56 protein-coding genes and 1 pseudogene (1 of these 57 running past the window's edge) are annotated in these 55562 nt (G+C 59.3%); 8 read left to right on the top strand and 49 right to left on the bottom strand.

Going from position 1 to position 55562, the window contains the following annotated elements:
• The 3 genes in view from dapA to GXN74_RS01965 are tightly spaced (at most 29 nt apart) and all read left to right on the top strand, a layout consistent with a single transcriptional unit that may run on beyond the window.
• Nucleotides 1-606 carry the 3' portion of a 4-hydroxy-tetrahydrodipicolinate synthase gene (dapA, locus tag GXN74_RS01975; RefSeq protein WP_162369246.1) on the top strand. Its footprint begins 279 nt before the window's first position, so the window shows 606 of its 885 coding nt (coding positions 280-885); the start codon falls outside the window, past its left edge; its stop codon occupies nt 604-606.
• 9 nt (nt 607-615) lie between these two features.
• Nucleotides 616-1380, top strand: a complete 765-nt coding sequence (gene dapB, locus GXN74_RS01970) for a 4-hydroxy-tetrahydrodipicolinate reductase (protein WP_162369245.1) — start codon at nt 616-618, stop codon at nt 1378-1380.
• 29 nt (nt 1381-1409) lie between these two features.
• Nucleotides 1410-2678 carry an alkaline phosphatase family protein gene (locus tag GXN74_RS01965; RefSeq protein WP_162369244.1) on the top strand — a complete coding sequence of 423 codons (1269 nt, stop codon included), beginning with the start codon at nt 1410-1412 and terminating at the stop codon, nt 2676-2678.
• 48 nt (nt 2679-2726) lie between these two features.
• On the opposite strand, the gene csaB is transcribed toward GXN74_RS01965, so the two are convergent.
• The 21 genes and pseudogenes from csaB to GXN74_RS01860 all read right to left on the bottom strand — a co-directional run bounded on the left by csaB (nt 2727) and on the right by GXN74_RS01860 (nt 25844).
• Entirely contained in the window at nt 2727-3815 is a 1089-nt protein-coding gene (csaB, locus tag GXN74_RS01960; protein ID WP_162369243.1) for a polysaccharide pyruvyl transferase CsaB, read from the bottom strand.
• Nucleotides 3808-5325, bottom strand: coding sequence for an O-antigen ligase family protein (locus GXN74_RS01955; protein WP_162369242.1), 1518 nt, complete (start codon nt 5323-5325; stop codon nt 3808-3810). The genes csaB and GXN74_RS01955 overlap by 8 nt, the downstream gene beginning before the upstream one ends.
• Nucleotides 5322-5846 (bottom strand): DUF4330 family protein, encoded by a 525-nt coding sequence (locus GXN74_RS01950; protein ID WP_162369241.1) that lies wholly within the window; start codon nt 5844-5846, stop codon nt 5322-5324. Before GXN74_RS01950 ends, GXN74_RS01955 begins: the two co-directional genes overlap by 4 nt.
• A complete protein-coding gene (locus tag GXN74_RS01945) occupies nt 5843-6328 on the bottom strand; it encodes a DUF4330 domain-containing protein (RefSeq protein ID WP_162369240.1) in 486 nt (161 codons plus the stop codon). Before GXN74_RS01945 ends, GXN74_RS01950 begins: the two co-directional genes overlap by 4 nt.
• A complete protein-coding gene (locus tag GXN74_RS01940; RefSeq protein ID WP_162369239.1) occupies nt 6318-7589 on the bottom strand; it encodes a glycosyltransferase in 1272 nt (423 codons plus the stop codon). The genes GXN74_RS01945 and GXN74_RS01940 overlap by 11 nt, the downstream gene beginning before the upstream one ends.
• Nucleotides 7576-8859: a nucleotide sugar dehydrogenase gene (locus tag GXN74_RS01935; protein WP_162369238.1), complete on the bottom strand. Its 1284-nt coding sequence runs from the start codon at nt 8857-8859 to the stop codon at nt 7576-7578. The genes GXN74_RS01940 and GXN74_RS01935 overlap by 14 nt, the downstream gene beginning before the upstream one ends.
• 20 nt (nt 8860-8879) lie before the next feature.
• Nucleotides 8880-9038, bottom strand: a pseudogene (locus GXN74_RS14940) (DapH/DapD/GlmU-related protein); the annotation flags it as partial.
• A gap of 356 nt (nt 9039-9394) precedes the next feature.
• A complete protein-coding gene (locus GXN74_RS01925; RefSeq protein ID WP_162369236.1) occupies nt 9395-10876 on the bottom strand; it encodes a lipopolysaccharide biosynthesis protein in 1482 nt (493 codons plus the stop codon).
• Nucleotides 10873-13743, bottom strand: coding sequence for a phosphodiester glycosidase family protein (locus tag GXN74_RS01920; protein ID WP_162369235.1), 2871 nt, complete (start codon nt 13741-13743; stop codon nt 10873-10875). Before GXN74_RS01920 ends, GXN74_RS01925 begins: the two co-directional genes overlap by 4 nt.
• 92 nt (nt 13744-13835) lie before the next feature.
• Entirely contained in the window at nt 13836-14411 is a 576-nt protein-coding gene (locus GXN74_RS01915; RefSeq protein WP_162369234.1) for an ECF transporter S component, read from the bottom strand.
• A 43-nt stretch (nt 14412-14454) separates the two neighbouring features.
• Nucleotides 14455-15447, bottom strand: a complete 993-nt coding sequence (locus GXN74_RS01910; RefSeq protein WP_162369233.1) for a homocitrate synthase/isopropylmalate synthase family protein — start codon at nt 15445-15447, stop codon at nt 14455-14457.
• A gap of 36 nt (nt 15448-15483) precedes the next feature.
• Nucleotides 15484-15789 (bottom strand): (2Fe-2S) ferredoxin domain-containing protein, encoded by a 306-nt coding sequence (locus GXN74_RS01905; RefSeq protein ID WP_162369232.1) that lies wholly within the window; start codon nt 15787-15789, stop codon nt 15484-15486.
• Nucleotides 15790-15810: 21 nt separating this feature from the next.
• Nucleotides 15811-16656, bottom strand: a complete 846-nt coding sequence (locus GXN74_RS01900) for a radical SAM protein (RefSeq protein ID WP_162369231.1) — start codon at nt 16654-16656, stop codon at nt 15811-15813.
• On the bottom strand, nt 16653-18053 hold the full coding sequence (locus GXN74_RS01895) for a nitrogenase component 1 (protein WP_162369230.1): 1401 nt from the start codon (nt 18051-18053) through the stop codon (nt 16653-16655). The genes GXN74_RS01900 and GXN74_RS01895 overlap by 4 nt, the downstream gene beginning before the upstream one ends.
• Nucleotides 18050-19417 (bottom strand): nitrogenase iron-molybdenum cofactor biosynthesis protein NifE, encoded by a 1368-nt coding sequence (nifE, locus tag GXN74_RS01890; RefSeq protein ID WP_162369229.1) that lies wholly within the window; start codon nt 19415-19417, stop codon nt 18050-18052. Before nifE ends, GXN74_RS01895 begins: the two co-directional genes overlap by 4 nt.
• Before the next feature lie 15 nt (nt 19418-19432).
• Nucleotides 19433-20800 carry a nitrogenase molybdenum-iron protein subunit beta gene (gene nifK / locus GXN74_RS01885; protein ID WP_162369228.1) on the bottom strand — a complete coding sequence of 456 codons (1368 nt, stop codon included), beginning with the start codon at nt 20798-20800 and terminating at the stop codon, nt 19433-19435.
• The gene (gene nifD / locus GXN74_RS01880) at nt 20794-22410 is read right to left on the bottom strand and encodes a nitrogenase molybdenum-iron protein alpha chain (protein WP_162369227.1); all 1617 of its coding nucleotides are present in this window, start codon (nt 22408-22410) and stop codon (nt 20794-20796) included. The genes nifK and nifD overlap by 7 nt, the downstream gene beginning before the upstream one ends.
• Before the next feature lie 17 nt (nt 22411-22427).
• Complete coding sequence (locus tag GXN74_RS01875; RefSeq protein WP_162369226.1) at nt 22428-22811, bottom strand: P-II family nitrogen regulator; 384 nt, start codon at nt 22809-22811, stop codon at nt 22428-22430.
• A 10-nt stretch (nt 22812-22821) separates the two neighbouring features.
• On the bottom strand, nt 22822-23145 hold the full coding sequence (locus tag GXN74_RS01870; RefSeq protein ID WP_162369225.1) for a P-II family nitrogen regulator: 324 nt from the start codon (nt 23143-23145) through the stop codon (nt 22822-22824).
• A gap of 15 nt (nt 23146-23160) precedes the next feature.
• Entirely contained in the window at nt 23161-23979 is an 819-nt protein-coding gene (gene nifH, locus GXN74_RS01865) for a nitrogenase iron protein (protein ID WP_162369224.1), read from the bottom strand.
• 740 nt (nt 23980-24719) lie between these two features.
• Nucleotides 24720-25844, bottom strand: a complete 1125-nt coding sequence (locus tag GXN74_RS01860; protein ID WP_162369223.1) for a glycosyltransferase family 4 protein — start codon at nt 25842-25844, stop codon at nt 24720-24722.
• Between the two features lie 193 nt (nt 25845-26037).
• Here GXN74_RS01860 and GXN74_RS01855 point away from each other — a divergent pair, with 193 nt between their 5' ends.
• Nucleotides 26038-26565, top strand: a complete 528-nt coding sequence (locus GXN74_RS01855) for a DUF4364 family protein (protein ID WP_162369222.1) — start codon at nt 26038-26040, stop codon at nt 26563-26565.
• Here GXN74_RS01855 and yihA read toward each other — a convergent pair.
• The 6 genes from yihA to GXN74_RS01825 all read right to left on the bottom strand — a co-directional run bounded on the left by yihA (nt 26555) and on the right by GXN74_RS01825 (nt 33469).
• On the bottom strand, nt 26555-27157 hold the full coding sequence (gene yihA / locus GXN74_RS01850; RefSeq protein ID WP_162369221.1) for a ribosome biogenesis GTP-binding protein YihA/YsxC: 603 nt from the start codon (nt 27155-27157) through the stop codon (nt 26555-26557). The two genes, GXN74_RS01855 and yihA, sit on opposite strands and share 11 nt — an antisense overlap.
• Before the next feature lie 18 nt (nt 27158-27175).
• Nucleotides 27176-29497 (bottom strand): endopeptidase La, encoded by a 2322-nt coding sequence (gene lon, locus GXN74_RS01845; RefSeq protein WP_162369220.1) that lies wholly within the window; start codon nt 29495-29497, stop codon nt 27176-27178.
• Nucleotides 29498-29554: 57 nt separating this feature from the next.
• Nucleotides 29555-30856, bottom strand: a complete 1302-nt coding sequence (gene clpX / locus GXN74_RS01840) for an ATP-dependent Clp protease ATP-binding subunit ClpX (RefSeq protein WP_162369219.1) — start codon at nt 30854-30856, stop codon at nt 29555-29557.
• Nucleotides 30857-30869: 13 nt separating this feature from the next.
• Entirely contained in the window at nt 30870-31451 is a 582-nt protein-coding gene (gene clpP, locus GXN74_RS01835) for an ATP-dependent Clp endopeptidase proteolytic subunit ClpP (RefSeq protein WP_162369218.1), read from the bottom strand.
• 32 nt (nt 31452-31483) lie between these two features.
• A complete protein-coding gene (gene tig, locus GXN74_RS01830; RefSeq protein WP_162369217.1) occupies nt 31484-32770 on the bottom strand; it encodes a trigger factor in 1287 nt (428 codons plus the stop codon).
• A 120-nt stretch (nt 32771-32890) separates the two neighbouring features.
• The gene (locus GXN74_RS01825) at nt 32891-33469 is read right to left on the bottom strand and encodes a DJ-1 family glyoxalase III (protein ID WP_162369216.1); all 579 of its coding nucleotides are present in this window, start codon (nt 33467-33469) and stop codon (nt 32891-32893) included.
• Between the two features lie 90 nt (nt 33470-33559).
• On the opposite strand from GXN74_RS01825, the gene GXN74_RS01820 reads away from it, so the two are divergent.
• Nucleotides 33560-34039 (top strand): CYTH domain-containing protein, encoded by a 480-nt coding sequence (locus tag GXN74_RS01820; protein ID WP_162369215.1) that lies wholly within the window; start codon nt 33560-33562, stop codon nt 34037-34039.
• Here GXN74_RS01820 and GXN74_RS01815 read toward each other — a convergent pair.
• Entirely contained in the window at nt 34036-35484 is a 1449-nt protein-coding gene (locus GXN74_RS01815; RefSeq protein WP_162369214.1) for a plasmid pRiA4b ORF-3 family protein, read from the bottom strand. The two genes, GXN74_RS01820 and GXN74_RS01815, sit on opposite strands and share 4 nt — an antisense overlap.
• A 158-nt stretch (nt 35485-35642) precedes the next feature.
• Here GXN74_RS01815 and GXN74_RS01810 point away from each other — a divergent pair, with 158 nt between their 5' ends.
• On the top strand, nt 35643-36350 hold the full coding sequence (locus tag GXN74_RS01810; protein WP_162369213.1) for a response regulator transcription factor: 708 nt from the start codon (nt 35643-35645) through the stop codon (nt 36348-36350).
• Complete coding sequence (locus tag GXN74_RS01805; protein ID WP_162369212.1) at nt 36347-37741, top strand: sensor histidine kinase; 1395 nt, start codon at nt 36347-36349, stop codon at nt 37739-37741. Before GXN74_RS01810 ends, GXN74_RS01805 begins: the two co-directional genes overlap by 4 nt.
• A 142-nt stretch (nt 37742-37883) precedes the next feature.
• Here the strand turns inward: GXN74_RS01805 and GXN74_RS01800 are convergent, their stop codons facing one another.
• From GXN74_RS01800 to GXN74_RS01790, 3 genes are read right to left on the bottom strand one after another with little or no spacing between them, the layout of a single operon-like run.
• A complete protein-coding gene (locus tag GXN74_RS01800) occupies nt 37884-38468 on the bottom strand; it encodes a protein-L-isoaspartate(D-aspartate) O-methyltransferase (protein WP_162369211.1) in 585 nt (194 codons plus the stop codon).
• Nucleotides 38458-38913, bottom strand: coding sequence for an NUDIX hydrolase (locus GXN74_RS01795; protein ID WP_162369210.1), 456 nt, complete (start codon nt 38911-38913; stop codon nt 38458-38460). Before GXN74_RS01795 ends, GXN74_RS01800 begins: the two co-directional genes overlap by 11 nt.
• Nucleotides 38914-38917: 4 nt before the next feature.
• The gene (locus tag GXN74_RS01790; RefSeq protein ID WP_162369209.1) at nt 38918-39211 is read right to left on the bottom strand and encodes a hypothetical protein; all 294 of its coding nucleotides are present in this window, start codon (nt 39209-39211) and stop codon (nt 38918-38920) included.
• A 69-nt stretch (nt 39212-39280) separates the two neighbouring features.
• Between GXN74_RS01790 and GXN74_RS01785 the strand changes: the two genes are divergently transcribed.
• Nucleotides 39281-39637 carry a DUF6954 family protein gene (locus GXN74_RS01785; protein ID WP_162369208.1) on the top strand — a complete coding sequence of 119 codons (357 nt, stop codon included), beginning with the start codon at nt 39281-39283 and terminating at the stop codon, nt 39635-39637.
• Here the strand turns inward: GXN74_RS01785 and GXN74_RS01780 are convergent.
• From GXN74_RS01780 to GXN74_RS01700, 18 genes are all read right to left on the bottom strand, one after another.
• Nucleotides 39634-40482, bottom strand: coding sequence for a metallophosphoesterase (locus tag GXN74_RS01780; RefSeq protein ID WP_162369207.1), 849 nt, complete (start codon nt 40480-40482; stop codon nt 39634-39636). The two genes, GXN74_RS01785 and GXN74_RS01780, sit on opposite strands and share 4 nt — an antisense overlap.
• Nucleotides 40479-41258, bottom strand: coding sequence for a 4,5-DOPA-extradiol-dioxygenase (gene ygiD / locus GXN74_RS01775; RefSeq protein ID WP_162369206.1), 780 nt, complete (start codon nt 41256-41258; stop codon nt 40479-40481). Before ygiD ends, GXN74_RS01780 begins: the two co-directional genes overlap by 4 nt.
• A gap of 12 nt (nt 41259-41270) precedes the next feature.
• Nucleotides 41271-42479 (bottom strand): ribosome small subunit-dependent GTPase A, encoded by a 1209-nt coding sequence (gene rsgA, locus GXN74_RS01770; RefSeq protein WP_212505675.1) that lies wholly within the window; start codon nt 42477-42479, stop codon nt 41271-41273.
• A gap of 105 nt (nt 42480-42584) precedes the next feature.
• Nucleotides 42585-44273 carry an alpha-glucosidase gene (locus GXN74_RS01765; RefSeq protein WP_162369205.1) on the bottom strand — a complete coding sequence of 563 codons (1689 nt, stop codon included), beginning with the start codon at nt 44271-44273 and terminating at the stop codon, nt 42585-42587.
• Nucleotides 44274-44297: 24 nt separating this feature from the next.
• The gene (locus GXN74_RS01760; RefSeq protein ID WP_162369204.1) at nt 44298-44909 is read right to left on the bottom strand and encodes a carbohydrate ABC transporter permease; all 612 of its coding nucleotides are present in this window, start codon (nt 44907-44909) and stop codon (nt 44298-44300) included.
• The gene (locus GXN74_RS14390) at nt 44906-45451 is read right to left on the bottom strand and encodes a carbohydrate ABC transporter permease (protein ID WP_246208551.1); all 546 of its coding nucleotides are present in this window, start codon (nt 45449-45451) and stop codon (nt 44906-44908) included. The genes GXN74_RS01760 and GXN74_RS14390 overlap by 4 nt, the downstream gene beginning before the upstream one ends.
• Nucleotides 45433-45801 carry a hypothetical protein gene (locus GXN74_RS14385; RefSeq protein WP_246208550.1) on the bottom strand — a complete coding sequence of 123 codons (369 nt, stop codon included), beginning with the start codon at nt 45799-45801 and terminating at the stop codon, nt 45433-45435. Before GXN74_RS14385 ends, GXN74_RS14390 begins: the two co-directional genes overlap by 19 nt.
• Before the next feature lie 32 nt (nt 45802-45833).
• On the bottom strand, nt 45834-47315 hold the full coding sequence (locus GXN74_RS01750; RefSeq protein ID WP_162369203.1) for an ABC transporter substrate-binding protein: 1482 nt from the start codon (nt 47313-47315) through the stop codon (nt 45834-45836).
• Between the two features lie 126 nt (nt 47316-47441).
• The gene (locus GXN74_RS01745) at nt 47442-48437 is read right to left on the bottom strand and encodes a LacI family DNA-binding transcriptional regulator (RefSeq protein ID WP_162369202.1); all 996 of its coding nucleotides are present in this window, start codon (nt 48435-48437) and stop codon (nt 47442-47444) included.
• Between the two features lie 76 nt (nt 48438-48513).
• A complete protein-coding gene (locus GXN74_RS01740) occupies nt 48514-49056 on the bottom strand; it encodes a dihydrofolate reductase family protein (protein WP_162369201.1) in 543 nt (180 codons plus the stop codon).
• Entirely contained in the window at nt 49057-49224 is a 168-nt protein-coding gene (locus GXN74_RS01735) for a hypothetical protein (protein WP_162369200.1), read from the bottom strand.
• Nucleotides 49225-49246: 22 nt separating this feature from the next.
• Nucleotides 49247-50242 (bottom strand): hypothetical protein, encoded by a 996-nt coding sequence (locus GXN74_RS01730; RefSeq protein ID WP_162369199.1) that lies wholly within the window; start codon nt 50240-50242, stop codon nt 49247-49249.
• A gap of 19 nt (nt 50243-50261) precedes the next feature.
• Nucleotides 50262-51176, bottom strand: coding sequence for a cation diffusion facilitator family transporter (locus GXN74_RS01725; protein WP_162369198.1), 915 nt, complete (start codon nt 51174-51176; stop codon nt 50262-50264).
• A 28-nt stretch (nt 51177-51204) separates the two neighbouring features.
• Entirely contained in the window at nt 51205-52086 is an 882-nt protein-coding gene (locus GXN74_RS01720; protein ID WP_162369197.1) for an aldo/keto reductase, read from the bottom strand.
• A gap of 184 nt (nt 52087-52270) precedes the next feature.
• Complete coding sequence (locus GXN74_RS01715; RefSeq protein WP_162369196.1) at nt 52271-52420, bottom strand: FeoB-associated Cys-rich membrane protein; 150 nt, start codon at nt 52418-52420, stop codon at nt 52271-52273.
• Nucleotides 52421-52426: 6 nt separating this feature from the next.
• The gene (feoB, locus tag GXN74_RS01710) at nt 52427-54439 is read right to left on the bottom strand and encodes a ferrous iron transporter B (protein WP_162369195.1); all 2013 of its coding nucleotides are present in this window, start codon (nt 54437-54439) and stop codon (nt 52427-52429) included.
• 67 nt (nt 54440-54506) lie between these two features.
• Nucleotides 54507-54719 (bottom strand): FeoA family protein, encoded by a 213-nt coding sequence (locus GXN74_RS01705; RefSeq protein WP_162369194.1) that lies wholly within the window; start codon nt 54717-54719, stop codon nt 54507-54509.
• A 195-nt stretch (nt 54720-54914) separates the two neighbouring features.
• Nucleotides 54915-55424, bottom strand: coding sequence for a nitroreductase family protein (locus tag GXN74_RS01700; RefSeq protein WP_162369193.1), 510 nt, complete (start codon nt 55422-55424; stop codon nt 54915-54917).
• Nucleotides 55425-55562: the final 138 nt, after the last annotated feature.

Below are 55562 nucleotides of genomic sequence, written 5' to 3'. Positions count from 1 at the left end.
GCGGAAAAACTGGGTGTGGACGGCCTGCTCCAGGTGACCCCCTACTACAACAAGACCTCACAGAAGGGCCTGGTGGAGCATTTTACGGAAATCGCCAGAAACGTGGACATCCCCATCCTGCTCTACAACGTTCCCAGCCGCACCGGAATGAACCTGCTGCCTGAAACCTGCAGGATACTTGCGGATGTGGAGAACATCGTGGGCATAAAGGAAGCCAGCGGCAACATCAGCCAGATCATGCAGTTCATGGATGTGACCGAAGGCCGTCTGGACCTCTACTCCGGAAACGACGACCAGATTGTCCCCCTTCTGTCCGCAGGCGGGAAAGGCGTCATTTCCGTGGTGGCCAACTTCCTGCCCCAGGAGACCCACGACATCGTGGAAAGGTACCTCTCCGGCGACGTGAAGGGAAGCATCCAGCTCCAGCTGCACCTGCTCAAGCTGATCAACGCCCTCTTCTGCGAAGTGAACCCCATGCCGGTGAAGGAGGCCATGAACCTGCTGGGCTACAACGTGGGCCCCTGTAGGCGCCCCCTGACCTCCATGGAACCCGCCAATGTGGAAAAACTGAAGGCTGTCCTTTCCGCCTACGGTCTGTTGAAATAAGGAGGTCCCATGACGAATATCATCATGCACGGATGCAACGGAAAAATGGGCCATGTGATCAGCCGGCTGGCAGCCGCGGATCCGGATGTCCGGATCGTGGCCGGCATCGACCCGAACACGACGGCCGCTTTCGGCTATCCCGTCTACCCCACCCCCCAGGACTGCGCCCAGGCGGGGGTCCAGGCGGATGTGGTCATCGACTTCTCCATCGCCAAGGCGGTCCCCGCCCTGCTGGCGTTCGCGGCCCAAACCAGGATTCCCGTGGTTGTCTGCACCACCGGTCTGGACCAGGCCCAAATCCAGCTGGTCCAGGACACCGCCAAGGATACCGCGGTCCTCTTCTCCGCCAACATGTCCCTGGGGGTGAACCTGCTGGTGAACCTGGTCCAGAAGGCGGCCGGGGTGCTCACCGGTGCGGGCTTCGACATCGAGATCGTGGAGAAGCACCACAACCAGAAGGTGGACGCCCCCAGCGGCACCGCCCTGTACATCGCGGACAGCATCAACCAGGCCCTGCCGGAACACTACGCCTATGCCTATGACCGCTCCAAGGAGCGGGCGAAGCGCCCCGTGAAGGAGATCGGCATCCATGCGGTCCGCGGAGGCACCATCGTAGGGGAGCACGACGTGATCTTCGCAGGCCAGGACGAGATCCTGCAGATCAGCCACACCGCCCTGTCCAAGGACATCTTCGCGGTGGGGGCGGTGAATGCCGCCAAATTCCTGAACGGCAAAGCGGCTGGCCTCTACAACATGGGCCACGTCATCGGCTGACCATGGGGGGCGGCAACGGAAGGCACCTGGTGCTGGTCAGCGTGGACGCGTTGAACCGGGATGACCTGCCCCTTCTGGCCAGGCTTCCCGTATGCGGAAGTTTCCTGCAGGAGGGGACCCTGGTCCCGGGGGTGCGCTCCATCCACCCCACCCTTACCTACTGCTGCCATACCACCATCCTGACCGGCGTCCGGCCCGGACGGCATGGCATCTACAACAACGAACTGGCAGATCCCGCCCGGCACCGGAACCAGGATTGGTTCTGGCATTACGACAGGATCAAGGCCCCCACCCTCTTCGACCTGGCCAGGGAATCCGGCATCTCCACAGCCGCCGTCCTCTGGCCGGTGCTGGGGGGAGCTCCTGTGGACCACAACGTTCCGGAAATCTGGTCCACCCGGAAGGAAAGCGGCCTTTCCCTCTTCTGGAAATACGGCAGCCGGAAGCTGCTTCCCCTGGTCCTCGCCAAGGCCCCCTTGCTCCGGGGGAAGACCCAGCCCCATCTGGACAACTTCACCGAGGCGGTGGCCTGCCGGATCCTGGAGAGGAAAAGGCCTGGGCTGACCGCCGTCCACTTCATCGAACTGGACCATCTGCGCCATGTCCACGGGCGGGAGGGCAGCCATGTGGAGGAGGCCCTGGCGCGGATCGACCGCCGGATCGGCCGGCTGATTGAAAGCACGAAGAAGGCGGGCACCTATGGGCGGACCGCTTTCGTGCTTCTGGGGGACCACGGCGGAGCGGACTGCAGCCGGATCATCCACCTGAACAGCCTGTTCCGGAAGGAAGGCCTGCTCCGGTGCGACCCCGGAGGGCGGATCCTCTCCTGGTCCGCCTACGCGTGCCATGCCGGAGGATCCGCCCAGATCCATTTGGCGGATCCCGAGGATGCCCTGCTGGCCGGGCGGGTGGGGGCCTTGCTGCAGGACCTGGCCCGGGGAGAGGATCCTTGCCTGCAACGGGTCCTTTCCGTGGAAGAGGCCCGGACCCTCCATGGCTTGGACGGCCCCTTCCGCTTTGTGGCCGAGGCGCGGGAAGGCTGCTACTTCCGCAACCATGCCTTGGGACCAGTGGTCGTGCCGGTGGACCCTTCCCGGGGGGATTACGTTCTGGAGCACGGCTTCTCTCCGGATGTGTCCCGGATGGATACCCTGCTCCTGGCCAAGGGGGCGGGCATCCGCCGGGGGGCGGTCCTTGGGGACTGCTCCCTTGTGGACGAGGCCCCCACCTTCGCACGGATCCTGGGACTCTCCATGGAGGGCACGGAAGGCAAAATACTGAAAGGGATGCTCGAATGAGCATCCCTTTCAGTATTTTGCGTGCGGATGTTGCGTTTGCGCAGGCTTCTAGGACAGCAGTTCCTCCAGGTAGGTGCGGTTCTTTTCCGCCATGGCCTTGAGGACCTCCACCTTTTGCCGCAGCTGCTCCTTGATCCCGTCATACTGGTCGAAGATTTGGGCGACCTCCCGGAGGATGTCCTGGACCGTGCAGCGGTGCAGGTCTTCCACCAGGTGCATGCCCATCTCCTGGACATAGTAGCGGACCTTGGGGTCATAGTTGAATCCTATCATGGGCACGTTCTGGGTCGCCGCATACAGAAGGGCATGGAGGCGCATGGCCAGGACCAGCTCGCTGCGGGCGATCACACCGATGATGTCCTGGATCTCATACCGGTCCTGCAACACATAGGAGCGGTGCTTCATCTTCTTCATGACCTCCATGGACACGATCAGGTCCGAAGGATATTTCATGGGAACGAACAGGATGTTGTAGTTGTAGCGCTCCACAATCTGGTCGCACACCTTCGCCATGACCCTGGTGTAGTGTTCCTCATGCTCCCAGCTCCGGAACATGACCGTCACATAGGGTTTCCCCCGGTCCACCCCCTCCTTGGCGAAAATCTCGTCCACCGGTTTTCCCGGAGGCAGTTCCAGGTTGAACACCGGATCCGCGGTCACGATGATTTTGGGCTTGCTCACCTTCATTCCCTCCAAAGGCTTCAGGGAAAGGTGCTCCCGCAGGGTGATGATGTCGATCTTGTTGGCGATCCAGCGGGTCAGCATCTTGTTGAAGGGTTTCCTCACCGGTCCGATCCCATTGGCGTAGAGCATGCATTTCTTGCCCATCCTTTTCGCCATGCCGATCAGGAACAGGTAGTACCACAGGGACCTGCTGCTGGTCTTGTCCTGCAGCAGGCTCCCGCCGCCCATGATCAGGATGTCCGTCTGTTTCAGGGCCTTCAGCACGGAGGGCAGGTTGAACCTGTTCACCGCCGGATACCCGTATTCCCTCTGGGTGGCTTCCGGACTGTTGGAAAGGATGGTGATGGCATGGCCCTTGTCCAACCCCGTGATGTCCTCGCAGATGGACGTAAGGATGGCGTCGTCACCGGAATTGTAATATCCGTAATAGCCGGCAATCAGGATTCTACTCATCTTGTTCCACTCCTTGGGCGTGTTTGGAATAAGCCACCAGCAGGGCCGCATTCGCCCAAAAATAAGTGACCATGAACGGGTTCTCGAAAATGTTTTCCACCCCATTGTGCAGGACCACCCCCACCATGCCTCCGTAAATCCCGTAGAGGATCCGCCTGACGGAGGTGTCCGAGACTCCCCGCAGGTAGCGGTGGCACCGGCCCAGCAGGACCAGCATCAGGAGGACGAAGGCGGTCAGGCCCACGATCCCCATTTCCGCCAGGGTCTTCATGTAATAGTTGTCCGTGTAGAAGGGGGACAGCTTGTTCTTCAAGGCGGTTGCCCCTCCATACCTTCCCAGGCCCAGTCCGAACAGCTTGCTGGAGGACCATTCCTCCAGGGTGGTCTGCCAGCGGTAGATCCTTCCGCCCTGGCTGGATTTCATCTGGTACTCCGGAGTGAACAGATAGGCGATCCGCCGGTAGAGGGTGTCCAGATTGGCCAGGGCCGCCCCCAAGACCGCCAGGATGGGTAGCACAAGCCTTTTCCCGAGGAAAAGCACCACCACCAGCAGGCCGGCGAACGCGGTGATCCAGGCTCCCCTGGTGAAGGTGAAGAGCAGGCCGAAGCCCATGGCCGCCGTGAGGACCAGGGCGGCCAGCTTCTTCAGGACGTGCTTTTCCCCCAGGAACAGGCCGAACCCGACGGGCAGATAGAGCACGAACAGGCTGCCTAGGGAATTGGGGCTGCGCACGATGGAATAGGCCCGGGTGGTGATGGTTTCCGTGCTGTCCACCCAGTTCCCCAACATGGGGGCTCCCGTGGCGTACTGGTAGATCCCATGCATCCCCAGCAGGCCCGCCCCAGCCACCAGGACCCAGACCATGCCTTTGGCCGTTTCCCTGGAGTCCACCAGCTGGAGCACCAGGAAATACCAGAACACGTACTGGAACACGGCCCTAAATCCCTCCACCCCGATGGCGAAGTCCGGTGAGTTCACAAAGAGCAGGAACACCCCGGTCAGCAGGAAAAGGAGGATGGGCAGGTCCAGGTCGGAAAACCGCCAGGGCTGTTTCAGGAAGAACCTGCGGTAAAGCAGGATGCCGAAAAAGGCCACCAGCAGCAGCTCGTCCCAGGTGCTGGCCAGGATGGTTCCTCCCAGGAAGGTCCGGACCAGATGGTCCACATACACGTAGGTCCCTACGAGATACACCGGTTTCCATTTGCCAAGAATCCGGCCGGTCCAGGAGACCGCCAGCAGGCTTCCCAGCCACCGGAAGGATTTTCGGACCGTGCCGAAAATCCAGCTTTCCGCAACAGACCGCACCAGCTTGTCCAGAACCCTGTCCAGCCATCCCCCCAGCAGGACCGCCCAATGGAACAGCAGCATCTGCCTGTGGTATTCCCGCAGGGGGTCTTTGGGCGCCTGCTCCCTCACCTTGAATACCATGCTTTCCTGGGATTTTTGGACCACCAGGAGCACCGTCCGGTAGAGGAAGCTGGCTTCGATCTTCCGTATCAGCGCATTCATTCTACCACCCCTGCGTCTCCTTCGTCCAAAGGCTGGAATGCCGTGATGATGGTGGAGAGCTTGTTGTCTTCCGTGGTCAGGAAGAATCCGGCCCCCACCCGGAGCTCCTGCTTGCCCAGTTCATAGATGGGTCCTTTCCGGGTGGCTGTGGCTTCCACCACGACCAGGGCGACCTTCCGCAGCGGGTTGGAGCCGTTCACCACATCCCCGTTGTTGTCCACCAGGGTGATGGGGGCGTCCTGCAGGTCCACCGAAACGATCCGGCTTCCCTCAAAAACCATCTTGTCCTCCACCAGCTCCGCCCCGGCCTCCAGGCTCTGGTAATAGGCGGGGTCGTATTCGAAGGTCTTCAGGGTCATCCGCACCGGCACCGGCTTGGAGCCCCCCGCCATGCTGGCAAGGTCCCCTCCGGAGACCCGGTTCAACACGCCCGCCAGGGCCGCCACCAGCACCAGCAGGAAAAGGAGGTCGAAAACATGCACTTTCCCAAAGAATTTCCAGTTGCTGTCCAAAAGCTTCATTTTCCCGCCTCCTTCTCCAATATGGCCACTACGCTGCCCAAGGCGTGCATGCCCTCCGTCTTGATCCAGTAGGAGGAGCCGACCTTGATCTCCTGGCCGCCGAAGTCCATGTAGGGACCGTAGCGGTTCACGGTTGCGCGGATGGTCACCCGAAGCGTCTTGGAATTGGGGTCGGAAACCGCCACAATGGCGCCGTCCACAGCCGCTTCGCGCTGGGTGTCGAAAATTTCCACTCCCACCACTTCCCCGTCCTGGATGGCGTTCAAGGCCACGATCCTGTCCCCGATCTCCACACTGGCGGCCACTTCCGGCAACACCCGGACGGCCTCCGCCAGAAAGACTATTTCCCTCTTGCCGGTTTCCACGCCGCCGCCGGAGGCTTTCCTCTGCTGGAGGAAATAGAATCCGCCGGCGCCCACCGCCAGGACAAGCAGCAGGACCAGGCCGTCCACCCAATTGAATCTTTTGTTCCTAGTATTCATTCGCACCTCCCAAAAGTCGTTCGAACACGCCCGCCAATTCCATCGTCTGGTTCCGGCGGCTGTATCTTTCCACCGCTTCCCGGAGGGGGTCCAGTACAAGCCCTCCCTCCAGCCAACGGGCATACAGGGCTCCAAGGGCTTCCTTGACCGCCTCCACATCCCCGTCCTCCACAACCACGCCGGTCTTGGTTTCGCGGATCACCTCGGCGGCCACCCCGTCGGGGGGAGCCAAGGCCAGGATGGTCCTGTCCGTATAGATGTATTCGAATATTTTTCCGGTGTAGAAGTTCTTGGCTTCCGCGCCGGAGCCCACGATCAGCAGGAGCAGGTCCGCATCCAGAAGGAATTGGATGCTCTGCCTGTGGGGCATGTAGCCGTGGAAACGGACGATGTCCAGGCCAGGCAACAGCTCCGCCACCTTCTGCCGGTGCTCCTTGTTGAAGTGGCCCACAAAGTCCACCTCCACCCGGGACGGATCCACCAGCCCTTCCTCCATGGCTTTCTTCAGCCCCTGGAGGAAGCTGTCGGGCTTGCGCCTTCCGTACATGGCGCCCGTGTAGGCGATGGTCATCTTCTCACGGCCGGACCCCTTCCTGTCCAATCCTTCGAAATCCGCAGGGTCGTATCCGTTGGGGATCACCGTGGATTTTCCCTCCAGCGCATGCTCTTCCATGAACCCGTCCAGCATCAGCCGGGAATTGGTGACCAGATGGTCGCAGGCTTCCACGACCTGGCGTTCCATGTCCCTCTCCTTCGCCATCCGTCCTGGGGAATAGCCGAAATCAAGCACATAGGGGTTCTTCGTCCACTCGTCCCTGAAGTCCACCACCCAGGGCAGCTGGGGGAATTCCTTTTTCACCCAAAGTCCCATGAGATGGCCGCTGTAGGGGTAGGAGGTCGTGTAGAGCACGTCCGGCCGGTGCTTTCCCACCAGAGCCAGGACCTTTTTCCTGTTCATCCTGTACCAAATCCATTCGGCGTCCGGCACCAGGAGCTTCCTTTGGATGAACTTCCCCAGGAGGTTGAACGGCTTCGGCCATTCGCCGATGTTCCAGTTCGGGGTCCGTTCGATGGGGATTCCCGCCAGGTCTTCCAGCAGGCTGTCGTCGACCAGCCCTTTCGGGCCTTCGCTTGCCACCACCACCGGGTCCCATCCCAGCGTCTTCAGGTACTTGGCGAATTTTGCGCTCCTCTGCACGCCGGCACCCCCCATGGGGGGGAACTGGTAGGCGATGAGCATGACTTTCCTACCGTTGCCCATGGAAACCGCGTCCTTCCCCCAGCAGGTGATACTCGAAGCCTTGGGCCCGCAGGGATTCCCCGTCCAGGAAGTTCCTGGTGTCCAGGATCTTGGGGGTGCGCATGCGGGACTTCAGTTCCCCGAAGGGGATGTTCTCGAACACCCGGTGGTTCACGCCCAGGACCAGCAGGTCCGCGTCCGCAAGGGCCGTTTCCAGGTCTGGCGCCAGATGCTTGTAGGAGAGGATGAAGGGGTCGTAGATGCGCACCTCCAGGTCACGGACCTCTTCCAGCAGGTCCACCAGCTCCAGCACCGGACTCTCCCTGAGGTCGTCGATGTCGGGCTTGTAGGTGGCTCCCAGGATGGCGATCTTCTTGCCCGCCAGGCTTCCCAGGATGTTCCTGGCCCTGCCGAACACATGGTGGGGCATGGCGTCGTTGGTTTCCCTAGCCAGCCGGATGATTTTTGCCGTCTCCGGGAATTTTTCCACGATGAACCAGGGGTCCACCGCCAGGCAGTGGCCTCCCACACCGGGCCCCGGCTGGTGCAGGGTGACCCGGGGATGCTTGTTGGAATACTTGATCACTTCCCAGGCGTTGATCCCCAGCTGCTCGCAGATCACCGCCAGCTCGTTGGCCAGGGCGATGTTCACGTCCCGGAAGGTGTTCTCCATCAGTTTGCACATTTCCGCCGTGGTTGCGTCGGTCAGGAAGATTTCCCCCTTGACGAAGGATGCATAGATTTTCTTCACCTCCTCTGCGGATTTCCTGTTGATGCCTCCGATGATCCGGTTGTTCTCCACCAGTTCGATCAGAATCTTCCCCGGGATGACCCGTTCCGGGGAATGGGCCACATACAGGGATTCCTCCACGTCGAAGGGGCATTCCCTAAGGATGGGCATCATGAGGTTCTCCACCGTTCCCGGAGGGGAAGTGGACTCCAGAACCACCATATTCCCGGGCTCAAGAAAAGGCACGATGGAGCGGGTCGCGGCTTCCACATAGTCCATCATGGCCGTCTTGTCTTCCTTGATGGGGGTTGGCACCGCGATGATGAAGACGTCCGCCTTCTCCGCTTTCGTGGATGCCTTCAGGCTGCCGTTCTTCACCACTTCCTCATAGACCAATGCGTCCAGATAGGGCTCCTCGATGATGATCCTTCCCTCGTTCAGGCTATTGACCACTTCCTCGTTCACATCCACGCCCAGCACCTGGAATCCGTGCTTCGCGAACATGGCCGATGTGGGGAGGCCGATATACCCCATCCCGATGACACATATCTTTTTCTTCATGACTGCTCCTCCATCTTCTTTCTCGATTTCAATATCCTTGCGGGAACCCCTCCCACCACGCTGTAGGGCGGCACGTCCCGTGTCACCACGGCGCCTGTGCCCAGGATGGAGCCTCGTCCCACCCGGACCCCGGGAAGCAGGACGACCCTTGCTCCAATCCAGACGTCCTCCTCCACCACCACAGGCAGGGGATCGGATTCCCCCTGGTCGATCATGGGGATGTCCGTCCTGGCCGTCTCATGGTTGCGGGTATAGATCAGGACATCCGGACCCATCATCACGTCGTTTCCGATGTGCAGGGGACCCTGGATCCTGGCGTTTTGTCCGATACCGGACCGGTCCCCCAGGTGGATCCCCTTCCCTGAACCGAAAAACACGTTCCTTTCCACATTGCACCCCTTGCCCATGGAGTCGAAGATGCGCCGGCACAAAAAGTTCCGCACGCCCCGCGCTCCCAGGGAAAAAAGGCTGTCCGAAGACGGCAGCCTTTTCCCGATGCCGTAGTAGAGGATCAAGGCGACTATTCTCCACATGTTCAAACCTCTCTCATTCTATGCAGCAGCCGTCCCAGGAAACCTGTGCCGGCCAAAACGCCAAAGTAAATTATAATACCTGCCATCACGTTTATCAATAGGCTGGCCAAAGTAATCTCCATTCCCCGGTTGACCACCAGCAGGGCGGCCCCCATGGTGCCCGTCGCCAGGAACAGGGGCCAGAGCTCCCGGATCCGCAGATCGAAGGGGATGGCCGGGTTCCTGCCCCGGTAGGACGCCAGGAAAAAGAGCAGGTAGCCCCCCAGGGTGGAGGCCGCCGCGACCATGTAGCCCCAACGGGGCACCAGGAGAAGGTTCACCAGGATGTTGGCCATGGCCGCCAGGAAACTTTTCTTCAGGATGGGAAGGGTGTTGGCGGTCAGCTCCCATCCCTTGTTGCAGTACTCCGCCAGGCCGTAGAAGAGCATCCCCCCGGCCACATAGGCCATGACCGGACTCCCCCCCATGTACTCCTTCCCCAGGAACAGGCTGGACAGATGCCTGTGCAGCACCGCAATGCCCATGGCCGCGGGCATGCTGACGCTCAGGTAGAGGGCTGCCCCGGTCTTCAGGTGCCGGGCCGTCCTGTCCCTGTCCTGGTCGTAATGGGCCTTGAGCAGCTTGGGGTACACCCCCCGGCTCAAGCCCATCATCAGCATCATGAACACGGAGGAGGGGATGGCGTAGTTGGAGGTGTAGATGCCCACGGTGGCCCTATCCTGGAAGAAGCGGATGATGTAGCGGTCCGACATGTTCAGGAGGGCCATGACGAAACTGAATCCGATCAGGGGATACCCATAGCGCATGAAGTCCCGGACGGTCTCCTTGTCGTAGCCGCTCCAGCGGATCTGGCGCCAGGTTCCCGAAAGCAGGAAGGCCCCCAGGAAGGAAACCATGTCCACTGCGGCATGGGACAACAGGATGGACCATACGGAAGGGCCTAGCCGGTTGTAGGCCAGAACGGTGAGGGCCAGCTTTCCCGTCACATTGAAGAGCAGGATGGCGATGTTCTTGACCCGGTGCTCCATATACAGCAGGATGGCCAAGAGAAGCTGGGTGGAGCCGTAACCCGCCATCATCAGGGCAAGGACCAGCATCCCCCCGGGGCCGTAACCCTCCAGGAATCCCGGCAACAGCAGCTTGGCCCCCAGGACCAGTAGGAACAGCAGTCCATAGGCCCCCGCCATGGTCAGGTAGACCGTGGAGAAGAAGCGCCGCTTATCCTCCTCCCTTCCGGTATGCCCCTTGATGTAGCGGATGGCCGCCTGCATCAGCCAGCCCAGCAGGGTCAGGAACAGGATGTTCACCGTGGTGTTCACCATGGTGTATTCCCCATAGACTTCCGGGGGAAACAGGGTGGTGTACACCTTCACCGTCAGGATTCCTATGACCCCTTCCGCAACCTTGACCGGCAGGTACCCCAGCATGGAACCCTGGAAACCCGCCACCTTTTTCCGGATCGCCTTCAGCTTTCTCCTGATCATGGAGCCACCTTCGGGAACACGCTCCGGATCCGGTACCGCATCTCGTCCCCTTTGAAGTGGAAATCCACCACCTTGAAGCTGGCCTCTAGGTCCAGGCTGTTGCCGGCGCCCACCGCATACCAGATGCCGTTCAAATCCATGTAGCGGACGCCTTCCCGTATCTCCACCCCGTTGCCGTATCCGCTTCCATTGATGTAGAACACGTTCTTGCCTGTCCGGTTCTTGAATTCCTCCAGGATGTCCTGCAGGACCTGCCCTTCCCGCTTGTCCGTGAAGCCCGTCTGCAGGCTCTTGTTCCCGAAGACCAGGATGTTCTTCTGGCCCGCACCCTCCAAGGCTGCAATCAGTTTCTGGAGTTGGGTATGGTCCGTGGTCCGCAGGCTGCCGTTGTCCATGCCCAGGAACACCAGCCTGTAGGCTGCCTGGTCATGGACCGTAAAGATGTTGTTCCATGCCAGATGGTTCGGGCCTGCCTTCGTCTTGTCCACAGCCGATTTTCCTGCGAAGACCTGCTGTCCGGCGCCTCCCATGGCCGCGTAGACCTTGTCCATGACGACCGTGTCCAGAAGGCGGTTCTGGAACGCCGTGGGGCCGAAGACCGACAGCCGGAAGCTCTCCGCCCAGGGCTCCTGGGCCATCAGCGGATCCCGCAGTCCGCTGCGGGACTGGGTTTCAAATCCGCTGGCGTCCACCCCCTTCACGATCACCGGGCTGTCCAGGTAGATCCGGCTGCCGTATTCCACCGGAGCGGACAAGGAGGCCACATACAGCCGCTCGATCTGGACCGGGTAGGCCATGTCCGTCGGCATGGCACCTTCCAAATAGCGCCATCCGGTGAAATCCAGGGCGGTGGAGAGGGGGATGTTGTGGATCTTGCCGTCCCCGTCCGCCACCCGCGCACGCAGCAGGTTGCCGGAACCGTCCCCGTAGACCCAGATGCCGAATCCGTTGATGGGGATGCTGTAGGTCCAGCCGGTGAACTCTGCATAAGCCGCCTGGGTGACGTCCGAACTCCTGAAGTTGTACTCCAGCTTGACCGACTGGCCGGAATCCCTGGACTGTTCCGTGGAGATGGAGGCGATGGCCCCCACCGTATCCGGGTAGACCACCGTGCCCTTGAAGAACCGCTCGAAGTTCTGTACGCTGACCTTGTCCCCGCCTACGGTGATGTAGGCGGTCAGGGTGATTCCGTTGGCGGTTGCCGTGACTTTGCTGTAACCCGACCCGTCCGTGGCGTGGAAGGTGCCGTCCTTGAATTCCCCGATGGAGGGATTGTCCAGGGTCCACGTCAGGTTGGCGGGATTGACCGCCCCCTGGTGGCCGTCCACATCCGTGCCATGGACGGAAAAGCTGGCGACCTGGCCCTGGTTCAGGTTCAGGACCGAGGGGGTGATTTCCAGACCGATGTATCCTTCCAGGCTCTGCACCTTCGCCTCCCCCCGGACTCCCTGGACTTCCGCCACCAGCGTGATCTCTCCCGCGCTGGTGGGCTGGAACGTGTTCCCCTGGAAGTTCCCTGTACCTCCTTCCGTGCGGAAGGTGGCCTGGGAGGGTTGCACCTGCACCAGATTGTGGTACTGGTCCAGTCCGTACAGGGTGAATCCGATCTTCGAGTTCTTGAAGGACTTCTCCGCTTCCGGCTTCAGGACCAGGGTCTGCAGGGTACCCTTCGGCGCGGTGGACACGAATCCCACCCCGTTGACGACCTTCCTTTGGGTCAGACCCGAAGGGCTGTTCAGGAGGGTGTTTGCGGTCTGGCCCTGCAGCTTGCCCGTCATGGTGGAGGATCCTCCTCCGTCCAGGACCATGGCCTCATAGGCTCCGTATTCCAGAAGATAGGATGCCAGTTCCCCATGGGTGGCGCCGATGCTGCTGCCCCGGCCGTCCACCACCATCAGGATGATTTTCGTGTTGTCCTTGCTGATGCCGATGGCGGTCCGGGGATGCCTCTTGGCCGCCTCCATGGAAAGACCCTGGACCACCGGCACCCCTGCCTGCAGGACCTTCCCTCCCCCGGACACGGCGAACTCGATCCGGTCCAGGTCCAAGGTGTTCCTGACCTGGAGCTCCACACCGGTTCCCACGGTGAAGTTTCCCAGATGGTACTGGGCGATGCTCTCCTGGAGGACGATGAGGTAGCCTGTCTCCGGCACAACGGCCGGTTGTCCCGGTCCCACGACGGAAGTGACCGCGCCGTCCACCACGACCACCTTGAAGGCCCGCATGCCGGTTTCCAGTCCGGCGGTGGTGGACAGGGCCTTGCGGGTTATGATGAAGGGATTGGCCAGGTTGTTGAACTTGTTCACCGCTGTGACATAGAGCTCCTTGTTGTCGCTGGTGAGTACCTTCAGCTGCACCCCCAGGTAGTCCACCAGGGCCTTTCCGTCCGCCAGGACCAGGCTGGCCGCACCCTGCTTGGAGGTGTTGTAGTTGTGTTCCAGGACGGTAGGGCTCCCCCCTTCGATTTCATTCCCCTCGATCAGGGTGGGGTTGATCGCCGTGTTGAAAAAGGAGGCGTTCACCGAAGACACCAGGTTGGGGACGGTCTTCCCCAACTCGGTCAGCGTCTGCCGGTCTCCAAAAACGCCTTCCGAACGGAGGATTTCCAGTTCCGTGTAGGGGTCCCGCCTGTCCATGACCATCACATGGATGTCCACCCATCCGTCCTTGGTCAGCTTGCTGTTCGTCTCGTACCAGACCCCGCTGGAGAGCCGCTGGTTCTCCCTGGTCTGATGGAGGAGCGGGTTGGTGGCCTGTGCGGGAACAGCCCCCGCCGCCAGGGCGAGGGAGCCGGCCACAAGGGCCGCCGCCATCCGCAGGCTCCAGGCCTTCCATGGTTTTCTATCCTTTTGATCTTTGCATTCCATATCTTGCACCTCTCTCCGTATGCTGTAGGGCTTCCGACTTCCAAGTGATTATAACACAAAAGAGCGTGCCATGCACGCTCTTCGATGGGATCCTATGACTTCCGCCGCCTTCCGGCCAGCAGGAGGGGATAGATGTTTTTCATTGCCAGATGCAGGACAAAGCCCACCAGGCAGGCGACCGTCCCTTTCACCAGATTGAAGGGTATGTAGATGGTCGCAAGCATGGCCATCCGCTGGGTGGCTCCCACCTGGCTCCCCAGATAAAGGGGCAGGATCACGTAATAGTTGGCCGCACAGGCTGCCGCGACCATGAGCAGGATGCCCAAGCCCATCCCGGCCAGCAATCCCGCGTTGCTCCTCGTCCTCCTGTACAGCACCACCGGTGGCAGCACCAGCGCGGACCCGGCCAGGAAATTGGCCGCCTCCCCGACCCCTCCCGAGTTGGAACGGAACAGGAGGTTGAGCAGGTTCTTCCCCAGTTCGATGGACACCGCCGCGACCGGTCCCAAAAGGATGCCTCCAATCAGGGCGGCCACATCGCTCAGGTCGAATTTCAGGAAAGGGGGGAACAGGGAGGGGACCGGGAACTCCAGCAGCAGCAGGCCGAAGGCCAAGGCGGTGAACAGGGCCGCGGCTGCCAGTTCTTGCGTTTTTAGGAACCTTTGCATGGATACTCTCCTTATGTCTTTGGGTCTTCTTTGTCTTTTCCCATCATACACCAAGCAAAGGGGTTTTTCTACTGGAATGTTTTCCCTGGATGAATCTCCGCTCCCTTCCGAAGAGTCCCGGCTCCAGATACTCGTATGTTTTCGGCTCCTTCCGGATGCCGTCCACATGGATGCCGGCCTCGTGGGAGAACACCATGTCCCCCACGATGGGCTTGGACGCATGGACCATCCTGCCCGAGCTTGTTTCCACCATCTTGCTGAGGGCCGGCAGCCCTCCCAGGTCGATGTCCACCCTGGCCCCTTCCATCAGGGCCGCAGCCACGGCGATTTCCTCCAGGGCCGTATTCCCCGCCCGCTCCCCCAGGCCGTTCACGCAGCAGCTGACGTAATCCGCTCCCGCCCGGAAGGCCGCAAGGGCATTTGCCGTCCCCAGACCGAAGTCGTTGTGGCCGTGGAAATCGACGGGGATGTCCAGCTTCCCGGAAAGGCTTCCGATCCGCTCCATGACCCCAAAGGGTTCCAGGGCGCCCACCGTATCCGCATAGCGCACCCTGTAGGCCCCTTCCCGCTGGGCCAGCTGGAACAGGGTCAGCAGGAACTGCCTGTCCGCCCTGGAGGCGTCCTCCGCTCCGATGGAAACGCTGGCGCCCCGGGCCACCGCCAGCTCCACCAGGACCGCCATCGCATGGAGCACCTCCTCCCGGGTGCTCCCCAGCTTCCTGGTGATCTGGATGTCGGAGGAGGGAACGGAAATGTGGATGTTCCGGGCGCCGATGACCAGGGAGCTCCGGATGTCCTCGTAGCGCATGCGGTTCCATGTCAGGATTTCCGCCCCCAGACCCATCTGCAGGATTTCATAGACGGACTCCATCTCCTCCTTTCCCATCACAGGGATGCCGGCCTCGATCACATCCACCCCCAGCATGTCCAGGGCCGCTGCGATTTCCTTCTTTTCCTCCAGGGAAAAGGCGACTCCCGGGGATTGCTCCCCGTCCCGGAGGGTCGAATCCACAATATGCAATTTCCTTTTATCCATGGCGCTCCTCCTTTTCGCCGGGCTTGTCCCGCCGGTTTAGATCAACAGACGTTCCACGACGCTTTCTTCTTCTATGGCGTCCAGGATCTCTTCCACATCCCCCATCGCCACCTTCCCATACCAGGTCTGCTCCGGATAGACCATGACCACCGGTCCCATGGAGCAGAGCCCCAGGCATCCCGTGGTGGTGACCATCACCTGGTCGTCGATTCCCCGGTCCTGGACCTCCTCGATCAAGGCCCGGGCGATGTCCACCCCCTCCTTTTGGGCGCAGACACCCTTGATTTCACCCGTCAGGCGGGCGCTGCTGCATACGAACAAATGGAATTTCGGTTTTTCCATTCCCTCCAACTCCTTCCTATATCATATTGCCGCCACTCCGGCACACCGCTGTCCAAGGGTTCCCACCGCATCCGCCCTGCACTGGGTGCAGTGCATCATCTGGGGCATGATTTCGTTGCATTTCAGGCGGACCCGCACCAGCTCCTGCCGGGAGATTTCCCCGATGTCCTCGAAAGGCGTGCCTTCCACCGGAATCAGCGGCATGATGTTGTTCATGTCCGCCCCTGCAGTCCTGGCCCAAGTGGCGATTTCCTCCACCTCGTGGTCGTTTACCCCCTTGATCAGGACGGTGTTCACCTTGGTCATCACATCCTTGCCTTTCAGATGGTTGAGGGCCTCCCACTGCTTGTCCAGGAGAAGTTTGGCCCCCTCCAGCCCGAAATGCTTGACCCCCTCGAAGGTGGCGTACCTGTAGATGTGTGCCGCCGTCTCCGGGCGCACGCCGTTGATGGTGACGGTGAAATGGCTCACCCCCAGGCCGATCAGCTGGTCCGCGAACTTGCGCAGCTTCAGTCCGTTGGTGGACAGGCAGAAGGTGGTGTCGGGATCATACTCCCCGATCAGGCGGATGGTTTCCATGGTTTCCGTGATGTTCGCCAGGGGGTCCCCCGGCCCTGCGATGCCCACCACCTTCAGGTTCGGCACCGTGTCCTTGGCCTTCTTGTAGCGTTCCAGAGCCTCCACCGGCGTCAGCACGTTGCTGGTCACCCCCGGACGGCTTTCGTTCTGGCAGTCGTACTTCCGGTTGCAGAAGTTGCACTTGATGTTGCATTTGGGAGCCACCGGCAGATGGATCCTGGCCGCCTCATGGGCCGCCCCCGCATTGAAACAGGGATGTTCCTTCGTCTTTTGCTCCAGTGTCCTCATGATTCCACCGCCTCCTTTGCATGATATGTCTCCAACATGGTTTTCCTGTAATGCCTGTGCTTCTGGTCCAGGAGGGTGTTTGCGATCCTGTCCAACAGCTCCATGGCTCCCGCATATCCGAAAATCCGCTGGCGCTGCCCGCCCACATGGTCGTGGATGGGGAATCCCACCCGCACCAGGTCGATGCCGTCCTGCTCCCAGATGAATTTTCCGTCCGAATTCCCCACCATCACATTCACACCCCTGTCCAGGATCCGCTCCCGGATCACCTCGAAATCCGTATCCTGGAGGACTTCCCCCTCCAGACCCTCCTCCTCCAGCAGCTTCCCCATGTAGAGGGAAAACTGCTGGTTCGCCGTCCCGGTGGCGGCCACCAGGGGCTTTATTCCGTTCTCGGCGCACAGCCTGGTCAGCCCGTATGCCAGCTCCATGTCCCCGAACACCGCAGCCCTTCCCAATCCGTTGTGCTTGTGGGAATCGATCATGGCATCCAGCAGCCGTCCCCGTTGCATCTTGTATTTCAAGGGTGTTTCCATCCCTGCGATGTCCCCCAGGACCTCCAGGAGCCGGTCCGTGCATTCCAGACCCACGGGAAGGGGGATCCTGTACAGGGGAACCCCATGCTGTTCATAGAGGTACATGCCCGGGGACAGGCTTTCCTCCACAAGCACGCCCAGTTCCACGGTGGCGGCGGCAACCTTCATCCCCTGGACCTCTTCCACCGTTGTCCCGTAGGGGTTCAGCTTCTCATAGGGTTCCCCGAAGGGGGCGTCCAACGCGTCCGAATAGTCGGGCAGCAGCACCCCTTCCAGACCGAAGCTATCCAGGATCTCCTTCAGCTCCCGCAGGTCTGCGCAGGTGGCGGAAGACGCCACCAGGTTGACCCTCCGGGGATTCCTGCTCCGCTTCCAACTGTCCGCTTCAGGCGGATTGTAATGGGCCACGATTCCCCGCAGGGCCGCGTAATAGCCTTCCGTCTGGCTGCCACCGTATCCCGGGGTCGGGACGGGAATCAGGTCCGCCACCAGTTCCGGATGCTCCAGTCGGATTTCCTTTGCGAACCTCCGGACATCGTCCCCGATGGTTTCCGCCAGGCAGCTTGTCAGGATTCCGATGACCCTGGGCTGGTAGAGCTGCGTCAGGTTCAGGACGCCCGCCTTCAGGTTCCTTGCGCCGCCGTACACCGTCCCCTCCTCCGTCAGGGAGGAGGAGGCGATGTCCACCGGTTCGTTGAAATGCCCTGCGATGTGCCTGCGGATATAGGTGCTGCATCCCTGGGATCCATGGATGATGGCCATGCTTCCCGCGATTCCCAGAAAGGCCAGGGAAGCCCCCATGGGCATGCACATCTTGCAAGGGTTCACCTGCATGTCCGCATAACTGCTCCTCTCCTTCATCTGGCCACCTCCTTCTTCACATGTCTCCATACGGGACTGTTGACGGTACCGTCGATTTCCTTCGCCAGGTTCAAGGCCCCCTCGAAACCTGCCAGGGGATGTTTCCGTTCATGGTTGTGGTCGACGAAGGCCAGTCCCAGCTTGTAGGCCAGGGGGCGCTCCTTGACGCCTCCCACCAGGATTTCCGCTCCCGTCTCCCGGATGAAATGCTCCAGTTCCGAGGGGTTCGTGTCGTCCAGGATGACGGTCCCTTCCCCGGTGATGGTCTTGAAATGCTCGTATTCCTCCCGGGATCCCGTCTGGGTCCCCACCAGCACCGTTTCGATTCCAAGCTCCCCAAATTGGGCGATGAGGGAGGTGGCCTTGAAGCCTCCCCCCACATAGAGCGCCGCCCTCTTCCCTTCCAGCCGGGGCCTGTATTCCCCCAGGGCTTCTTCCACAGGCCCCTTGTGTCTGGCCACCAGCCGCTCCAGCCTCTCCTCCATCCCGGCATCCCCCAGCAGCCCCACGATCTTCTCCAGGGAAGCGATGGTGTCCGAAAGGCCCAGAAACCGGACCCCCGTATAGGGGATCCCGTACCTTTCCTCCATCCTCTTGGCCAGGTAGGTCATGGAACCCGCGCACTGGACGATGTTCAGGTCCGCCCTGGTGGCATCCCTGAGCCCCTGTACCGTGGCGTCCCCGGTGATGCAGGTGACCACCTGGATCCCCAGCTCTTCCAAGTATCCCTTGATGATCCATGCTTCCGCCGCCAGGTTGAAGTCCCCCAGGAAGTTCAGCCGGGGCCTGTCCCCGCCGCCGGCTTTGGCCGGGGCAGCTGTCTCCCCCATGAGCCGGAGCATGGTGTTGCAGGCGGCCTTGTATCCGTCCTTCTTGTTTCCGGAAAAACCGGGGGAGTTCACCGGAAGGACAGGGATGTCGTGCTTCTTTTCCGCCATCCGGCAGACGGCCTCCACATCGTCCCCGATCACGCCCACCACACAGGTGGAGTAGACGAAGACGGCCTTAGGGCTGTGCTTCTCCACAATCCCGTCTATGGCCGCAGCCAGCTTCATCTCCCCTCCGAACACGATGTCCTCTTCCCTAAGGTCCGTGGAGAAGCTGTTCCTGTAGAGCTCTTCCTTGCTGCTCAAGCTTCCCCGGATGTCCCAGGTGTAGGCGGCGCATCCGATGGGGCCATGGACGATGTGCGCCGCGTCGGTGACCGGGTTGAGGACAACCCGGGCGCCGCAGTAGACGCAGGCCCGCTGGCTCACAACACCGGAGACACTGGATGTGTCGCATTCGATGGCGCTTGCTTGGCCCATTCCGTTCTTGTGTACCGACCTCTCCCGTTCCTTGATGACGACCGATGCTGTTTCCATGGATGCGCCTCCTTCCTACATCACCAGCTCGAAGTCTTCGTCCGCGCAGGTCATGTCCATCTTGTCCAACAGGGCGTTGGAGATCTTTTCAATGAGCCGCAGGGCTCCCCTGTATCCCACCAGAGGGAAATAGCTGTGTCCCATCCGGTCCAGGATGGGGAATCCCACCCGCACCAGGGGCACGTCTTCCGCCCGGGCGATGAATTTGCCGTAGGTGTTGCCGATGATCATGTCCACCGGGGTTTCCTTGATCATCTGGTGGAAGGTCATCAGGTCCGCATCCGCCATCACGACGCTGTCCGTCAGGCCGGCCTCCGCGAACATGGCGGAAACTTCCGCTTCGAACTGTTTGCCCGGTGTGCCGGTCAGCACGATGGTGGGCACCATCCCCAGGTCGATGACGAATTCCGTGACCGCCAGGATGATGTCCGGATCACCGAAGATCCCCACCTTTTTCCCGTGGTAGTGGTTGTGCACGTCCACCATGACGTCCACCAGCTGGCCCCGTTCGAATTCCAGCTCCTTGGGGATGTTGCCTCCGTTCAGCTCCAGCAGCTGCATGACGAATGCGTCCGTCGCCTTGATGCCGATGGGCGTCTTGAGCACATGAGGCTGCACCTCGCAGAGCTTTTCAAGCTCGAATGCCGCCGGCTCGGAACAGAATTTCCCCATGGCGATGGTGGCCTTGGCGTTCCCCGCGTCCACAATGTCGGCGATGGGAGTCCCTCCCTCCGGGTACATCTCGTATTTCCCCGTGTTGGGGGTGGAGACCACGTTGCTGGTGTCCGGGAACATGGTGTTCGGCACCTTCAGGAGCTTTGCCAGACGCTTGATTTCCATCATGTCGCTGGGTTCCACATATCCCGGGATGAGGTTCACCTTTCCGTTGCTGCCCTCCGCCGTCTTTTTGGAGAGGTGGGTCACCATGGCCTTCGCCATGTTGGCGAAACCGGTGACATGGGAGCCCACATAACTGGGGGTGTTGGCGTAGATCACCTTTTTGCCTTCGGGGATCTTGGTCGCCCGGATGATTTCCGTCAGGTCGTCCCCGATGGTCTCGGAAAGGCAGGTGGTGTTCACCGCGATGATGTCCGGGTTGTAGATTTCAAACACGTTTTCGATCCCTTTGGAGAGGTTGGCCTTTCCTCCGAACACGCAGGATCCTTCGGTGAAGGAACTGGTGGAGGCTACGATGGGATCCCTGTAGTGCCTGGTCAGGTGCATCCTGTGGTAGGAGCAGCAGCCTTGGGAGCCGTGGCTGTGGGGCAGACATTTGTGGATCCCCAGAGCGGCGTACATGGCTCCGATGGGTTGGCAGGTCTTGGCCGGGTTCACCTTCAAATTGCTTCTCTCGGTTCTTTTTTTGGGTGTAAGATCTAACATGCGCTCTCAGCTCCTTCCATGTTTGAAACTTTGCCTGTCAGGAGGGGTTCTTTCCTCCAGGGTGCCGTGATGTAGGACCAGGCCGGCGTCAGCATGCCTGCGGCGATGTCCCGGGCGAAGTTGATTGCGCCCTTGTAGCCCGCATAGGGTCCCGAATAGTCGTAGGAGTGCAGCTGCTTGGAATAGACGCCCATCTTCTGGATGATGTACTTGTCCTTGACGCCGGAGCCCACGATGCTGGGTTTCAATGCCTTCACGATGATTTCCGTCTCGATGTGGTTCAGGTCGTCGATGACCAGGGAACCGTCCTCCATGTCCTTGATCAATCCCTCGTATTGGTTGAAGGGCAGCTCCTTTTTCAGCTCCTCCAGGCGGTCTTCCGGAATCCGGAGGAAGTAGTTCTTCTCGTCCTTTTCCACCTTGATTTCCTCGATGTTCCTGCTGTCCGCGTCGATCTTGATGTAGGGGATGATGTCCCTTCCCTCGTAGTCGTCCCGATGGGCGAATTCATATCCCGCAACCACTGTGGAGATGCCCAATTCCTTCAGCAATCCTTGGTAGTGATGGGCCCTGGAACCGCCCACATACAATACGGCCGTCTTGCCCTCCAGCTTCTGGCGGATGGTTTCCATCTCCTCCTCGATGTCCGATGTCTCTTCCGCAATCACCTCCTCCGTCCTTGCCAGCAGCTCCGGATCTCCGAAGAACTTGGCCATGTTCCGCAGGGACTGGGTGAAGTTCTCCACGCCGATGAAGTTCACCTTCATCCAGGGCAGCCCGTATTTGGTTTCGATCATGTCCGCGATGTAGTTGATGGAGCGGTGGCATTGGACCAGGTTCAGGTCCGCATTGTGGGACTTGGCGATGTCGTCGTAGCTGCCGTTTCCCGTCATGGTGCAGACCACGTTGTAGCCGATCTTCTGCAGCACCCTGGAGATCTCCCATTCGTCCCCGCCGATGTTGTACTCTCCCAGAAGGTTGATGGAGAAGGTCTTCTTTTCGGCGTCCATCGTGCCCACCACTTCCTGCATGAGCTTGTTGTTTGCGATGTGGTGTCCGGCCGACTGGCTGACGCCCTTGTACCCCTCGCAGCTGAACGACAATACGGGAATCCCGTGCTTCTCCTTGGCGTTCTTGGCCACCTTGTGGATGTCGTCCCCGATGAGGCCTACAGGGCAGGTTGCCGAAATGGATATCGCCCTGGGGTTGAAGATCTCCACAGCCTCGTCGATGGCCGCCATCAGTTTCTTCTCCCCCCCGAACACGATGTCGCTTTCCTGCATGTCCGTCGTGAAGCAGTAGTTGAGGAAGTTTTTCCCGTTCTCCCTGGCCTTCCCCTTGTTCCGTCTGGTTCCCCAGGCGTAGTAGGAGCAGCCTACCGGGCCGTGCACGATGTGCACCATGTCCACGATGGGGCCGATGACCACGCCTTTGCATCCTGCGTAGCAGCATCCCCTGTTGGTGATGATTCCCGGTATCGTCCTGGTGTTGGCCGCGATCTCCTGGATTTTCCCACCGTCCTTGAGCAGCATGTGCTCCTTCCTGTTTTTCATGACCTTGGCTGGGTATACATCCAAGATCTTGTCGATCACCTTCTTGTTTCCTGACATCCCAATCACCTCCTGGCCTAAAGGGCCTCTATGCCGCGTTCTCCCGTCCGGATCCGGACGGCTTCATCTATGGGGGTTACAAAAATCTTGCCGTCTCCCATGCTGCCTGTCTGGTTCGCCTCTATGAGGATCTTCACCACCGGAGCCACATCCCCATCGTCCACGACGATGCCCAGATACCTTTTCGCCACCAGCCTGTGGTTTTCGGAAATGGTTTCCTTGACGCTGGGGGGTACGGTCTCGTCCCTTTCCACCAGCTCCTCTATGAGCTCATAATCCACTTTCTGCTTGCCCCGTCCGTAGACCTTCCTGCAGGTCATGGGGAAGTACCCCCCGTCCGCCAGAGCCTTTTTCGTGTCGTTGATCTTGTTGATCCTGATGAATGCCAAGATTTCCTTCATGCTGCACCTCCTATAGTCCGGCCATTCCGGAACTTACGGTATAGGCCTCCTCTACTTCTGAAATGAAAATCTTTCCGTCCCCGAAGGCCCCTTCCCCTGTCTTCGCATTCTTCCCGATCAGGGCGACCACCATTTCCACGTCCTCGTCTTCCACCACCATCAGCAGCATCTCCTTGGGGATCTCGTCGTAGTGGACATTCCCCACCTTCATCCCCCTTTGCTTGCCTCTTCCCACCACGTCCACCTTGGTGACCGCGGGAAAACCTGCATCCTTCAGTTCGTCCAAAACCACGCCTGCCTTGTCGGGTCTGATAATCGCTCTAACCAACTTCATCTCTTCATCCTCCTCTTATCCTAAAATGCCGTATTCCATCAGGATCTCTTCCAAACGGTCCTGGGTCATGGGCTTGGGAATCACAAACATCTCGTTTTCGTCGATGGCTTTTGCCAGGGTCCTGTACTCGTCCGCCTGGGGGTCCTTCGGATCGTAGTCGATGACCGTCTTCTTGTTGATCTCCGCCCTTTGGACCACATTGTCCCTGGGGACGAAATGAATCAGCTGGGTTCCCAGTTCCTCCGCGAAGGCCTTCAGCATCTCATACTCGTTGTCCACCTTCCTGCTGTTGCAGATGATGCCGCCCAGCCTGGTGCCCCCCGTGGTGGCGAACTTCTGGATCCCTTTGGAGATGTTGTTGGCCGCGTACATGGCCATCATCTCGCCGCTGGCCACGATGTAGATTTCTTCCGCCTTCCCTTCCCGGATCGGCATCGCGAAACCGCCGCACACCACGTCCCCCAACACATCATAGAACACATAATCCAGATCGTCCGTATAGGCGCCCAGCTGCTCCAGCATGTTGATGGAAGTGATGATCCCACGTCCGGCGCAACCTACGCCCGGTTCGGGTCCGCCCGACTCCACGCATTTGATGTCGCCGTATCCCGGCTTCAGGATTTCTTCCAGTTCGATTTCTTCCCCTTCTTCCCGGAGCGTGTCCAATACCGTCCTTTGCGCCAGTCCGTTCAGGATCAGCCGTGTGGAATCCGCCTTGGGGTCGCACCCCACGATCATGATCTTCTTGCCCATCTCCGCCATTGCCGCCGTCAGATTCTGCGTTGTCGTGGATTTTCCGATTCCACCTTTTCCATAAATCGCTACCTGTCTCATAGAATTCACCCTTCCTTCCCAACTTGCCGTTGGCTCCTTTGTATGGTTGCCGGTTGCATGAAGACCTTTCCTTTCGGAATAGAAAAAGAGCCTTGGATCTGGTTTCAAGATTTCTTGAAATCAGGTCCAAGGCTCCTTCGCCTGGGGTATCGGTCTTTCGATAGACGTACTTTATCACAACGCCAGACGGAATGCAACAGCATTTTTTTGCCGTCTCTCCTGGAGGGCGGAAGACGGCATGGCAATCCGCCCATACCAACGCCTTTGGACCGGCGGTGCATTGTGCATGTTTCTACATTTCTCCGCGCCCATCTCCTTCTTCCTTCGCTGAACGGTGCGCATTCCCTTTTGAACCATACGCCTTTATGTGCATTCCATATATTCTTTCAATTCCAGCGCCAGCCCCCTTTTTTTATCCTCTTGTCGACAATCCTTCTTGTTTGGCGTCATTTCCGGCCTTCTCCGGGGATTTGTCCGACGATTTCCCTGGCCCGGGAAAAGAATCCCCATTTTTTTGATGCGGATACTATGTTTTTCATCCTTCAAAGCAATTTTCTGCTTGCAATGGGAAGTCGGATGGTTTATAATACAGTTGTGTTTATATCAGTCCCTCCCCTAAAATGGGCTGGTATGACGCACTTATAACCCCTTATTAATTATTTATACTCCCCTCATCAAAACAGCCACATGCTCCCCATGTGGCTGTTTTCTTTACTCTATGGGCCAACTGCCATCCGTTCCTATCCCTTGCTCCTGCGGATGATGTCCTCGTAGATGCTCCGGTGGCGCTCCCCCATGGAGACGTCGGAAAAGTTCTCCCGGATCCTCTCCCGGAAGCTGGCCCCTAGGGCCGCCGCCTTCCGCCTGTCCTTCGCCATGGCCAGGACCGCCTTGGCCAGTCCCTTGTCGTCCCCCACTTCGAAGAGGATTCCCGACTTGCCGTCCTCGATCATTTCCACCACGCCCCCGGCCTTGGACGCCACAGTGGGCAAGCCGTGGAGGCCGCCTTCCAGAAGGGCGTAGGGGAAGCTCTCGCTGTAGGAGGGCAGCACGTTCAGGTCGATGGAATTGTAGAACCCATGGATGTCCTGGATGAATCCGATGAGGTGCACCCTTTCCCCCAGGCGGTTGTCGCGGATATAGTCCTGGACGAATCTGGTGTATTTCGGGTCCCCGAATCCGGCGATGATGAAGTGGATCCCCTTTTCCGAACGGACCACCCGCTTCGCTGCCTTCAGGAGCACGTCGACCCCCTTCACCGGATGGAGCCTGGTGGCGCACCCCACCAGATATTGTCCACTTACGTCCCTAAGTCCCACGCCCTCCAGGAACTCCTCCCTGCCGGATCCCGCCGTACTTCCGGCCAGGGCAATCCCGTTGTAGATGACATGGATCTTCCTTTCCGGAAATCCCTTGGATACCAGCATGTCCTTGAAATTCTCTGTCACCGCCAGATAATGGTCCATCTTCCGCAGACTGGCCTTGTTCAGGGTGGTGAACACCAGCTTCTTCAGCAGGTGGTTGTCGAAATCATGCTCGAAATCGCTGTGGATCGTGGTGACCAGGGGGATGTCCAGGGAGCTTTTCAGCAGGCTTCCGATGAAATTGGCCCTGGCTCCATGGCAATGGAGGACCTGGGTCCGCTGCCGGTCCATCCGTTCCCGGATCTGCCTCAGCACGCTGAAGTCGAACCGGGAGTTCTGGCGCACCACCGTCGTCCTGATGCCGGCCTGTTCCGCTTCCCGGGCGAAGACCCCCTCCGCCAGGCAAACCAGTTCTATGTCCATGTGGTTTTTCAACTCTCTTAGCAGGGTGATCACATGGGTCTTCGCGCCCCCGGTATCCCCGCCGCTGATCAAATGCATGACTCTCATCGGCTCCAGCCTTTCTTATCATCTGCGTTCATTGTTTCCATTATAGCGGGCGTCCGGTCTCCTGTCAATGCAGGCATGGCAGGGGTTCGTCTCCGATTGGGGATGACTTGCCCGGAGTTTTCTGCTAAAATGGAAGTGGTCCAATCCAAACGGCAACAAGGTTTCCACCTCCAGGAGGGTAGTCATGCACGCAGGAAGTTATGAAATCAGCCTCAACAAACTGATGATTCTTTATATGATCAAAAATGTGGACATGCCTTTGTCCGGTTCCCAAATTTCCGAATACATCCTGGAGAAGGGGTATACGAACTACTTTTCCCTGCAGGAGTACATCGGGCAGATGCTGGAAAACGACATGATCCGCACCGTCTCCCTGGAGCACTTCACTTTGTACGAAATCGCCCCCGAAGGGCTGGAGACGCTGGAATATTTCGAAAACCGGATTCCGGAAAGCACCAAGGAGGAAATCCTCGACTTCCTGAAGAAGAACAAATACAAGATCCGTTCCGAAAGCGAGTTGCATGCGGAATACGTCCCCCAGTCGGACGGCTCTTTTTTGGTCCATTGTGTTGCGAAAGAAAACAAAAAGGTCTTGATCGACGTCTCCGTGGAGGTCGTCGAAAAAGACCAAGCTGTAAGGATCTGCAACCTATGGGAAAAGAACAGCCATCTCGTCTACAAGCTGCTGCTGGAAACGCTCCTCATGGGGTGATTTTCGCATCCTGGACCAGGGCTTCCTCAATTGCCTCCCAGATCTTTTCCTTCCCCTGTTTCGTCACCGAGGAAAACGGGATGATGGGACTCTCCTTCAGGGAGAGTCCTTTTCTTATCCTGCCCACATGCTTCTGGACCTGGTTCTTGCTGAGCTTGTCCGCCTTGGTGGCCACCACCAGTGGGGTGAACCCGTTGGCCTGCACCCAGTCCACCATCATCTTGTCATGTTCCCCCGGCTCGTGGCGGATGTCCACCAGCACCACCATCAGCCGGAGCACCTGGCGGTTCAACAGATAGGTCTCGATCATATGGGCCCACTTTGCCCTATGGTCCTTGGACACCTTGGCATAGCCATAGCCCGGCAGGTCCACGAAGAGCAGTTTCTGCTCCACATTGTAGAAATTGATCGTCTGGGTCTTGCCCGGCTGGCCGGAGGTCCTGGCCAGGGCCTTCCGGTTGATCAGGCCGTTGATCAGGGAGGATTTCCCCACGTTGGACTTGCCTACGAAGGCGATTTCCGGCAACCCTTCGGCGGGATACTGGTCCATCTTCGTCCCCACCGCCTCCAAAAAAACATTGTGCACCTTCATTCCCGTGTGCTCCTTCCTCTATGACAGCGTTTCCTTCAGCACTTCATCCATGCTGGAGACGAAGACGATTTCAATGCCTTCCTTCACTTCCCCTGCGATTTCCTCCACATTCCTCTTGTTGTCGATGGGAACAAGGACCTTCCTGATTCCCGCCCGCTTGGCTGCAAGGATCTTCTCCTTCAATCCGCCGATGGGCAGGACCCGTCCCCGGAGGGTGATTTCTCCGGTCATGGCCACCTGGGGATCCACCGGTTTTTCCAGGAAGGCGGAGATGACGGCTGTGGCCAGGGTGATCCCTGCGCTTGGCCCGTCCTTGGGCACCGCCCCTTCCGGAATGTGGATGTGGATGTCCTTCTTGCTGTAGAAATCCGGATCCAATCCCAGCTGGGCTCCCCTGGACCGGATGTAGCTGAGCGCCGCCTTTGCGGATTCCCGCATCACGTCCCCGATCTGTCCGGTGATTTCAAATTGTCCCTTTCCCGGCATCACGTTCACCTCGATGGAGAGGGTGTCGCCTCCCACCTCCGTCCAGGCAAGCCCTCTTGCCACCCCCACCTGGGGAGTCTGGCTGATCTTGTCGTACCGGTATCTGGGGGTGCCCAGCAGGGACTTCAGGTTCTTTTCCGTCACCTGGACCTTGGCCTTCTCGTCCAGCATCACTTCCTTCGCGGCTTTACGGCACAACTCCCCGATCCTCCGCTCCAGGTCCCGCACCCCGGCTTCCCGGGTGTACTCGTTGATGATTTTGGACATGGCCTTGGGGCTGATCCGCAGCTGCCCGGGGGCGAGCCCGTGCTTCTCCATCTGCTTGCGCACCAGATGGCCTTTGGCGATGTGCAGCTTCTCGTTCTCCGTATAGCTGCTGATTTCGATGATTTCCAAGCGGTCCAGCAGGGGCCTGGGGATGCTCCTGAGGCTGTTGGCCGTGGCGATGAAGAGCACGTCCGACAGGTCCACCGGCAGTTCGATGAAGTGGTCCCTGAACTTGCTGTTCTGCTCCCCGTCCAGGACCTCCAAAAGGGCCGCCGACGGGTCCCCCCGCATGTCGCTGCTCATCTTGTCGATTTCATCCAGCAGCAGTAGGGGGTTGCTGCTGCCGGCCTGTTTCAGCGCATTGATGAAGCGGCCCGGCATGGCGCCGATGTACGTCTTCCGGTGTCCCCGTATTTCCGCCTCGTCCCGGACCCCTCCAAGGGAAATCCGCACGTAATTCCTCTGCAGGGCGCTGGCGATGGATTTTGCGATGGAGGTCTTCCCTGTCCCCGGAGGGCCCACCAGGCAAACAATGGGCGTGTTGGTGTTGCGGGAGAGCTTCCGCACAGCCAGGTGCTCCACAATCCTTTCCTTCACCTTTTCCAGCCCGTAATGGTCCTCGTCCAGGATTCTGGCGGCACGCTTCAGGTCCATGCTTTCCTGGGTCTTCACGTTCCACGGCAGGTCCAGCAGAGCTTCGATGTAGTTTCGGATCACGGAACCCTCCGCGGAGCCCGGCGCCATCTTCTGCAGGCGTTTGATTTCCTTCTGCAGACGCTCCTTGACTTCCTCGGGGGCGTCCAGTTCCATGGCTTTCAGGCGGAACTCCTCGATTTCCTCGTTGAAGTCCACCCCTTCCCCCAGCTCGTGCTGGATTACCTTCATCTGCTCCCGGAGATAGTATTCCTTCTGGCTTTTGTCGATCTTTTTCTTCACTTCCTGGTGCAGGTCCTTCTGGATCTTTTCGATTTCCATCTCATTGATCAGGATCCTGATGGCCAGTTTCAGACGCACCAGAGGATACAGCTCCTCGAGGATGCTCTGCTTGCTCTCCATGGGCCGGATCAGGTGGGTGGCGATGCTGTCCGCCAGCAACCCCATGTCCCCGATGGCCAGCAGGCTGTTCAGCACCTCCTGGGAGACTTTGGCATTGACCTGGTTGTAGTCCAGGATCACCTCTACCGCGGTACGCAGCAGGGCCTCCTTCTCCATGGGTTCGATCTCCACCACCTGGTTGGGGACCAGCCGGATGCCGCCTTCCAGGTAATCCTTGTCCTGATGGACCTCCACCAGCTCCGCCCGTTCCTGGCCTTCCACAAGCACGCGGACAACGTTCCCGGGCAGCTTCACGATCTGCTTGATCAGGGCCAGGGTCCCCCAGTCATACAGGTTCTCGTCCGGATCTATTTTCTCGTCATTGGCGTTCGTCTGCGCCACCAGAAAAACCCGCTGGTCCCCGTCCATGGCTTTTTCCAATGCCCGGACGGACTGTTCCCTTTTCGCATCGAAATGCACCAGCATCTTGGGGAACACATTGATTCCCCGCAGCGCCACCATGGGCACGATGATGATATTTTCCTCTTCCATGCGGATCACCTCTTTCCGTAAGAATAGAATTCCCCCTACGGATGCAGGGGGAATGGATTAGGCCGGTTCATTTTCATTTTTGATCTTGGTTCTTTTCTTGGAAGCCTGCTTCCGGGGCACGGTCCCTTCACTGTAGACGATCAGGGGCTCCTTGCCTTCTTCCACCGTTTCCCTTGCAATGATGCACTTTTCGATGGTCTCGTTGGACGGAATCTCATACATGATTTCCGTCATCAATTCCTCGATGACCGACCGGAGCCCGCGGGCTCCCGTCTTCCTGTCCAAAGTCTTCTTGGCGATGGCCCGCAGGGCCTCCTCCTCAAATTCCAGTTCCACACCGTCCAGGCTGAACAGGCTCTTGTATTGCTTGACCAGGGAATTCTTGGGGGTCGTCAGGATGTCCACCAGTGCCTCTTCCGTCAGGTTTTCCAGCGCCACCGTCACAGGCACGCGGCCTACCAGCTCGGGAATCAGGCCGAAGTGGATCAGGTCCTCCGGCGCCAGCATCTTCAGGATCGTTCCCACGTCCAAATCCTTCCTGCTTTCGATCTTCGCGCCGAATCCCATGGTCTTTTCGCCCGTGCGCTTCTCGATGATCTTTTCCAGACCGTCGAAGGCGCCTGCGCAAATGAACAGGATGTTGGTCGTGTCGATCTGCAGGAACTCCTGGTGGGGATGTTTCCGCCCCCCTTGGGGAGGCACGGAAGCGGTCGTTCCCTCCAGGATCTTCAGCAGGGCCTGCTGCACGCCCTCACCGCTCACATCCCGGGTGATGGAGGGGTTTTCCGACTTTCTGGCTATCTTGTCGATTTCATCCACATAGATGATCCCCTGCTCCGCCTTGTCGATGTCGAAATCCGCAGCCTGGATCAGGCGCAGCAGGATGTTCTCCACGTCTTCCCCCACATAGCCTGCCTCCGTCAGGGAAGTCGCATCCGCGATGGCGAAAGGCACGTTGAGCATTTTTGCCAGGGTTTGAGCCAGCAGGGTCTTCCCCGATCCAGTCGGTCCCACCAACAGGATGTTGCTCTTGGAGAGCTCCACCTCGTCCACCACGTAGTCGCTGCGGATCCTTTTGTAGTGGTTGTACACGGCCACCGCCAGGGTCTTCTTCGCATCCTCCTGTCCGACCACATACTGGTCCAGGAAGGTTTTGATCTCCTTGGGCTTCGGAAGGTTGGAAAGGTCCAGCTCCTCTTCGATTTCGCTGAATTCCTCTTCAATGATCTCCGAACAGAGTTCCACGCACTCGTCACAGATGAACACGTTGGGGCCTGCTATGATTTTCCTGACCTGCTCCTGCGACTTGTGGCAGAAGGAACACCTCAGCTGTTTCTTTTCTTCGAATTTATTCGCCATCTAACCACCCAACCTATCGCTTCGCCAGAATCTTGTCTATGATCCCATAGGCAAGCGCCTGCTCCGCAGTCATGAAATTGTCGCGTTCCGTGTCCCTTTCGATGATTTCGAAGGGCTGTCCCGTGTTTTCACTCAGGATTTCGTTCAACTTCTTCCGCATGGCGATGATCCGGTCCGCATGGATCTTGATGTCCGTGGCCTGCCCCTGGGTTCCTCCCAGCGGCTGATGGATCATGATTTCCGCGTTGGGAAGCGCGAAGCGCTTGCCCTTGGCTCCTCCCGCCAGGAGGAAGGCTCCCATGCTTGCCGCCATGCCTACGCAGATGGTGGAAACATCGGGGCGGATGTACTTCATGGTGTCGAAAATGGCCATGCCCGCGGTGATGGAACCGCCGGGGCTGTTGATGTACAGGTGTATATCCTTGTCCGGATCATCCGCTTCCAGGAAAAGCATCTGGGCTACAACCAGGCTGGCCGTCACCTCATTCACTTCCTCGCCCAAAAAGATGATCCTTTCCTTCAAAAGCCGGGAAAAGATGTCGTAGGAACGCTCTCCCCTGCTGGTCTGTTCTATGACGTAAGGGACTAAACTCATGATTGCACCTCCTGCTTCAATGGTTGATGGAATCAAACTTCCACGGAGGCGTCGGCAATCAGGTCCAAAGCCTTCTGGCTCAGAAGGTCTGCCTTGAGGCTTTCCTTTTCCTCTTCATGGATGTTTTCCATCAGCTTGTCCAATTCCATATTGTACATGGCCGCCATGTTCTTCAGTTCCTCGTCCATGGCTTCCTCTGTGATTTCAAGGTTTTCCGCCTTCGCGATCGCTTCCAGGACCAGTCTTCCCTTGATCTTTCTGGCTGCGTCGTCCTTCATGCTTTCCTTCATGCTTTCCATCGTCTGTCCTGTGTATTGGAAATACTGGTCCATGGAAAGCCCTTGGTATTGGAGCCTCTGGGCCATGTCATACACCATGTTCTCCGCTTCCAGTGTGACCATGGGCGCCGGCAGCTGGATGTCCGCGTTCTCGATGACTTTGGTCATGACAGCTTCCTTCTTCGCGTTCCTTGCGGCTGCTTCCTTCCTCTTCAGGATGTTGGCTTTCAGGTCTTCCTTGTATTCCGCCAATGTTTCGAATTCGGAAACGTCCTTGGCCAGCTCGTCGTCCGCCTCAGGCATTTCCTTCACCTTGATGCTCTTGACGGTCACCTTGAAAAGCGCGGGCTTCCCTTGGAGGGATTCCTGCTGGTAGGCTTCCGGGAATGTCACGTTCACTTCCACTTCCTCGCCGATGGATTTTCCGATCAGCTGGTCTTCGAAGGTGTCGATGAAGGTGTGGGAACCGATGGTCAGCTCATAGTCTTCCCCTTTGCCGCCTTCGAATGCGACGCCGTCCACGAACCCTTCGAAATCGATCTTCACCTGGTCTTTGTCCTGTACGGGACGGTCTGTGATTTCCACAAGACGGGAGTTCTGTTCCCGGATCCTGTCCAACTCGGCTTCCACATCCGCATCCGAGACTTCCACGGGAACCTTCTCCACTTCCACACCTTTGTAGTCGCCAAGAGTGATTTCAGGCTTCACGGCCACTTCCGCCGTGAAGATGAATTCCTTGCCCTTTTCCATCTGGACCACATCGATCTCCGGTCTGGACACGACTTCCAGCCCAAGCTCCTCCACTGCCTTGTCATAGGCTTCCGGAATGATGGAATTGGCTGCGTCCTCATAGAACACGGCGGCTCCATACGTCCTTTCGATGATCTGGCGGGGCGCTTTCCCTTTCCTGAATCCCTGGATGGAAATCTGGCCTTTATTCTTGTTGTAGGCGTCTTGCAAGCCTTTCTCGAATCTTTCGGCTTCCACTTCGACGGTAATCTTCACCATGCTGTTTTCAAGCGTTTCTACCTTATTGTTCATTGATCGATGATCCTCCTTGCTTGTCCTATATAATTAAGGGCACAATGACCCCTTTTAAACCATTTGTCCATTATAGCATAGACAAAAACAGATTTCCATACCTTTTTGCCGGGCCCGCGGTTAATTCCGCCCTCCCTTGTGCAAGCTGAAGGTCCAGCCGCTCTGCATGGCTTTCGCAAGCTTCTCCACATCCTTCACCGGAAGGGATTCCGTCAGAAGCTCGAAACCGAAGTCCATGGCCACGCCGGCCCCCTTGGCGGTGAAAATGTTCCCGTCCTTGGTGTAGGCCAGCCCTGTGGCCTTGGCACCCTCCATCTTCCCTTCGTATCCCGGGTAGCAGGTAGCCTTTTTCCCCTGCAGGATCCCCAATCCACCCAGGACGCTGGGGGCCGCGCAAATGGCGGCCAGACGCTTCCCCTGTCTGTGGGCCTCTTTCAAGGTGTCCCCCAGCCCCTGGTGTTCCCCCAGATTCAAGGTTCCCGGCATGCCGCCCGGAAGGATCAGCAGGTCGCATGCCTCCTCCTTCTTCTCCTCGAACAGGCGGTCGCACTGGAGGGGGATCCCATGGCCCCCTTCCACCAGAAGGTCCCCCGTGACGGAGACCACCTCCAGGTCCACCCTCCCGCGCCGCAGGACATCCATGATATTCACAGCTTCTATCTCCTCGAATCCTGTAGCCAAATAAATCGCAGCCTTCATCGCTTCTACCTCCATGCAAAAAACATTTTGTATGCAACCGGGGTTTGTGGTACCATATGCCTGTCAACCACTGCACAGAAAGGGGTTCTTATGGAAATCGAAAGAAAATATCTGGTCAGGGAACTGCCTCCGGACCTGGGGGGCTTTCCCCACCTCGACATCCGCCAGGGCTACATCTCCACGGATCCGGTCATCCGCATCCGCCAATGGGGGGAGCTTTTCATCCTTACCTGCAAGGGAAAGGGCTTCGTTGAAAGGGAGGAATGGGAACTCCCTTTGACCCGGGAACAGTACCTGGGCCTTGTGCCCAAGCTGGAGACACCCCAGTTGGAGAAGACAAGGTACTTCCTTCCTTATAAAGGAGGGCGCACCATCGAGCTGGACGTCTTCCACGGTCCCTTGGAGGGCCTCCTTCTGGCGGAGGTCGAGTTCGAAGACCGGCCTGGTGCGGATGCTTTCCAGCCCCCGGACTGGTTCGGCCCGGAGGTCTCCGAGGACCCCAGGTTCCAGAACAGCCGGCTTGCCGTCACCGGCTCCCTTCTGGATCTGGGCCTGGAGGACAGGCTCTAGCGCCGGATGCGTCCGATCCCGTTCTTTTCCTCCCACTCCCTCCAGCTCCAGCCTCCCAGGGATGCATTGGGCATCTCGCGGCGGAGTTCGGAGACGGCTTTTTGTACCTCCCTGTCCAGTTTGCCTCCCCCAAGTTCCAGGCTTTCCTCCAGCAGCAGGTACAGGTCCCCGTCTTCCGCTCCCATGTGGATGCCGCCGATGAGCCGGTAGAGGAGCGTGTACATGGAAACCTCGCTGCCTCGCATCTTCTCCAGGATATGATCCCCCAGGAACTGGTAGGCGGGAATCCTGGAAGAAAGGTCGACTTCCCCTTTTTTTGCGTAGTCCTCCAGCAGCCCTTTCTTGTAGCCGCATCCAAGCTCCCTGCGGTTCTCCAGTATGAACTCCACCACCTCCCGGTCCTGCATGGTCACCCATACGGTCTCGTCGTCCGTTTCCTGTTCCATCCCGTTCCAATAGAGGAAGGGCACGGTCTCCCCAGGATTCCAGGCCGCCAGGTCATGACCGGCTTCCGCCAGCGTCCCGCACATCTCCAGTAGGACCTCCTTTTCCAGGACTCCATAGCTGTTCATCAGGAAAAGCATGGCCTCTTCCGTGCGCAGCAGCCTTAGGATGTTTTCCCTGGTGGACTTGGCGTTCAGGTAGAACTGGAAGTAATTCCTGCATTCCGCAGGGACCTGGCAGACACAGGGCTCCGTCAGGTTGCCCACGCCCCGCAAGCGCAGCAAACCCAGCTCCTCCAATCGGACAAGATGGTTCAGTTCCATTTCTCCGACGGTCTCCAATGCCTGGATCGATCCGTCCAAAACCTGGGAAAGCGCCATGCAGGAAAGCGCATCCAGGGCCCTTTCCAGCAAATGGAGGTCCCCCTTCAACCTTCCGGCCACCGCTTCCGCCAGTTCCCGCTTCCTCTTACCCCTGGCCCCCCGTATGCCCAGCAGGCTGCAGACTTCCAGCAGGTCCTCCTTCCGTTGCATCTCCAGCAGGTCTTCCATGGAATCCTGGATTTCTTCCACAACCACCTGCTGGGTAGCCGGGACGTCCGGATCCAGGTCTTCCAGGGGAAATCCCCTTTGGACTTCGACCACCCTTGCCGTTCCCTTTTCCTTCGACTCCCAGACCTTCTTCACCTCCACATGGAATTCCATGTCTTCACCGAAATCGTACAGGTAGAGGAACTTGCGCCTGGGCTTTAGTTCCAGGCTGTCCAGGCTGGTCCTGTCCGCCAGGCGCCTTTTGTCCTCGCAACGCGGGCTGTAGATGGAGTCCGGCCCGTAAGCCGCCCTTTCCATGTTGAAAAGGTACAGATGTCCCTCCTCCAGCGCAAATGCGTCCTGGATCGCCTTGTGGAGCAGATCCAGTGTCTCCCCTCCATCCATCTCTATGACACAGTAGACTTTGTCAAAGCCTCTGGGATATGTCTTCAAACGGTAATTCGTATGCATCGGCCCGTCCCTTTCCATTTTTCTCTATCATACCCCATGCCCCTTCCCCGCACAAGCAGATTTCCCCGCCTTTTCCATGAAATCTCCATAAAAAAATGGTATAATCCAGTATAATAGGCCGCACCCGACCGGGGCGGCGGAACGGAAAGGTGGATCCCATGGACACGGAAACCAAGAACATCCTTGTTGTGGAGGACGAGGAGAAGATCCTCGCCTTCATAGAATCCTATCTCCAGAACAGCGGCTATCATGTCTTCAAGGCCTACCGGGGGCTGGATGCCCTCCGCCTCTTCCGGGAGCACCCCATGGACCTGGTCGTGCTGGACCTGATGCTTCCGGACCTGAGCGGTGAACAGATCTGCCGGGAAATCCGCAGATCCTCCACCGTTCCCATCATCATGCTCACCGCCAAGGCCCAGGAGGAAAACATCCTGCAGGGTTTCGAGCTGGGGGCCGACGACTACATCACCAAACCCTTCAGCCCCAGGCAACTGGTCGCCAGGGTGAAGGCCCTCCTGCGCAGGAGCACCTTTCCGGCGGAGGAGGCTCTGGAGACGCTGGACTTCGACGGCGGCGCACTGGTCATCGACCCCTCCGCCCATGTGGTGTGGAAGCGGGGTGCTTCCCTTTCCCTGACCCCCAGCGAATTCAAGCTGCTCCTCACCCTGGCCCGGCGCCCCCGGAAGGTCTTCACCCGGGAAGAACTGATCCAGATCGCCTTCGAGGACGACTACGCAGGGTATGACAGGACCATCGACTCCCATATCAAGAACCTGCGGGCGAAGCTGGAGGACGACCCAAGGAACAGCCGCTACATCTCCACCGTGCGGGGCATCGGTTACCGGTTCGGAGGTGGACCGGAATGAAAAGGATGCGGTATTCCCTGCGCACCACCCTTACCCTCTCCTACCTCCTCATCGTCCTGGCGGTCATCGGCCTGTCCGGCCTTGCCGCAAACACCTACGTGAAGGGGCAGTTCAAGAACTACGTGGTCCAGCGCCAGGAGAAGCAGACGACGGAACTCATCAACCTCATCCTCCGCCAGTATTTGGCGGACGGCGCTTTGGACCCCACCTCCCTGGAACATGCGGGCATGGGGGCGTTGGAATGGGGAATGGTCATCCGTGTTGCGGACGACCGGGACGAGCTGGTCTGGTCGGCGACCGACCACAACGCCGGCCTTTGCGAAGCCATGATGTCCAACATGCAGCGGAACATGCAGAGCTATTATGCGGATTGGGAAGGCGCCTACCAGGAGACCCTCCATCCCCTGATGGACGGCGACACCCGGATCGGCACCCTCACCGTGGGGACCATCGGCCCCTTCTATTTCAACGACGAGGAGCTCCTTTTCCTGCGGGCCTTCAACCGCATGTTCCTGCTGATGGGCCTTCTTTCCCTTCTGTTGGCCGCAACCCTGGGGGCCTTCATGTCCTTTAGGATCAGCACCCCCCTCCACAGGACCGCCCGTAGGGCTTTGGACCTGGCCGAGGGGCGCTATCCGGAGAAGCTGGCCGACACCTCCAGCACCACGGAAATCCAGCAGCTGATGGGGGCCATCAACCAGCTGGCCGAGGCCTTGGAAGGAAAGGAAAAGCTGCGGAAACAGCTGACCCAGGATGTGGCCCACGAACTCCGCACCCCCCTCACCTCCGTCCAAGGGCATATGGAGGCCATGATCGACGGCATCTGGCCCATGGATGTGGGCCGCCTTTCCAGCTGCCACGAGGAGGTGCTCCGGATCCAGAAGCTGGTGGGGAGCCTGGAAGACCTCTCCGGCATCGAAAACGGGAACCTGCTCCTGCACAAGAAGGAGTTCGACCTGTCCCAGCTGGTGCTGGGAATCCTGGCCAACCACGAAAGGGACCTGCTGGACAAGCGCATCCAGGTGGATTATGTTCCTGAAACGACCCTATTCTTCGGAGACCCGGACAAGATGGGCCAGGTCTTCCACAACCTCCTCTCCAACGCCGTGAAATACTCCCGGGATGGAGGGTCCGTCCGGATCCGGATGGAGCGGGATTCCGGGAACCTTTGGATCCGCATCCGGGATACGGGGATTGGAATCGCCGCCGAGGACCTTCCCCTGATTTTCGAACGCTTCTACCGGGTGGACAAGTCCCGGAACCACTCCACCGGAGGCATCGGTGTCGGACTTACCATCACCAAGTCCATCGTGGAGGCTCATGGAGGCAATATCCAAGCCTCCAGCATCCTTGGCCAAGGAACGGAAATAGCCATCCGGCTGCCCCTCTAGGGCAGGCGGATGGCTATTTTTCATCCCATGAACCGGAAAGCCTCCAAGGGGTCCATGCGGGACACCTTGAGGGCCGGCAGCATACTGGACAGAAGCCCTATGACGACCGAAATCCCCAGCGATGCCAGAAGCAGCTATTTCCTCATCTCCATCCGTATTTTCCCTTCAGTTCCACGAACCGGACGTTCTCGATGGCTTCCACGTCCACTTCCCCCATCAGGTCCTTGGTCACCAGCAAGAGTTCCTGCATGCTGGGGGGGCCCACCGGAATCACCATCCTTCCGCCCTCCTTCATCTGGTCCACCAGCTCTTCCGGTATCCTTCCGGCCGCCGCCGTGACCATGATCCGGTCGAAGGGCCCCTCTTCCGGCCATCCCAGACTGCCGTCCCCCACCTTGAAGCGGATGTTCCCGTACCCCAGGGCCTCCAGCCTGTCCTGGGCCTGGTCCGAAAGCTCCCGGATCCGCTCGACCGTGAACACCTCCTTGGCGAAGGGTGCCAGCAGGGCGGTCTGGTAGCCGGAACCGGTGCCCACCTCCAGGACCCGGCTGTCCTCCTCCGGCGACAGCAGCCTCGTCATTTCCAGCACCAGGCTGGGTTGGGATATGGTCTGCCCGTAGCCGATGGGCAGGGCGCTGTCCACTTCCGCATAGGCCTTGAATTCCCCCTCCAGAAAAAGGGACCGGTCCAGCTCTTCGAAATGGGTCACCAAACGGTCATAATCCATCTTTTCCACCTCCTGGAATCTCCAATCCTTTCCCCCGCATCCAACGCACCACTTCGGTCAGCATCACCGGGGGAATCCGGGCATAGGTCATGGCCTGGGGCAGCCGGTCGAACAAACCCGTTTCACCGATTTCATGCTCCAGCCCCCCGTCCATCGCTTCCACCTCCGCGTAGAAGAGCATGCCGTATCCCGCCTCTCCCGCTTCCTCCACCCCATAGGGGCAGACCGGGTGCAGCCTGTACCTGCTGGCACCCGTTTCCTCCCTGAGCTCCCGATGGGCGGCTTCTTCCGGGCTCTCCCCCGGTTCCACATGCCCTGCGGGGAGCTCCCAGGTGGTCCGCTCCCGGTGCCGGACCAGGAGCCACCTGCCCCTGTGGCTTGCGGCGATGATGGCGTAGGAACATCTGGGGATGGGGGTACCCGGCGCATAGAACCGCACTTCCATGGGCCTACATGTCCGGGACCCAGACCTTCTTGGTCTGGATCAGCTCCACCGGCACGGGGAAGGTCAGTTTTTCCGGAGACTTCGCAAAGAAGATGAATCCCTGATAGGCCGTCAGGTACTTGTATTTTTTTGTGAAAGCTCCGTACTCCGCCATGACGACCATGGGATACTCCGTCCTGGTCAGGATCCTGCGGAAGTCTTCCGGTGCCAGATAGACGATGGCTCCGTTCGCTTTGACTGCGTTGCTGATGGCGGCGGCGGCTGCCGCGGCCGCTCCTGTTGTGGCTGCTGTGCTCATTCCCTTCTCCTTCCTTCCCCCTTTCCACTTCCGTTGAATCCGGGTATAATGGATGCAGGAGGTGTTGTTATGAAACAGTTTGTCGCAGGGTTGCTCTTTTTCGCCGTCGGGTCGCTTCTGGGGTTCTTCGGTGTCTTCGTTTCCGTCTTCGCGGACGGAGGAACGGCGGAACGTCTGGCCACCATCGCCGTCCTCCTTCTTCTGCACGGCCTGGGGGGATTCCTGGGCGGATTCCTGTTTCCCCGCCACGCCTGGTTGTGGGGACTGCTGCTGGCCGCTCCAGGTGTCCTGCTGCTGGGCCTCTATCTGCAGAATGAACCCAATCCCCTATACGTCCTCTACATGGCCCTACTGCTCCTTTGGGCCGTCGGCGGGAACCAGTCCGGTGCCCGGCTCGGCCAGCGCAGAAAGGACCTCCGCCCTTAAGGGACGGGCACAAGCTCCACAAGGACAACCTCCGCCGGATTGAAGATCCTGGGCAGCCTTGGGTTGAAAGCCAGCCCCCGGCTCACCACATGGGTGGTCGTCCCGTGGCGGTAGATTCCCCCTGCGTAGGGCGGAAGGAACCCCTGGTTGGGGGCGTAGAGTCCGTTCAGAAGAAGGGGGATGCGCCATTGTCCTCCGTGCGCGTGTCCCGAAAGGACCAGGTCGAAGCCATAGCCGCGGTAGGTCCGGATCCCTTCCGGCCGGTGTGCCGCCAGGATCTGGTATCCCTCCATGGGCCTCTTGGCAAGCGGTGCCATCAGTTCCTGGAGGCTGTCCGGATCCGTTCCCTTTCCCAGGCGCAGGATCTCCAGGTCCTCGATTCCGCTGATCCCAAGCAGGCTCTCCCCTACCTTGAGGGTGGCCGTCTCCTGGGAGAGCACCCGGACTCCGTGGCTTGCGAACAGGTCCTTCACAGCCTCCACGTCCGGACGCCACCACTCATGGTTCCCGGTGACATAGAAGGTGGGGGCCATGCCCTTGATCCCTTCCAGGAACAGGACCGTGCCCAGGTCCGGAGCCACATCGTCGGCGATGTCCCCGGCCAGGACCAGCAGGTCCGGTTCCTCCCGGGCTATCCTCTCCAGCAGCTTCCCCTGTCCCGTTCCGTAGATGTGGCTGTGCAGGTCCGTGACCAGCACGATGCGGACGGGACTTTTTATATGGGGGGAGTCCGTCTCCACCACATGACGCCGGGTCACCGGCCCGTGCCAGAGGGCAAGGACCAGAAACACCAGGAGGCTTACGGCCAGGACCGGTCTTTTGTTGGAAACCGCAGGGCGCCTCATCCGATCAGGTAGCAGGTCATGGAAACGGATCCCATGATACGGCTTTCGTTGAAGACCTCCACCTGCTCCCCCTGCTCCGCCGCCCCCAGCACATACAGCAGGGGATAGAAGTGGTCCGGCGTGGGGACTGCCAGTCTGCCCGCCTCTCCCGCTGCCCCATGGTCCGCCGCCTCCTCCGGCCGGTGCAGGCGGCCGTTCTTCCGCACCCTGTCCAGGATCCAACGGTCGAACATGTCCGCCCAGGGGAATCCGTCCCGTTTGTGGAAATCCACCAGGCGCAGGTTGTGCACCACGTTCCCGCTGCCCAGAATCAGGACCCCTTCCTCCCGCAAGGGTTGGAGGCTGCGTCCCATGGCCAGGTGCGCCTCGGGGGGCGCCGTGGCGTCCACGCTGACCTGGAAGACGGGAATGTCCCTTTCGGGGTACATCCGCTGCAGCACGGACCAGGTCCCGTGGTCGATGCCCCAGCTGTTGTCCGTCGAAGCCTCCACCGGCAGCATCCCTTTGGCCCTGCGGGCCAGTTCTGGCGCCCCCGGCGCATCGTAGACGATTTCATACAGTTCCCGGGGGAACCCGTACATGTCATGGATGGTCCTTGGGGCCTCCGCCTCCAGGACCCGGGTCCCTTCCGTATACCAGTGGGCGGAAACGGAAAGGATGGCCTTCGGCCGGGGGATCTTCTCGGCGACCTTCTCCCAGGACCGGGTGAAGCTGTTGTCCTCCACGGCGTTCATGGGCGAACCGTGGCCGATGAATAGGACCGGCATTTTCATCATACGCTTCTCCTCCTATTTCCTCTTGTTCTTTCCCTTGATGTAGTTCCGGGCGTTCTTCACGCCGCCAAAGCCGGCGAACATGGTGCGGACCTTCTCCTGCTCGATCTGTCTCGCGTTCAGGCCGTCGTACTTGGCTTCCTTCTTCAGCTTCCTCCAGCTTTCCAGACGCTCCCGGGAGAGTTCCCCTTCCTCCACCGCCCGCCGGACGGCGCATCCTGGTTCGTCCTGGTGGGTGCAGTCCTTGAACCGGCACTGCTCCGCCAGGGCCTGGACCTCCTCGAATGTCCTGTCCAGGTCCGCCGATTCCAGTCCCAGTTCCCGCATGCCTGGAGTGTCGATGACGGCCCCACCCCCGGGGATAAGGAACAGTTCCCTGCGGGTGGTGGCATGCCTTCCCCGGTCATCGTCCTCCCGGACCGCTTTCGTCCGGATCCGCTCCTCCCCCAGCAGCCGGTTGATCATGGTGGATTTCCCCACCCCGGAGGACCCCAGGAAGGCGGCGGTCCTCCCTTCCCCGAGGTAGGGGGCCAAGGGTTTCCATCCCTCCTCCCGGAAGCTGGAGGTCAGGACCACTTCGACTCCAGGGGCCGTCCGCCGCACCTCCTCCATCCTTTCTTCCCATTCCGGGCAAAGGTCCGCTTTGGTCAGGACGACCACCGGTGTGGCACCGCTGTCCCAGGCGATGGCCAGGTAGCGCTCCAGGCGGCGCAGGTTGAAGTCCCGGTTCAGGGACATGCAGAGGAACACCGTGTCGATGTTGGCCGCCACCACCTGGACCTCCCCGGCATTGCCGGGATCCTTGCGCACGAAGGCGCTGGTCCGGGGCAGGATCCGATGGATGATGGCATGGCCTCCGGCGTCGTCCGTCCGGTCCACCAGCACATGGTCCCCCACCGCAGGGTAGTCCCTCCGGCTCTGCGCCCCGTGCCGCAGCTTTCCGGATATTTCCGCCAGGACCTCGGCGTTCCCCACTGCCACCTTGTAGAGGTCCTTGTATTGGGACACCACCCTGCCGGGATGCAGGCCTTCCTCCCCTTCGCCGTACCATGCATGGCCACAGGCGTTGCAGAAGGCTGTGGGCCCCTCCGTATCGCAGCCGTCCCCCAGCCGGACCTTGCCTGCCTGGGCCTCCAGAAAAAGGGCGTGGTCCGCATGGCCGTAGACCACCGGCACCACATCCGCCGAACCGCAGCGTGGACATCTTCCTTTCGCATCATCCATTCCGAACACACCTCCATTCCATATCCCCGAGCTGGTGGGCGCCAATGGAAAAGCACCCCCCTGGCATGATTATATCATACCAGGGGGGTGCTTTTCATCTTTCTTCTAGCTGGTAATCTCCAGGACAAGGGCTTCATAGGGTCGGATGTGCAGGGCTCCCCCCTTTTCCCCTTCCAGGTCCTTGTAGTTCCCCAGGATCCTCCTGGTCCAGGGGATCCTGATTTCGCCGGATTCCTTTCCCATGTTGGCCACGACCAGGACCGACCGGCCGGCCGCATGCCGGATGTACGCCACAATCCGTTCCTGCTCCAGGGGTACTTCCCGGATGCCTCCATGGACCAGGACGGGCTTCCATCGGTCCGACTTCCGCAAGGCGATCAGCTTCCTGTAATAGGACAGCAGGGAACCCTCTTCCTGCAGCTGCTTCGCCACATGTTGGTTCCTCCAATCGGGATGCTGCTTCAGCCAGGGCGTATGGGTGCTGAATCCCCCGTGGTCGCTTCCGTCCCATTGCATGGGTGTCCTGGAATTGTCCCGGCTCCTCCGGTGGGCGACCTTCAACGCCTCTTCCCGGGTATGTCCGGCCTCCAAGGCCCGCTTGTACTGGTCGCGGGTGTTGACGTCGTCGTAGTCCCCGATGCTCTCGAAGGGGCAGTTGCGCATGCCGATTTCCTGTCCCTGGTGGATGAACGGCGTGCCCCGGAGGAGGAAATAGAGGGTGGCCAGGGCGCTTCCCATATGGTAAAGATGCTTTTCCTCCAGTCCGTCCCGTTCGAAATACTTGTTGATGCTTCTGGGCTGGTCATGGTTCTCCAGATAGACGGCGCCCCATCCCACCGCCTGGATGCTTTCCTGGCTTCTGAACAGGGCCCGTTTGAACTCCCCCCAGGTCCAGGGCGCCTCCTCATACCAAGGGGCATGGGGTACCAGGTCGATGTCCGTGTAGCTGAAATCGAAGAGCATGGAGAAGCACCCCTCTTCCCCGATGTACGCCCCCAAATCCCCATAGGGGACTCCGGGCGCCTCCGCCACGGTCATTGCGTTCCTGGGCCCGTAGGTGTTGTCTTTCATTTCTCTCAAGAATTCGATGATTCCAGGCTGGTTCAGGGAGGATTTGGCCACCTCCGCCATCCCGTCCGCCTGGTCCGCCGCCAGGGTGGGGAACCGGAGGTCTTTCTTGATGAAGGTGATGGCGTCCATGCGGAACCCGCCCACGCCCTTGTCCAGCCAGAAGTTCATCATGTCGTAGATTTCCTGCCGCAGCTGCGGATTCTCCCAGTTCAGGTCCGGCTGCGTCCTGTCGAAGGCATGGAAATAGCATTCCCCTTCTCCCGCCTGTTCCCAGACGGAACCTCCAAAGAGGCTCCGTGCATTGGACGGAGGCGCTTCCCCCTCCTTGAAGATGTAGTAGTCCCTGTAGGGACTCCCGGGATCCCCCAGAGCCGCCTTGAACCAGGGGTGCTCGTCGGAGGTATGGTTCAGGACCATGTCGATCACGACAACGATGCCGTGCTTTTTCGCTTCGGCCAACAGTCCCTCCATGTCCTCCATGGTGCCGAACGTCGGGTCTACGCCATAGTAGTCGGAGATGTCGTACCCGTTGTCCCGCATGGGGGAACGGTAGAAGGGACACAACCAGACCGCATCCACCCCCAGTTCCTTCAGGTATCCCAGCTTCCGGGTCACGCCCCCCAGGTCTCCGATTCCGTCCCCGTTGCTGTCACAGAAACTCTTGGGGTAGATCTGATACACCACCGCCTCTTTCCACCAGGCTGCTTCCATCGTTGTTTCCATAGTTCCTCCTAAGTCTTGTGTCCGTCAGCTTTTCACGGCCCCGTCCGAAACGCCGGAAATGAAGTGTTTCTGCAGGGCCAGGAACAAAAGGATGACCGGGATCGAGCTGACCATGACCGCCGGAATCACCAGTTCCCAGGGATTCCCATACTGCCCGGCCAGGCTTCTCGCGTAAAAGAGTTCCAGCGTCAACGTCTTGGTCTTGGTGTTTCCGATGACCAGGAACGGCAAGAGGTAGTCGTTCCAGATCCACATGGTGTTCAGGATGATGACCGTCACGGTGGTGGACTTCACCAGCGGGAAGACGATCCGAAAAAAAACCTGGCTGAGCTTGGATTTGCTCCGCACCATGACCCAGGCCGCCAAAGCGGACACCGTCACCAATAGGAAAAGGGATGCCACCGTCCCCAGCAGGGTGTACATCAAGGCTTGCAGCAGGTTTATCTGCTCGATGGCGTTCCTGATGTAGGACAGGTCCCACGATTGGGGCATCCCAAGAGGATTCCCGACGATTTCGCTCTGCCCCTTGAAGGAATTCACGAACATGAAATACAGGGGAAACAGGGTATAGCCGGCGATTCCCGCCAAAACCACGCCCAACAGTCCCTTGACTGCCTTTTTCTTCCAACCGTTCATGCCTCGACCTCCTTCTTCTTCGTGATGTACACCTGCACCATGGATACCACTGCAATCAGAAGGAAGAACACCACCGCCTGGGCCTGGGCTGCGCCATAGTCGGGCGGGCTTGTATCCTTGGTCGTCCGCAGGATCTGGAGGGCCAGCATCCTGGTGCCGAAGTTTCCTTCCGTCAAGGCTACGTTCTGGTCCAGGAGCTTGAAGCTGCTGGACAGGGTCAGGAAGAGCACCACGGTGAAGGAGGGCATCAGCATGGGTGTCGTGATGTGCAGGAATTTCTTCCATGCCCCCGCCCCATCGATGTCCGCCGCCTCGTACAGGCTGTCGGGGATGTTGTTCAGTCCCGTCAGGTAGATGATCATCATATAGCCCGCGGACTGCCAGGTCGTCATGATCACCATCGCGAGAAGCGCCTTGGTGGGATTCTGGGTCATGTTGGTCAGGAATTCCATTGGCAGGACACCGGAGGGTCCGAAGAGGATTTCCGTGAATACATTCTCGAATATGAATTTCCAGATGAAGCCTAAGGCAAGCCCCCCCAACAGGTTGGGAAGGAAATAGACGGAGCGAACAGACTTTTTCCGAAACGGATCCTCTTGATCATCAGGGCCATCCCCAGGGCCACCACGTTGATGGTCGCCAGCGCCACCACCGTATAGGTCACCGTATAGGTGAACGCATCGATGAACTGGCGGGAAGTGAAAATCCGTTTGTAGTTGTCGAACCCCACCAGCGCCTGCCACCAGGTGTCCCCTCCGACGAAGTAGGTCCCCCTCCAGCCTGTAAAGGAATAGGCGACTCCCATCAGGAAAGGGATCAGGATGATGAACAGGAACAGGATGACGGCAGGTGCGGACAGCAGCAAAAACCATTTCTTGTAGAATTTTTCCATGGGACCACCTTTCATGCACAGGGGATGCTAGCCTAATAGCTGCTCAGTTCCTTCCACTGGGTGATGCAGGTTTCCACCATCGCATCAACGTCTTCCTGTGTCCACACCTCTTTCACCAGCAGATTTTCCATCATGAACTTCCCGTAGCTTTCCGGGCCCCAGGATGTGGGGGCTCCGTTGAAAGGATTGGACAGCACGTTCCCTTCCCGCATGTACACAATCAGATCGGTGCTCAAGGGGTTTTCCAGCCGGGTGTCCGCGCTTGCGTTGAAGGGAACGAAGGCGAATTCCTCCACGATGAACCTCTGGCCTGTTTCCGTGGTGTTCAGCCATACCAGGAATTCCTGCGCGGCCACCTGCTCGGTTTCCTCCACCTTCCTGTTGATGCTGTAGTACTGTGCGACGAATTCCGGGATGGAACGGTTGAACTTCTCTGCCGTCAGTCCCTCCACCTGGATGTCTTCATCCGCAAAAGGCAGCTTCATGGGCAGGATGGTGCTGTTTTCCGCAACCGTTTCGTCCAGTTTGCGCACATTGGGATAGATCCAGTTTCCCTGCTTGATGAACAGCGCTTTGCCTTCGGCGAACGTCTGCACCACCTGGTCGTATCCGGTCTTGGTTGAATTGATCAGCTCCGGTCCCCTCTCGAGGCTCCCTTCCGGCCCGGCGATATGATCGGTCTTGAACCCGTAGGCTTCGATGGATTTCCGCAGAGGTGAGCGCATCTGCTCCACTTGCTCCTCTGTTGCCGACCGGGCTGCAGCCAGGCTGCCGAACACTGCGTTGAGGGCATAGTTGCTGAAATGGTCTCCATAGGTCCACCGCTCCGCGCCCGCCACGGCGAAGACACCGTTCAAGGCGGCCGTCCGTTCCGTCATCTGGTCTGCCAGGGTGTAGGTGTTGCCGTTTAAAAGGACGGTCCCTGCTGTTTCGTTCTTGATGTACCCGTCCACTGCCTCCACGAACGCCCGGAATTCCCCGTAGCCCGCCGCCTTGAAATCCGCCACGATACCGTCGGCCTGCTCCAGTCCGAACAGCTCCCCAAGCATCCGCTTGTCGACGATCAGTCCATATCCCTCCACATTGTAGGGGATTCCAAGGTTTTCTCCCGCCTCCGTCTGCAGGCGCATCCCTTCGGGAATCGAATCCGCCAGCACCTTCAGCTCCGGAATCCCCTCTTCGGCCAGGTCCAGCACAAATCCGCCTTCCTGCCATTCCCTTGCCGCTCCTGCGCCGATGGAGAAGATTGTGGGCTTCTCCTTGGAATTCATCTCCGTGCGGAGTGTCTCGAGGACATCCGAGGTTCCCAGGGAGAACAGCTTGACCTTCTTGCCGGTCTCCGCCTGGTACACCTCCACCAGCTTCTCGAAGGCTTCCGCATTCTCGCTTTTTCCGTTGAAGATGTAGAAATCGTACTCCTTCTGTGCGGTGCCTTTCCCACAGCCGGCCAATGCCGACATGTACAGCCCAAGAACCAAAAACAATGCAACAACTTTCCCGTTTTTCCCTAACATGTGCATCCTCCTTTTATTATGAAACATGTTTCATAGCGGCCAAAAAGAGGCGGCCAGTCCGGCCTGCATCTTTTTGAAACATGTTTCATTCCTACGTTCACATTATATTCCATGCCCGGGCATCCGTCAAGAGGGAATTCGACTTTTTGTCGTGTTTCCCTCCCGCAAGGACACCTCCAGCATGTTCATGGCAGGCTTCGCCGGCCTTCCCTCCAACAGGTCCACCAGCACCCCGATGGACCTGTTCGCGATTTCCTTCACCGGCTGCACGATGGTGGTGATGTCCAGGAGATTCGTGTCCACCACGTAGGTTCCGTCGTAGGCCACAACGCAAAGGGTCTCCGGCACCTTCCGGCCGATTTGCCTTGCCGCCTTCAGGAAGGCCACCGCCGGCAGGTCCGCCGCCATGATTCCGTCGATTTCCGGGTTCTTTTCCAGAATCATCTTCGCCAACTCCAGATATCCGTCGAAATCGAAATTGCTCCATTTGATTTCCACCGCCTTCACCTGGACCCCCCGGGCCGACAGGATCTCTTCCAGAGCCCGGTGGCTTTGGAAGGACAGGACCTCCGGAGCGTCCAGTCCGCAGATGTGGATGATGTTCCTGCAGCCGCCCTCCAGGAATTTCTGCGCAGCCAGGATGCCCCCCGTCCTGTGGTCGGACACCACCACCGGAATCTCCTCGTTCACCTTGTGGTCCAGCATGACCAGCGGCTTTTGGAACGCCTCGTATTCTTCGTCCTTCAGATTGCTGACCCCCATGATCACTCCGTCCACGATGTTGGACCTGAAGGTCTTCATGTATTCCCGTTCCCGGGCGATGTCGTCGCCGGTGCTGCAGAGCATCATCTTGTACCCCTGCTGGTACAGCTCCTTTTCTATCTGGTCCGCCAGGCTGGAAAAAAAAGGGTGCCGGATGCTGGGCACCAGCATGGCGACGATTCCTGCCCGCTGCTTGAACATTCCCCTTGCCAGCTCGTTCGGTATGTAGTTGAGCTCCTTCATGGCTTGCTCGATCCTCTGCCTGGTCTCCTCCGCCACAGATGCGCTTCCGTTCAGCACCCTGGAAACGGTGCAGGCGGCCACGTTCGCTTTTTTCGCCACATCCCGTATGCTTGCCATATCCTGTCTCCTCCCACTCAATGAAATATGTTTCATTCTACCATATCCGCGGCAAAAAGGGAATGCATGATTTCACTCATGCATTCCCTTTCCTGTACCGCAGTTCCACCATGCCGTCCAGGGGCCTGACACCCTCCAGCTCCAGCCTGTTCTCCTTCCCGCTTTCCACAAACAAGGGGATCCCTTCCCCCAGCAGGACCGGGATGATGGTGATGATGTAGCGGTCGATGGCGCCGGCCTCCACCAGGGGCGCCAGCAGCCTGCTTCCTCCCACAATCCAGATGTCCTTGCCGGGAGTCCTCTTCAGGTAACTCAGGAAACGGACCAGGTCCCCGCCGACCCATTCCACCCGGCCGTCTTCCTCCGGTTCCCCGCTGCTGGCCACATAGCACTTCTTTCCCTCATAGGGCCAATGCTCCGGGGAGATTTCCCGGACCACCTGCTCGTAGGTCTTCCGACCCATGACCACCGTGTCGACTGTCCCGTAGAAGGCCTCGTAGGCTTCCTCCACCTCCGGAACCTCCTGCCCGATTGCAGGAAGCCAGTCCAGCGAACCGTCCTTCCTGGCGATGTAGCCGTCCAGGCTTGCGGCGATGTACAGCACGACTTCTCTTCCCATCTACGCCTCCGTCCTTTCATATTCCCTGGTGTCGAACCCCAGCCGACCGGCGATTTCCACCAACGCCTCGTCCTTCGCCGTCTGCACCGCGATGATTTCAGCGGCCGCAATGGGCCCTGCCGTGGCAAGGAAGGCAACCAGCCCGTCCCTCAGTTTCTTGTGATCCATTCCGTTCCCTCCTTTTCTCGCTTCAATAGCCTACCTCGCCGAAGGCTTCCATGAGCTCCTGGAACCGCAGGGTGTCGATGGTTTCCGCGCCGCCTGTGATCCCTCCATGGATCTTGTCCATCTCCCGGGAGAGTTCCATCCAGACGGCCTGGACCTCCCCGTATCCTTCCCCTAGCCCAGCGATGAAGCCGTCGTGCGCAGGCTTCATCGCCATGGCCTGGGCAAGCTGTTCCAGCGGGATTTCCATCTCGACCTCCAGGTCCCTTCCCGAGGCGCCCTTTCGCACCTCCAGGTACCCCTGGAACTCCGAGAAAAGGGGCCAGACCTCGCCCACCAGCCAGAAGTGGATCCCATCGATTCCGGCCCTAGCACTGCCACCGGCATCTTTCCCGGAACCCTCTTCCACCTCCCCGTGCACGTCGCCCCATTCCTCTTCCATGGCATGGCCGGCTGTGACCAGGTTGGACAGGAACACGTCCGCCAGGTCGTCATCCATCCCGGCGATGAGCCATTCCCCATCCTGCTTCACACAGGGGATCTCCAGGGTGGCTTCCTTGAAGCGCTCCTCCATCCCTCCCGCCTTCTCCAGAAGGATTTCCATGAAGATGCGGGTCAGGACGTCCTCCGTCTGCTCCTCTCCCCCAAGGACCAGCTCCATGGACCGGGTGTTGTACTCCTGCAGGGTTGCAAGGTAGATTTCCTGGGCGTCCACGTACCGGGTCTCCACCGTGACCGTGGCCTTGTTCCCCTCCACTGCAGCGCCGATTACATTGTAGGTCATCTTGGCCGCATTCCCCTTCAGGTATTCCAGCAGCAAGAGGGAGTCGGGATTCTCCTCCAGCAGCATGTCGTCCAGGTCATGGGCCTCTCCGGCGGCCAGGCCGGACCGCATGCCTTCCAGGTCGAAGCGCCGTGTGTCGCTGAAGAACTTCTCCACCGCATCCTCGGGCCTTCCTCCCCCGCAGGCGCCCAGCAGTCCGACGGCCCCCAGGAGGAGCAGCAAAATAAACTTTTTCATATCATTTCCTTTCCTTGGCTCACCGGCAATCCCGATTGCCGCATTCCTCGCTTTCGAAATCCACTTCGATGGTGACATGGCCGATGCCCTGGCCGTCCATCCGCTTCCGGATCTCCCCCTTGATCCTTCCCATCTCCCGGATGCCGCTCCCGTCCGCCACCACCACATGGGCGGAGAGCATCGCCTTTTCCCCCTCCAGGGACCAGAGGTGGACATGGTGGACCGAGAGGACCCCAGGGACCTTTCCGATCTCCTCCTCCACCGCCTCCAGGGAAAAGTGGGCCGGCACCCCCTGCAGGAGGATGTGCAGGATCTGCTTCAGGTTGATCCCCACATGGTAGAGGACGTAGAGGGTGATTCCCAGGGAGAGCAGCGGGTCCAGCACGGGGATGTCCACGAAGAGGAGCACCAGTCCCGCCACCAGGATGGCCACCCAGCCCAGCACATCCTCCAGCAGGTGCCAGAGCACCACCTTCTCGTTGAAGGAGGTCCCCTTGTTCAACTGGAAGGCCGCCAGGCCGTTCACCAGGATGCCCAGCACCGCGAGAGCCATCATGCCTGCCGCATGGACCTCCTGGGGATGGAAGATCCGGGGCACCGCCCGGCTGAGGACGAATGCGGAGCCTGCCACCAGGACCAGGCTGTTGACCAATGCCCCCAGCAGACTGAACCGGGCGTAGCCGTAGGAAAACTTCCGGTCCGGGGCCTTATCCCCGTATCGTCCCAGAAACCAGGCGATTCCCAGGGATAGGGAATCCCCCAGGTCATGGACCGCATCCGACAGGATAGCCACGCTGTTGGTGGCCATCCCTCCCACGATCTCCACCAGGGTGAAGGTGAGGTTCAGGAAGAAGGCCGTCCGGATATTCTTCTGCCCGCCGCGGCCGCCGTCGTTGGCATGGCCATGGGTGTGGGTGTGGTCATGCGCTTCCATGGAACCTCCTCCTTTCAAACCGGGTTTCCTAGAACCCTACGTTCTGGAACTTCCTTGGGATGTCCGGCTCCTCCCCGATCCGGCCGTAAACGGACAGCTTGGCGATTTCCTCCATGTCCCTGTCCGAAATGGAGAAGCCGAACACATTCCCGTTGTTCCTGATCCTGTCCAGATTGGCGGACTTGGGGATGGGGACCACCCCGTGCTGGAGGACGAACCGGACGCAGATCTGGGCGATGGTCTTCCCGTATTTCTCCGCCATGTCCTGGAGCACCTTGTGCTCGAAAGCCTTCCCTTGGATCAGGGGGCTCCATCCCTCCATCAGGATTTCCCGTTCCTCACAGTAGGCCCGCAGCAAAGGCTCCGTGCACTGGGGATTGAATTGGACCTGGTCCACCATGGGCTTGGTCCTGCCGTTTTCCGCAAGCAGTTCCAGATGCTCCATCATGAAATTGCTGACCCCGATGGCCCGGACCTTCCCCTTGTCATATAGCTCCTCCAGGGCGCTCCAGGTCTCCAGGATGTCCTCCTTGTAGCGGTCCTTGTGCTCCTCGATCACCGGCCAGTGGATCATGTACAGGTCCAGATGGTCCATCTCCAGCCGCTCCAGGCTCTGCTGGTAGGATTCCAGCGCCTTCTTGTATCCGTGGTCCGCATTGGGCAGCTTGCTGGCCACGAAAATTTCCTCCCGGGGAAATCCCGACATGCGGACCCCCTTCCCAACGCCCCGCTCGTTCTGGTAGGCCGCGGCCGTATCGATGTGCCTGTATCCGCTCTCGATGGCATCGCATACGGCCTGTTCCACCACCGTATCCGGCATCTTCCATGTCCCGAATCCCACACAGGGAACCTCCACTCCGTTGTACAATCTCCATTTGGAGGACAGGTCCTTGACTTCTCTTTGTATCATAGGTTTCACCTCAACCTTTCCTTAAATGTGGCACGCCGTTCCATCCGCCTGCCCGCTTCGTTTGGATTTCTGAGAACATTGTACCATAATCCAGGCAAAAATTCCGCTCCGGGGGGCAAAGAGGGAGAGAAATTTTCTCCCCCGGCGAAAAAGGCGCCTGCAACTGCAGACGCCTTTTTCGTGTTCAAGAACCTTTATGACACTTTTCCCTTTTCTCCAGTCCGCATCCGGCCGAACATCCCGGACAGGTGTTGCTTCGCAGGTTCCGGTAGGTCTTCCGGGCGGCCAGGGCCACCAGGACGAAAAAGATTGTTCCTATGATGATTGTAGGCATACCGCATCACTCCTGACAGGCCAGCTCATTTTGTGCGTCCCTCGCACGGTTCCTTTGGACCAGGACTGCCGCCAGGGCAGCCAGCCCGCCCAACACCAGGCCCGCCGGAACCGCTCCCGGGGCCCATTTGCCGTAGACCAGCAGGCTTCCCGCCTGGGCCGCCAGGATGCCGATTCCGTAACCGGCAGCCAGTTGGAACAGGATGGCCCTGGCCAGCCACTTCCTGCTTCCAAGCTCCGCATTCATGGCGCCGATGGCCGCGAAGCAGGGCGGGGTGAAGAGGTTGAACAGGAGGAAGGCGAAGCCTGTGACGGGAGTGAAGTTCTCCGCCAGGACCCCGCCCGGGGCGTGCAGGGCCTCCTCGGAAACGGTGGCGAAGAGGATGGCGAAGGTGGCCACCACATTCTCCTTTGCCACGAACCCGGTCAGGGCTGCGGCCGCCATCTGCCAGCCCGCCACCCCCAGAGGGAGCAACAGGGGCGCCGCCAGCCCGCCGACGCCGGCCAAGATGCTGGCCCCCTGGTCTTCTGCAGGCTGCAGGTTCCATCCATAGCTCTGCATGAACCAGACCAGCGTGTTCATCACCAGGATGATGGTGGATGCCTTGACGACGAACCCCTTCCCCTGGTGGACCATCTGCCGGAAGGCGTGGCGCAGGCTCGGCACCTTGTATTCCGGAAGCTCCATGATGAAGGTGGAGGATTCCTCCCAGGGGAAGATCCTCTTCAGCAGCAGTCCTCCCAGAATCACCGCCAATCCCGCAATCCCGTACACCGCGGGCAGGATCCAGGTGCTCCCTGGAAAGAATACGGCGGAGAACAGGACGATGATGGGAAGCTTGGCGCTGCAGGGGATGAACGGGGTCAGGATGGTGGTGGCGACCTTCTCGTTCTCGTCCTCGATGGTCCTGGTGGCCATGACTCCTGGAATGGAGCATCCGGACCCCACGATCATGGGAATGATGGACTTTCCGGAAAGACCGATTTTTTTGAAATAACGGTCCATGACCACCGCCACCCGGGCCATGTAGCCGCTGTCCTCCAAAAGGGCAAGACAGAAGAAGAGCACCAGGATCAGGGGCAGGAAGCCCAGCACCGCCCCAACCCCCGCGATGGCTCCGTCCACAATCAGGGCCTCCAGCATGGGATGGACGCCCAGGCCGCCAAAGAACCCATGGGCCGCATCCGGCACCAGTTCCCCGAACAGGGTCCCATTCACCCAGTCCGCCAGGAAACCTCCCAGGCCATTGATGGAAAAGGCGTACACCGCCCACATCACCAGTCCGAAGAGGGGCAGTCCCAGGAAAGGATTGGCCACGACGCGGTCGATCCTGTCGCTCGTTGTGATCCGGGTCTTGTCCCTCTTCCTTTGGAGATGGGTCTGCACGATTCCTTTCACATAGGCTTGGCGTTTTTTGTCCTCCCCTTCGCCTCCCCGGCCTTCAAAGGCAGGGTTGCCGGACGCTCCGGCCGCAGCAGCCTGTCCCACCGCCCGCAACAGCTCGTCCAGGCCCTCTTCCCCGTTGGCCCGGGTTTCCACCACCGGACACCCTAGGGCATCCGCCAATCCTTCCACCTGGATGCTGTTCCCGCTGCGCTTCAGCACGTCCTGCTTGTTCAGGGCCACCACTAGGGGAATCCCCAACTCCAGCAGCTGGGTGGTGAAGAAAAGGCTCCGCTCCAAGTTGGATGCGTCCACGATGTTCAGCAGCACGTCCGGGTTTTCCGCAAGGATGAAGTCCCTGGTCACGGCCTCCTCGCTGGTGTAGGGAGCGATGGAATAGGCCCCCGGAAGGTCCACCACCCGCACCTGGTTCCGGCGGTTGCCGTCCCCCTTTCCGGTTCCGGCTTCTTTCATGTCCTGCAGCCCTGCCAGCAGCTTGTATTTCCTTTTCAGGTTCGCTTCCTTTTTCTCCACCGTCACGCCCGGCCAATTGCCCACATACTCCGTCTTGCCGGTGATGGCGTTGAACAAGGTCGTCTTCCCCGAATTCGGGTTTCCGGCCAATGCGATCTTCATATGCTCCTCCTGTCTTTAGGGTTATATCGATAATCATTCTCATTCGCTAATCAAAAAAAATTGTCCTCTACGCCAGTTCTATCGCTCCCGCCATTTTCTTGTCGATGGCGTATCTGCCGTCCCCCACGCTGATGATGTAGTTCCCTGCCAGGATGGAAACCAGGGTGATTTCCTGCCCCTCGCTGCAACCCAGGGAAAAAAGGAATTTTTGGATTTTCTCCGTAGCTGTGATGGATTTGACGACTCCCGTATGGCCCGCTTTCGATTTGGTCAAAGGCATGCCGCACCTCCTTTTCATTCGTTGTCCCACTCGTTTTCAAAATCCGCATCGTGTTGATAACCGTTTTCATTTTCAATTATAACCACTTTGCAGATTTTTGTCAACAATATATCAAAGCATTCCGTATGGTTTTTCAAACCTTAGGAAGGGACAGGACGTCCGCATCGCCGCATCCGTCCTGTCCCTTCCTTTAGCCTACCATTGGTTGTAATGGATCTTCTCCGGATTGTACTTGTCCCTGGGTTCTTTGGGCTCCTTGGCATGCCCCAGGGCGATGATCCCCACGGGCAACATGCCTCCGGGCAGCTTCAGGATCCTTGCCATATCCACCTCCAGGTCCTCCACCGGATGGATGCCGATCCAGACGCCTCCCATACCAAGGCCGTGGATGGCCAGGAGCATGTTCTGCATTGCGGCCGAGCAGTCCTCCAACAGGAATCCCAGCTCCGGCTGAAGCGTGGTGTCGCCGCAGACCACGATGGCCGTGCCTGCGGAAGGGAGCATCTTCGCATGGGTGTGCGCCTCCGCAATAGCCTCCAGCGTATCCGGGTCGTCCACGATCATGAACTGCCAGGGCTGCACGTTGTGGGCCGATGGAGCAGCGAATCCCGCCCGCAGGATCTGGTCCAAAACCTGGTCCCCCACCCTTTCCCCTGTAAACTTACGGATGCTTGTCCTTGTCATGATTGCCTGCAATACGTCCATGTCCTTTACCTCCTTGTAAGATATTGTTACGGGACAGATTAAGAAATCATCCCGAATGTTCCTTGAAAATGCAACTTTAATATTCGAATGAATCAACAGACACCACGTATTGAATTTCAACCATCTCATAGGTATAAT

It is taken from the genome of Anaerotalea alkaliphila, assembly GCF_010179735.1.
GTDB classification, from domain to species: domain Bacteria; phylum Bacillota; class Clostridia; order Lachnospirales; family Vallitaleaceae; genus Anaerotalea; species Anaerotalea alkaliphila.
This window is presented reverse-complemented; position numbering and strand designations above follow the sequence as displayed.

What these genes read in the sequence shown, in the direction of transcription:
- dapB (WP_162369245.1), top strand. Translation starts at nt 616, where the DNA reads ATGACGAATATCATCATGCACGGATGCAACGGAAAAATGGGCCATGTG.
- csaB (WP_162369243.1), bottom strand. Translation starts at nt 3,815, where the DNA reads ATGAGTAGAATCCTGATTGCCGGCTATTACGGATATTACAATTCCGGT.
- GXN74_RS01955 (WP_162369242.1), bottom strand. Translation starts at nt 5,325, where the DNA reads ATGAATGCGCTGATACGGAAGATCGAAGCCAGCTTCCTCTACCGGACG.
- GXN74_RS01950 (WP_162369241.1), bottom strand. Translation starts at nt 5,846, where the DNA reads ATGAAGCTTTTGGACAGCAACTGGAAATTCTTTGGGAAAGTGCATGTT.
- GXN74_RS01945 (WP_162369240.1), bottom strand. Translation starts at nt 6,328, where the DNA reads ATGAATACTAGGAACAAAAGATTCAATTGGGTGGACGGCCTGGTCCTG.
- GXN74_RS01940 (WP_162369239.1), bottom strand. Translation starts at nt 7,589, where the DNA reads ATGGGCAACGGTAGGAAAGTCATGCTCATCGCCTACCAGTTCCCCCCC.
- GXN74_RS01935 (WP_162369238.1), bottom strand. Translation starts at nt 8,859, where the DNA reads ATGAAGAAAAAGATATGTGTCATCGGGATGGGGTATATCGGCCTCCCC.
- GXN74_RS01925 (WP_162369236.1), bottom strand. Translation starts at nt 10,876, where the DNA reads ATGATCAGGAGAAAGCTGAAGGCGATCCGGAAAAAGGTGGCGGGTTTC.
- GXN74_RS01920 (WP_162369235.1), bottom strand. Translation starts at nt 13,743, where the DNA reads ATGGAATGCAAAGATCAAAAGGATAGAAAACCATGGAAGGCCTGGAGC.
- GXN74_RS01915 (WP_162369234.1), bottom strand. Translation starts at nt 14,411, where the DNA reads ATGCAAAGGTTCCTAAAAACGCAAGAACTGGCAGCCGCGGCCCTGTTC.
- GXN74_RS01910 (WP_162369233.1), bottom strand. Translation starts at nt 15,447, where the DNA reads ATGGATAAAAGGAAATTGCATATTGTGGATTCGACCCTCCGGGACGGG.
- GXN74_RS01905 (WP_162369232.1), bottom strand. Translation starts at nt 15,789, where the DNA reads ATGGAAAAACCGAAATTCCATTTGTTCGTATGCAGCAGCGCCCGCCTG.
- GXN74_RS01900 (WP_162369231.1), bottom strand. Translation starts at nt 16,656, where the DNA reads ATGAGGACACTGGAGCAAAAGACGAAGGAACATCCCTGTTTCAATGCG.
- GXN74_RS01895 (WP_162369230.1), bottom strand. Translation starts at nt 18,053, where the DNA reads ATGAAGGAGAGGAGCAGTTATGCGGACATGCAGGTGAACCCTTGCAAG.
- nifE (WP_162369229.1), bottom strand. Translation starts at nt 19,417, where the DNA reads ATGGAAACAGCATCGGTCGTCATCAAGGAACGGGAGAGGTCGGTACAC.
- nifK (WP_162369228.1), bottom strand. Translation starts at nt 20,800, where the DNA reads ATGTTAGATCTTACACCCAAAAAAAGAACCGAGAGAAGCAATTTGAAG.
- nifD (WP_162369227.1), bottom strand. Translation starts at nt 22,410, where the DNA reads ATGTCAGGAAACAAGAAGGTGATCGACAAGATCTTGGATGTATACCCA.
- GXN74_RS01875 (WP_162369226.1), bottom strand. Translation starts at nt 22,811, where the DNA reads ATGAAGGAAATCTTGGCATTCATCAGGATCAACAAGATCAACGACACG.
- GXN74_RS01870 (WP_162369225.1), bottom strand. Translation starts at nt 23,145, where the DNA reads ATGAAGTTGGTTAGAGCGATTATCAGACCCGACAAGGCAGGCGTGGTT.
- nifH (WP_162369224.1), bottom strand. Translation starts at nt 23,979, where the DNA reads ATGAGACAGGTAGCGATTTATGGAAAAGGTGGAATCGGAAAATCCACG.
- GXN74_RS01860 (WP_162369223.1), bottom strand. Translation starts at nt 25,844, where the DNA reads ATGCATTTGATCAGCGGCGGGGATACCGGGGGCGCGAAGACCCATGTG.
- GXN74_RS01855 (WP_162369222.1), top strand. Translation starts at nt 26,038, where the DNA reads ATGCACGCAGGAAGTTATGAAATCAGCCTCAACAAACTGATGATTCTT.
- yihA (WP_162369221.1), bottom strand. Translation starts at nt 27,157, where the DNA reads ATGAAGGTGCACAATGTTTTTTTGGAGGCGGTGGGGACGAAGATGGAC.
- lon (WP_162369220.1), bottom strand. Translation starts at nt 29,497, where the DNA reads ATGGAAGAGGAAAATATCATCATCGTGCCCATGGTGGCGCTGCGGGGA.
- clpX (WP_162369219.1), bottom strand. Translation starts at nt 30,856, where the DNA reads ATGGCGAATAAATTCGAAGAAAAGAAACAGCTGAGGTGTTCCTTCTGC.
- clpP (WP_162369218.1), bottom strand. Translation starts at nt 31,451, where the DNA reads ATGAGTTTAGTCCCTTACGTCATAGAACAGACCAGCAGGGGAGAGCGT.
- tig (WP_162369217.1), bottom strand. Translation starts at nt 32,770, where the DNA reads ATGAACAATAAGGTAGAAACGCTTGAAAACAGCATGGTGAAGATTACC.
- GXN74_RS01825 (WP_162369216.1), bottom strand. Translation starts at nt 33,469, where the DNA reads ATGAAGGCTGCGATTTATTTGGCTACAGGATTCGAGGAGATAGAAGCT.
- GXN74_RS01820 (WP_162369215.1), top strand. Translation starts at nt 33,560, where the DNA reads ATGGAAATCGAAAGAAAATATCTGGTCAGGGAACTGCCTCCGGACCTG.
- GXN74_RS01815 (WP_162369214.1), bottom strand. Translation starts at nt 35,484, where the DNA reads ATGCATACGAATTACCGTTTGAAGACATATCCCAGAGGCTTTGACAAA.
- GXN74_RS01810 (WP_162369213.1), top strand. Translation starts at nt 35,643, where the DNA reads ATGGACACGGAAACCAAGAACATCCTTGTTGTGGAGGACGAGGAGAAG.
- GXN74_RS01805 (WP_162369212.1), top strand. Translation starts at nt 36,347, where the DNA reads ATGAAAAGGATGCGGTATTCCCTGCGCACCACCCTTACCCTCTCCTAC.
- GXN74_RS01800 (WP_162369211.1), bottom strand. Translation starts at nt 38,468, where the DNA reads ATGGATTATGACCGTTTGGTGACCCATTTCGAAGAGCTGGACCGGTCC.
- GXN74_RS01795 (WP_162369210.1), bottom strand. Translation starts at nt 38,913, where the DNA reads ATGGAAGTGCGGTTCTATGCGCCGGGTACCCCCATCCCCAGATGTTCC.
- GXN74_RS01790 (WP_162369209.1), bottom strand. Translation starts at nt 39,211, where the DNA reads ATGAGCACAGCAGCCACAACAGGAGCGGCCGCGGCAGCCGCCGCCGCC.
- GXN74_RS01785 (WP_162369208.1), top strand. Translation starts at nt 39,281, where the DNA reads ATGAAACAGTTTGTCGCAGGGTTGCTCTTTTTCGCCGTCGGGTCGCTT.
- GXN74_RS01780 (WP_162369207.1), bottom strand. Translation starts at nt 40,482, where the DNA reads ATGAGGCGCCCTGCGGTTTCCAACAAAAGACCGGTCCTGGCCGTAAGC.
- ygiD (WP_162369206.1), bottom strand. Translation starts at nt 41,258, where the DNA reads ATGATGAAAATGCCGGTCCTATTCATCGGCCACGGTTCGCCCATGAAC.
- rsgA (WP_212505675.1), bottom strand. Translation starts at nt 42,479, where the DNA reads ATGGATGATGCGAAAGGAAGATGTCCACGCTGCGGTTCGGCGGATGTG.
- GXN74_RS01765 (WP_162369205.1), bottom strand. Translation starts at nt 44,273, where the DNA reads ATGGAAACAACGATGGAAGCAGCCTGGTGGAAAGAGGCGGTGGTGTAT.
- GXN74_RS01760 (WP_162369204.1), bottom strand. Translation starts at nt 44,909, where the DNA reads ATGAACGGTTGGAAGAAAAAGGCAGTCAAGGGACTGTTGGGCGTGGTT.
- GXN74_RS14385 (WP_246208550.1), bottom strand. Translation starts at nt 45,801, where the DNA reads ATGGAAAAATTCTACAAGAAATGGTTTTTGCTGCTGTCCGCACCTGCC.
- GXN74_RS01750 (WP_162369203.1), bottom strand. Translation starts at nt 47,315, where the DNA reads ATGTTAGGGAAAAACGGGAAAGTTGTTGCATTGTTTTTGGTTCTTGGG.
- GXN74_RS01745 (WP_162369202.1), bottom strand. Translation starts at nt 48,437, where the DNA reads ATGGCAAGCATACGGGATGTGGCGAAAAAAGCGAACGTGGCCGCCTGC.
- GXN74_RS01740 (WP_162369201.1), bottom strand. Translation starts at nt 49,056, where the DNA reads ATGGGAAGAGAAGTCGTGCTGTACATCGCCGCAAGCCTGGACGGCTAC.
- GXN74_RS01735 (WP_162369200.1), bottom strand. Translation starts at nt 49,224, where the DNA reads ATGGATCACAAGAAACTGAGGGACGGGCTGGTTGCCTTCCTTGCCACG.
- GXN74_RS01730 (WP_162369199.1), bottom strand. Translation starts at nt 50,242, where the DNA reads ATGAAAAAGTTTATTTTGCTGCTCCTCCTGGGGGCCGTCGGACTGCTG.
- GXN74_RS01725 (WP_162369198.1), bottom strand. Translation starts at nt 51,176, where the DNA reads ATGGAAGCGCATGACCACACCCACACCCATGGCCATGCCAACGACGGC.
- GXN74_RS01720 (WP_162369197.1), bottom strand. Translation starts at nt 52,086, where the DNA reads ATGATACAAAGAGAAGTCAAGGACCTGTCCTCCAAATGGAGATTGTAC.
- GXN74_RS01715 (WP_162369196.1), bottom strand. Translation starts at nt 52,420, where the DNA reads ATGCCTACAATCATCATAGGAACAATCTTTTTCGTCCTGGTGGCCCTG.
- feoB (WP_162369195.1), bottom strand. Translation starts at nt 54,439, where the DNA reads ATGAAGATCGCATTGGCCGGAAACCCGAATTCGGGGAAGACGACCTTG.
- GXN74_RS01705 (WP_162369194.1), bottom strand. Translation starts at nt 54,719, where the DNA reads ATGCCTTTGACCAAATCGAAAGCGGGCCATACGGGAGTCGTCAAATCC.
- GXN74_RS01700 (WP_162369193.1), bottom strand. Translation starts at nt 55,424, where the DNA reads ATGGACGTATTGCAGGCAATCATGACAAGGACAAGCATCCGTAAGTTT.